General features: G+C 43.3%; 50 protein-coding genes, 1 tRNA gene and 3 pseudogenes. 31 read left to right on the forward strand and 23 right to left on the reverse strand.

Features of this window, described 5'->3' with window-relative positions; translation table 11 throughout:
- Positions 1-156 precede the first annotated feature (156 nt).
- The 11 genes and pseudogenes from ACGF49_RS18845 to ACGF49_RS18895 all read left to right on the forward strand — a co-directional run bounded on the left by ACGF49_RS18845 (position 157) and on the right by ACGF49_RS18895 (position 9431).
- Positions 157-378 carry a hypothetical protein gene (locus tag ACGF49_RS18845; RefSeq protein WP_036776922.1) on the forward strand — a complete coding sequence of 74 codons (222 nt, stop codon included), beginning with the start codon at positions 157-159 and terminating at the stop codon, positions 376-378.
- Positions 379-391: 13 nt separating this feature from the next.
- Positions 392-769 carry a hypothetical protein gene (locus ACGF49_RS18850; RefSeq protein ID WP_113043263.1) on the forward strand — a complete coding sequence of 126 codons (378 nt, stop codon included), beginning with the start codon at positions 392-394 and terminating at the stop codon, positions 767-769.
- Positions 769-1065: a hypothetical protein gene (locus ACGF49_RS18855; protein ID WP_113043264.1), complete on the forward strand. Its 297-nt coding sequence runs from the start codon at positions 769-771 to the stop codon at positions 1063-1065. Before ACGF49_RS18850 ends, ACGF49_RS18855 begins: the two co-directional genes overlap by 1 nt.
- Positions 1066-1141: 76 nt before the next feature.
- Entirely contained in the window at positions 1142-1615 is a 474-nt protein-coding gene (locus tag ACGF49_RS18860; protein WP_113043265.1) for a hypothetical protein, read from the forward strand.
- Between the two features lie 70 nt (positions 1616-1685).
- Positions 1686-3644, forward strand: coding sequence for an ArdC-like ssDNA-binding domain-containing protein (locus tag ACGF49_RS18865; RefSeq protein WP_229015708.1), 1959 nt, complete (start codon positions 1686-1688; stop codon positions 3642-3644).
- 101 nt (positions 3645-3745) lie between these two features.
- Entirely contained in the window at positions 3746-4657 is a 912-nt protein-coding gene (locus tag ACGF49_RS18870) for a hypothetical protein (protein WP_113043267.1), read from the forward strand.
- A 65-nt stretch (positions 4658-4722) separates the two neighbouring features.
- Positions 4723-5055 carry a DUF3085 domain-containing protein gene (locus ACGF49_RS18875; RefSeq protein ID WP_065391120.1) on the forward strand — a complete coding sequence of 111 codons (333 nt, stop codon included), beginning with the start codon at positions 4723-4725 and terminating at the stop codon, positions 5053-5055.
- Positions 5056-5143: 88 nt separating this feature from the next.
- The gene (locus ACGF49_RS18880) at positions 5144-5332 is read left to right on the forward strand and encodes a hypothetical protein (RefSeq protein ID WP_082300852.1); all 189 of its coding nucleotides are present in this window, start codon (positions 5144-5146) and stop codon (positions 5330-5332) included.
- A 128-nt stretch (positions 5333-5460) separates the two neighbouring features.
- Positions 5461-6387, forward strand: coding sequence for a DUF1281 domain-containing protein (locus ACGF49_RS18885; protein WP_387492278.1), 927 nt, complete (start codon positions 5461-5463; stop codon positions 6385-6387).
- A gap of 500 nt (positions 6388-6887) precedes the next feature.
- Positions 6888-8351: a conjugal transfer nickase/helicase domain-containing protein gene (locus ACGF49_RS18890; RefSeq protein WP_271859767.1), complete on the forward strand. Its 1464-nt coding sequence runs from the start codon at positions 6888-6890 to the stop codon at positions 8349-8351.
- A gap of 78 nt (positions 8352-8429) precedes the next feature.
- Positions 8430-9431 (forward strand): annotated as a pseudogene (locus tag ACGF49_RS18895) (tyrosine-type recombinase/integrase).
- 378 nt (positions 9432-9809) lie between these two features.
- Here ACGF49_RS18895 and ACGF49_RS18900 read toward each other — a convergent pair.
- From ACGF49_RS18900 to mutY, 4 genes are all read right to left on the reverse strand, one after another.
- Positions 9810-9885, reverse strand: a tRNA-Phe gene (locus tag ACGF49_RS18900).
- A gap of 160 nt (positions 9886-10045) precedes the next feature.
- Entirely contained in the window at positions 10046-11119 is a 1074-nt protein-coding gene (gene mltC, locus ACGF49_RS18905; RefSeq protein ID WP_112878762.1) for a membrane-bound lytic murein transglycosylase MltC, read from the reverse strand.
- 63 nt (positions 11120-11182) lie between these two features.
- Positions 11183-11455 carry an oxidative damage protection protein gene (locus ACGF49_RS18910; RefSeq protein WP_112896809.1) on the reverse strand — a complete coding sequence of 91 codons (273 nt, stop codon included), beginning with the start codon at positions 11453-11455 and terminating at the stop codon, positions 11183-11185.
- Positions 11456-11485: 30 nt separating this feature from the next.
- A complete protein-coding gene (gene mutY, locus ACGF49_RS18915) occupies positions 11486-12526 on the reverse strand; it encodes an A/G-specific adenine glycosylase (RefSeq protein WP_113043269.1) in 1041 nt (346 codons plus the stop codon).
- Positions 12527-12767: 241 nt separating this feature from the next.
- On the opposite strand from mutY, the gene trmB reads away from it, so the two are divergent.
- From trmB to ACGF49_RS18940, 5 genes are all read left to right on the forward strand, one after another.
- On the forward strand, positions 12768-13487 hold the full coding sequence (gene trmB / locus ACGF49_RS18920) for a tRNA (guanosine(46)-N7)-methyltransferase TrmB (protein WP_387492282.1): 720 nt from the start codon (positions 12768-12770) through the stop codon (positions 13485-13487).
- Positions 13487-13813, forward strand: a complete 327-nt coding sequence (locus ACGF49_RS18925; protein WP_113043272.1) for a YggL family protein — start codon at positions 13487-13489, stop codon at positions 13811-13813. The genes trmB and ACGF49_RS18925 overlap by 1 nt, the downstream gene beginning before the upstream one ends.
- 205 nt (positions 13814-14018) lie before the next feature.
- On the forward strand, positions 14019-14945 hold the full coding sequence (gene glsB, locus ACGF49_RS18930; protein WP_113043273.1) for a glutaminase B: 927 nt from the start codon (positions 14019-14021) through the stop codon (positions 14943-14945).
- A 28-nt stretch (positions 14946-14973) separates the two neighbouring features.
- Positions 14974-15696, forward strand: coding sequence for a DUF2884 domain-containing protein (locus ACGF49_RS18935; RefSeq protein WP_271859766.1), 723 nt, complete (start codon positions 14974-14976; stop codon positions 15694-15696).
- Positions 15697-15813: 117 nt separating this feature from the next.
- Entirely contained in the window at positions 15814-16764 is a 951-nt protein-coding gene (locus tag ACGF49_RS18940; RefSeq protein WP_113043275.1) for a siderophore ABC transporter substrate-binding protein, read from the forward strand.
- 599 nt (positions 16765-17363) lie between these two features.
- On the opposite strand, the gene ACGF49_RS18945 is transcribed toward ACGF49_RS18940, so the two are convergent.
- The 6 genes from ACGF49_RS18945 to ACGF49_RS18970 all read right to left on the reverse strand — a co-directional run bounded on the left by ACGF49_RS18945 (position 17364) and on the right by ACGF49_RS18970 (position 22428).
- Positions 17364-18026: a hypothetical protein gene (locus ACGF49_RS18945; RefSeq protein ID WP_113043276.1), complete on the reverse strand. Its 663-nt coding sequence runs from the start codon at positions 18024-18026 to the stop codon at positions 17364-17366.
- A gap of 549 nt (positions 18027-18575) precedes the next feature.
- A complete protein-coding gene (hemW, locus tag ACGF49_RS18950) occupies positions 18576-19706 on the reverse strand; it encodes a radical SAM family heme chaperone HemW (protein WP_113043277.1) in 1131 nt (376 codons plus the stop codon).
- Positions 19699-20292, reverse strand: a complete 594-nt coding sequence (locus tag ACGF49_RS18955) for an XTP/dITP diphosphatase (RefSeq protein WP_113043278.1) — start codon at positions 20290-20292, stop codon at positions 19699-19701. The genes hemW and ACGF49_RS18955 overlap by 8 nt, the downstream gene beginning before the upstream one ends.
- Before the next feature lie 26 nt (positions 20293-20318).
- A complete protein-coding gene (locus ACGF49_RS18960) occupies positions 20319-20867 on the reverse strand; it encodes a YggT family protein (protein WP_113043279.1) in 549 nt (182 codons plus the stop codon).
- Between the two features lie 18 nt (positions 20868-20885).
- Positions 20886-21707, reverse strand: a complete 822-nt coding sequence (gene proC / locus ACGF49_RS18965) for a pyrroline-5-carboxylate reductase (protein ID WP_113043280.1) — start codon at positions 21705-21707, stop codon at positions 20886-20888.
- 25 nt (positions 21708-21732) lie between these two features.
- Positions 21733-22428: a YggS family pyridoxal phosphate-dependent enzyme gene (locus tag ACGF49_RS18970; protein ID WP_271858884.1), complete on the reverse strand. Its 696-nt coding sequence runs from the start codon at positions 22426-22428 to the stop codon at positions 21733-21735.
- A gap of 21 nt (positions 22429-22449) precedes the next feature.
- Here ACGF49_RS18970 and ACGF49_RS18975 point away from each other — a divergent pair, with 21 nt between their 5' ends.
- Positions 22450-23487: a type IV pilus twitching motility protein PilT gene (locus tag ACGF49_RS18975; RefSeq protein WP_113043282.1), complete on the forward strand. Its 1038-nt coding sequence runs from the start codon at positions 22450-22452 to the stop codon at positions 23485-23487.
- A gap of 27 nt (positions 23488-23514) precedes the next feature.
- Here ACGF49_RS18975 and ruvX read toward each other — a convergent pair whose 3' ends face one another.
- The 4 genes from ruvX to rsmE form a co-directional block, all read right to left on the reverse strand.
- Positions 23515-23934 carry a Holliday junction resolvase RuvX gene (gene ruvX, locus ACGF49_RS18980; protein WP_113043283.1) on the reverse strand — a complete coding sequence of 140 codons (420 nt, stop codon included), beginning with the start codon at positions 23932-23934 and terminating at the stop codon, positions 23515-23517.
- Entirely contained in the window at positions 23935-24498 is a 564-nt protein-coding gene (locus ACGF49_RS18985) for a YqgE/AlgH family protein (RefSeq protein WP_387492291.1), read from the reverse strand.
- Positions 24499-24607: 109 nt separating this feature from the next.
- Positions 24608-25558 (reverse strand): glutathione synthase, encoded by a 951-nt coding sequence (gene gshB / locus ACGF49_RS18990; RefSeq protein WP_113043285.1) that lies wholly within the window; start codon positions 25556-25558, stop codon positions 24608-24610.
- Between the two features lie 9 nt (positions 25559-25567).
- On the reverse strand, positions 25568-26299 hold the full coding sequence (gene rsmE, locus ACGF49_RS18995) for a 16S rRNA (uracil(1498)-N(3))-methyltransferase (RefSeq protein WP_387492295.1): 732 nt from the start codon (positions 26297-26299) through the stop codon (positions 25568-25570).
- A gap of 279 nt (positions 26300-26578) precedes the next feature.
- Between rsmE and ACGF49_RS19000 the strand changes: the two genes are divergently transcribed.
- Positions 26579-27265: an A24 family peptidase gene (locus ACGF49_RS19000; RefSeq protein WP_113043287.1), complete on the forward strand. Its 687-nt coding sequence runs from the start codon at positions 26579-26581 to the stop codon at positions 27263-27265.
- Between the two features lie 51 nt (positions 27266-27316).
- Here ACGF49_RS19000 and ACGF49_RS19005 read toward each other — a convergent pair whose 3' ends face one another.
- Positions 27317-27958: a DsbA family protein gene (locus tag ACGF49_RS19005; RefSeq protein WP_228902281.1), complete on the reverse strand. Its 642-nt coding sequence runs from the start codon at positions 27956-27958 to the stop codon at positions 27317-27319.
- Between the two features lie 31 nt (positions 27959-27989).
- Positions 27990-28874 carry an MBL fold metallo-hydrolase gene (locus ACGF49_RS19010; RefSeq protein ID WP_113043289.1) on the reverse strand — a complete coding sequence of 295 codons (885 nt, stop codon included), beginning with the start codon at positions 28872-28874 and terminating at the stop codon, positions 27990-27992.
- A gap of 105 nt (positions 28875-28979) precedes the next feature.
- Here ACGF49_RS19010 and ACGF49_RS19015 point away from each other — a divergent pair, with 105 nt between their 5' ends.
- Complete coding sequence (locus ACGF49_RS19015; RefSeq protein ID WP_011145516.1) at positions 28980-29894, forward strand: LysR family transcriptional regulator; 915 nt, start codon at positions 28980-28982, stop codon at positions 29892-29894.
- Here the strand turns inward: ACGF49_RS19015 and ACGF49_RS19020 are convergent.
- Positions 29877-30812: a LysR family transcriptional regulator gene (locus ACGF49_RS19020; RefSeq protein WP_113043290.1), complete on the reverse strand. Its 936-nt coding sequence runs from the start codon at positions 30810-30812 to the stop codon at positions 29877-29879. The genes ACGF49_RS19015 and ACGF49_RS19020 overlap by 18 nt on opposite strands.
- 124 nt (positions 30813-30936) lie before the next feature.
- On the opposite strand from ACGF49_RS19020, the gene lysA reads away from it, so the two are divergent.
- Positions 30937-32229 carry a diaminopimelate decarboxylase gene (lysA, locus tag ACGF49_RS19025; RefSeq protein ID WP_387492299.1) on the forward strand — a complete coding sequence of 431 codons (1293 nt, stop codon included), beginning with the start codon at positions 30937-30939 and terminating at the stop codon, positions 32227-32229.
- Between the two features lie 72 nt (positions 32230-32301).
- Here lysA and fadE read toward each other — a convergent pair whose 3' ends face one another.
- Positions 32302-34737: an acyl-CoA dehydrogenase FadE gene (gene fadE, locus ACGF49_RS19030; RefSeq protein WP_387492301.1), complete on the reverse strand. Its 2436-nt coding sequence runs from the start codon at positions 34735-34737 to the stop codon at positions 32302-32304.
- A gap of 260 nt (positions 34738-34997) precedes the next feature.
- Between fadE and lpcA the strand changes: the two genes are divergently transcribed.
- Both lpcA and ACGF49_RS19040 read left to right on the forward strand, forming a co-directional pair.
- Positions 34998-35579: a D-sedoheptulose 7-phosphate isomerase gene (lpcA, locus tag ACGF49_RS19035; RefSeq protein WP_113043293.1), complete on the forward strand. Its 582-nt coding sequence runs from the start codon at positions 34998-35000 to the stop codon at positions 35577-35579.
- 150 nt (positions 35580-35729) lie between these two features.
- Positions 35730-36497 carry a class II glutamine amidotransferase gene (locus ACGF49_RS19040; RefSeq protein ID WP_112878728.1) on the forward strand — a complete coding sequence of 256 codons (768 nt, stop codon included), beginning with the start codon at positions 35730-35732 and terminating at the stop codon, positions 36495-36497.
- Here ACGF49_RS19040 and ACGF49_RS19045 read toward each other — a convergent pair.
- Positions 36468-37202 carry a murein L,D-transpeptidase family protein gene (locus ACGF49_RS19045; RefSeq protein WP_113043294.1) on the reverse strand — a complete coding sequence of 245 codons (735 nt, stop codon included), beginning with the start codon at positions 37200-37202 and terminating at the stop codon, positions 36468-36470. The two genes, ACGF49_RS19040 and ACGF49_RS19045, sit on opposite strands and share 30 nt — an antisense overlap.
- Before the next feature lie 419 nt (positions 37203-37621).
- On the opposite strand from ACGF49_RS19045, the gene ACGF49_RS19050 reads away from it, so the two are divergent.
- From ACGF49_RS19050 to nqrM, 8 genes are all read left to right on the forward strand, one after another.
- Positions 37622-38965, forward strand: a complete 1344-nt coding sequence (locus ACGF49_RS19050) for a Na(+)-translocating NADH-quinone reductase subunit A (protein ID WP_113043295.1) — start codon at positions 37622-37624, stop codon at positions 38963-38965.
- A gap of 4 nt (positions 38966-38969) precedes the next feature.
- Positions 38970-40208: an NADH:ubiquinone reductase (Na(+)-transporting) subunit B gene (locus ACGF49_RS19055; protein WP_113043296.1), complete on the forward strand. Its 1239-nt coding sequence runs from the start codon at positions 38970-38972 to the stop codon at positions 40206-40208.
- Positions 40201-40998 carry a Na(+)-translocating NADH-quinone reductase subunit C gene (locus ACGF49_RS19060; RefSeq protein WP_113043297.1) on the forward strand — a complete coding sequence of 266 codons (798 nt, stop codon included), beginning with the start codon at positions 40201-40203 and terminating at the stop codon, positions 40996-40998. Before ACGF49_RS19055 ends, ACGF49_RS19060 begins: the two co-directional genes overlap by 8 nt.
- Positions 40991-41620, forward strand: coding sequence for an NADH:ubiquinone reductase (Na(+)-transporting) subunit D (locus ACGF49_RS19065; protein ID WP_112878723.1), 630 nt, complete (start codon positions 40991-40993; stop codon positions 41618-41620). Before ACGF49_RS19060 ends, ACGF49_RS19065 begins: the two co-directional genes overlap by 8 nt.
- Positions 41621-41627: 7 nt before the next feature.
- Positions 41628-42224 carry an NADH:ubiquinone reductase (Na(+)-transporting) subunit E gene (nqrE, locus tag ACGF49_RS19070; RefSeq protein ID WP_112878722.1) on the forward strand — a complete coding sequence of 199 codons (597 nt, stop codon included), beginning with the start codon at positions 41628-41630 and terminating at the stop codon, positions 42222-42224.
- 15 nt (positions 42225-42239) lie between these two features.
- On the forward strand, positions 42240-43466 hold the full coding sequence (gene nqrF, locus ACGF49_RS19075; RefSeq protein WP_113043298.1) for an NADH:ubiquinone reductase (Na(+)-transporting) subunit F: 1227 nt from the start codon (positions 42240-42242) through the stop codon (positions 43464-43466).
- Positions 43467-43545: 79 nt separating this feature from the next.
- Complete coding sequence (locus tag ACGF49_RS19080; protein ID WP_113043299.1) at positions 43546-44574, forward strand: FAD:protein FMN transferase; 1029 nt, start codon at positions 43546-43548, stop codon at positions 44572-44574.
- Between the two features lie 13 nt (positions 44575-44587).
- A complete protein-coding gene (nqrM, locus tag ACGF49_RS19085) occupies positions 44588-44815 on the forward strand; it encodes a (Na+)-NQR maturation NqrM (protein ID WP_113043300.1) in 228 nt (75 codons plus the stop codon).
- Positions 44816-45166: 351 nt separating this feature from the next.
- Here nqrM and ACGF49_RS19090 read toward each other — a convergent pair whose 3' ends face one another.
- The 3 genes from ACGF49_RS19090 to ACGF49_RS19100 are packed head-to-tail and all read right to left on the reverse strand — an operon-like array spanning position 45167 to position 46552.
- Positions 45167-45568, reverse strand: a complete 402-nt coding sequence (locus ACGF49_RS19090) for a DUF1240 domain-containing protein (protein WP_113043301.1) — start codon at positions 45566-45568, stop codon at positions 45167-45169.
- Positions 45558-45977, reverse strand: a complete 420-nt coding sequence (locus ACGF49_RS19095; RefSeq protein ID WP_228903204.1) for a hypothetical protein — start codon at positions 45975-45977, stop codon at positions 45558-45560. The genes ACGF49_RS19090 and ACGF49_RS19095 overlap by 11 nt, the downstream gene beginning before the upstream one ends.
- Positions 45968-46552, reverse strand: coding sequence for a hypothetical protein (locus tag ACGF49_RS19100; protein WP_387492309.1), 585 nt, complete (start codon positions 46550-46552; stop codon positions 45968-45970). Before ACGF49_RS19100 ends, ACGF49_RS19095 begins: the two co-directional genes overlap by 10 nt.
- 1162 nt (positions 46553-47714) lie before the next feature.
- Here ACGF49_RS19100 and ACGF49_RS19105 point away from each other — a divergent pair.
- A pseudogene (locus ACGF49_RS19105) lies at positions 47715-47880 on the forward strand (RNA-guided endonuclease TnpB family protein); the annotation flags it as partial.
- A 54-nt stretch (positions 47881-47934) separates the two neighbouring features.
- Here the strand turns inward: ACGF49_RS19105 and ACGF49_RS19110 are convergent.
- Positions 47935-48040 (reverse strand): annotated as a pseudogene (locus tag ACGF49_RS19110) (IS5/IS1182 family transposase); the annotation flags it as partial.

The following is a 48040-nucleotide window of genomic DNA, read 5'->3' on the forward strand; positions in this document are numbered from 1 at the left end:
GGTTGAAAACATAAAGATTACCTCAAGTCGTGTTTGTTATTGAGATCAATCTATGAGGAAAAAGTTCAATAACGAGGGGGCAGGTTAAAATATTTGTGTAGGAAAGACAGGGGCTTGTCCCCGTCAGGGGCGGGTTTCCGGTAACAGGAGCTGTTAATGCCTGCTTTTCATTCACCTTCTGATCCGATAATCCTGCCGGCTTCAGAGACATTAACCCCGAAACAACAATCCCTCATCCGCGATTTGATCCGTGATGAATGTGACTACCGTGATCGTGACGCACTCTTCAAACTTTTGAGCGTGATAACGCTGCTTAAATTTGCAGGGATCTTAACGCTGGGTGTGTTGTTACTGGTTTTCCGGTTGTTATGGGGATAAAAGGAGACGAACCATGCTAATGATCTTTGTGACAGTGCTTTGGGGCGTGATTCGCTGGATTTCTTTGTCGTTTTACCATGTGCTGTCCTGGTTGTTACGGCGAAGACCGGTGAGGTTACCAGCAGCTCATGCGCGAAGACACACGGTGTATGCCGGTAAATGGCAACTTTCTGATGACGCGAAGTCGTGCGGGAGACCGGTTGTGGTCAGAGATAGACACAGCTACAAACCGGGTGTGGAGTTGCTGTATTTCGGTGAGGAGAGTCCGGAGCCGTTTTATGGCGAGCGGTACCTTATCGACGAAACGGAAGCGGTGGATTCGGCGCAACAGATGCTCACGCGTCTGCTGAGACAGCGTAGTTTGTCGAAAGCTTATGATGAGGCCGCATAATGGTCAATGAGACGTTGATTGCCGTTACCCGGGCGGTGATGCCAGCTGTGGCGATTGAAGAGCCAGTCTGGCTGCGAATGGTAAGTTATCCGTCTGCGCCAGAATATGAAACAGAGCGGTTTCATCAACTGATTTACCAGGCATTCAAAGCCTGGTCGGCAGCAAAGCCGGGAGTCTGTGAGGTGACGTTTGGTTTTTTCTGTTTGCCGCATGACGGCGACATGAAGGCCCCCTTATGGCAAGCGCTGCGGCTTAAACATGAATCTGATCGGTTGCTGATTGCGTTGGACGCCTAATTTATTGATCACCCTGACGGGGAAACCCGTGAGGGTTAACTCCGTCAGTCATTTTTTTACAACAGGAGTTAACCCTATGAGTACAATGACGACTAAAGAATACATTCGGGAATCGTCCCAGTCTCTGTCAGTGCAGGCGCTGACTGAACCGGAGATATTCAAAAAAACCCGTAGCCGGTTTAATCAGTGGTTGCAGGCACAATTCGACAATCACTATCACACGCTGAGAAATCATGGTTACCGCTGTTTTCTTGCTCGCCATCATCCGACCGAGCTTGAGCGTTACGATGAGGCTTCTGAAGCCTTACGGCGTGAGGAATTTCACCGGTTCAGTGAGTTGCAGACGCTGGGGCTGTTCCTGTATCAACAGGTTCAGTTAAAGGAGAAAAAACTCAGGCAGCGTCGTCGCTGGCTGTTGACCGGGATAGCATTGACGTCGCTGGTGACAGGCGTGTGTTTGATGTTTCACGCTTACGAAGTTGACTTGTCAGCAGTTTATCACTGGCTGACCGCGTTACCGGCCAGAATAGCTAATTATTTCATGCGCTAATTATTTATCCCCCGGGGAGAGACGACTCCCTGTGGAAGGGGCTCTTCCTTAATTTTAGACAGGAAAGATGATGACCCTTTCTTACCTACCGGATGATATCTGCCGGTTAATAACCCGACGTCTTACAGACAGCCTGGAAAGTGGATGGGCGCCCTGGCAAGCGGCCAGTGAGTACGGTTTGCCGCAGCATGCGCTGACCGGACAACCGTTTAGCGGTATCAATGTGCTGTTGCTCTGGCAAACTATGTTGCAGCGGCAGTTGATATCTAACCGCTGGTTAACCGGTGATGAGTTAAGAGCGTTAGGCGGATGGGTGGTCAACGGTGAAAAACCAACAACCATCGTCCGTTACCAGCCTTCAATGTCGCTGATACGTGTCATTAATCTGGAACAATGTGAAGGACTGCCGACAGAACTTCAACCCGGTTGTCCTTTACCTCCCCGTCCGGCTCCCGGTTTTACCGCTGTTCAGCAACTGGTGACGGCCAGTGGGATCCCGGTGGTTCATCGATCGGGCATCATGCCCGTTTACCGACCATGGCATGATCGTATTGAGCTGCCTGTCCAGCGGGACTACGTTGAAGATTCACAATACTGGCATGACTTGTTGCATCAACTGGTTTATGCCACTGGCCATCCGTCCCGGTTAAACCGCTTTGGCCTGACAACCCGAAGTGAGTTAGATGAAGCTCGGGAACAATGGGTGACAGCATTGGGCGCGGCGTTTGTGGCGGCATTAACCGGTGTTCGGGGTAACTCGGTCTATCCTGATAATACAGTACCCTGGGAACACGCTTTGGGTTCAGATCCGTGGTGGTTATTTCAGGTGGCTAATGATGCCCGCCGTGCCATGGATTATTTGCAAGACCGGAGACAGCAGTTACCGACCCAGGTGGAATTGTGGCAGCAGATAGCTACCGTGTTGCTCAGTGAGCACTATGGTTTGCCGCTGAATGACACCATGCTGGAATATGATGAGGTGGTTCAGCGCCATATTGATGAGGGTATCACACCGCTGATGGCTGTCAGTGCTTTAGCCCGAATATATCACTGGGAACGGCATGACCAGCCAGAAGGCAGGTTGTTTCCGGAAGAGTTGGGGCAGGCCAGCGAGGCATTGGCGTTATTCGCCAGCCAGCCATCGTATCTAAACTATGCTCGGATCCCGGTGACAGAACCCGCTGATACTGGTGAACCGGACAGATCATCACATTCTGAATGGTTGTTGTTACCGCCGGTGGCGTCTGACCGTGGTTATGCGGATGAAGATAATGATCCGCCTGACGATAACGTTGTGGCGCTGCCATTAGCGGCAACTTACCGGGAACCGAATCCACATAAACAGGCTTTTATCAGACTGTTTAACCAGATTGCACCCCATGAAAACCGCTGGCAGGTGTTCTGTGATTTTGTGCATATGGCCGCCTGTTCATTGTATAACGCGCTGTTGCAAAATGAGGAATTTGAAGCGGACTATATGCAGCGGGTTAAACGTTATTCCCGTGAAGATGCATTCCGGCTGAGTCGTTTGCTGAGTGAAGTTATTACGGGGCTGGAGTATGCAGTCGGTGATTTTCTGGGGGCTATTTTCATGGCGCTGGAATTAGGTCATGACCGGGCTGGTCAGTATTTTACGCCGTTTCCTGTCAGCCATATGATGGCCAGAATGCAGTTCACTGAAGGCTTGACGAAGTTGGGATCCGGAGAGCATGAATATATCACGGTGTCTGACCCGGCTTGTGGCGCCGGCGGGATGATTATTGCGATGCATCAGACTCTGCTGGAAGCGGGGTTTAATCCTCAGCAGCAGATGTTGGCGTTTTGTGTCGATATCGACCCGGTTGCCGCGATGATGACGTATATCCAACTGTCGTTGCTGGGTGTTCCGGCCGTGGTCACGGTAGGCAATTCACTCACTCATGTCATGTCTCAGCAAATGGTGACGCCAATGTACCATTTAGGCTTCTGGCAGTTCAAACGTCAGCGTCAGGAAGCTGAAGACGAAATAGTGATGCGCAAGGCTGGCTGACATCACATCTTTAATTCAAAGTCACCATTGGGTGGCATCACATTAACCCGATAGGGGATATCCCCTACAGGGGGAACCCCGTCAATCACGAGATTTCCCTTATGTCTTTATTACGTTTTTATATTCGGCATCAATTCGCAGAGCGAATGGGGCTGGAGCTGGATGACGACGCTATTTTCTATCTGTTTCATGAGAGCCAGGGAGATTACGTCAATACCTATATAAAGTTTACCAAAGAGTTACTTTTGCCCATCATGACTCATCTTTTGGACAGTTTGTCTGAGGATCCGGCAAACCGGGCCAGATGCAGAAATAGTGAGCGTATCCTGACGTTATGGATACGGGGAATGGATGCGATATCTCATGCTTATCAGGATCCGATGCTGATGCCCTATACCCATCCGGAAAGCAGTGGTCGTGTGGATACCCTTATCAGACCCGACACAGCCGTTTTGCTGAATATGTCGGCGGAGGAGTTTCTCCGTCTGACGGCACAGGATAACTTGCCGGAGGAGGAACAAATCACGCTGGAACAGTTCAGTAAAACGCAACAGTACTGGACACGTTTTATGGACTATTTGGATAAGCAGTTGACAGAAACGTGTCTGTATTGTTTTGAACGTTTGGGTCAATTTCTTCGTTACTTACAGGTTGAACCCCGTTTAATCCGGCGTTTTTCCTCCGCTATCGGTTACATCGATGTATTAATGGGGCCACAGGATTTGCACAATATTGAGGCAGAGGAATTTGAGTCAGGGTATCTCGAAGACTATATCGATGCGGTCTCCGATGGATTGATGACACCCGTCCAGTTTCGGGTTGATGTGGTATACAAAAATGATCGTGTGATAGAGAGTTTTCGATCAGATGTAGACATTGAAGATGTTAACAACCCAACAGTCAGAGATTATCGGGATGTGGTGGATGAGGCAATCACCTGGGTAGATGAGCAGTTTGTGCTGAAAACCCGTTCAGTGAACCTGTCTTCGCCAGTACAGAGGCTGGCAGCATAACTAAAATTTAACCCATTGGGGGAAATGTTCCCTCAATGGGAACGTTTCTCCTCAGGAGAACGACGATGTTACTTTTTAAGGCTAAAGACCTGAAGCCCGTGTTGCGGGAAGCGATAGCCCATCAGTGTGACGTGTTGCTGGTCAAGGATCAGGGCATTTATATCATGTCTGATATGGGTACGATGCAAAACGGCAGACATCTTGTCGCTTATGCGTGCGGTTATCATCCAGAGAAGGACGAAGGCTGGTATGAACGTGCCCGGGAGGCGGTGGGCGGAGATGATTTTGCGGAAAAGCTGGGTTTCTCCGTATTGACACTCAACCGGTTACTGAATGACAAATGTGATCTGAAGGTGACGCTGACAGCCACACAAATTATCACACAATTTTATCCCTGATTGCCGGGATGCCGGCAGTCATTTTCACCCTGACGGGCGTTATTTCCCGTCAGGGGATAACGCCCGTTTTTATTTCGGAGCGTTACTGATGAAAAAGATTAAGACCAAAACAGCCCCAAAAACTGTCCGCAAGAATAAAGTCGCCCGTCGTCATGGCAGGCGTTTCCGGCCTGATTTGTACCGGGTGATGACGGGCAGGATTATCGCGGCGTTTGGAAAAAGAAGGCGCCCTGATGTACAGGCCACAAAATTGTGGAGACCGGCTGTCCGGCTATAAATAATTCGGATAGGGCTATCCGAAAGCCGGATAGCCTTTTTTCACATCGCTGAACTTATCATCTGCCTGTGGGGGTATAGCCTTCACAGGGTATGCCCTGTTTCAGGTAAAAAAGAGGATTTTTTACTATGCCGAAGTGTTACGCCAATCGTTTGCATATCACAGGCCAACCTGACCAACTGGAGGCTCTGCAACAATGGGGATTGGGAGACGTCATTCCCTATTACGGGCAGGCTATCCATCAAAGTATTAAGCTGTTTGTCGCGGGCTGTGCCGGTCTTCTGCAACCCACTGAAACGACAGATTATCCACTTTATCTGGCGCTGGTAGCGCAGGGAAAAGGAGACGGCTCACCGGAAAACCAGGCGTTTGAGCAATGGCTGGCCTTGTTAAAAGATAATGTTGCGCTTGATGAAGTCACCAGCCAACAGATTGACAGGCTATACCAACAAAGTGGTCTGGCTGCGCGAAAATGGGAGACGTTGCTCCCGGCAGCGCAGAAAACCATTATAGCTTTGTTTAACCAAAAGTCCTGCGACTGGTTCGGTCTGGTTGACTGGAACGGAGAGCATGACACGGAAATGCTGTGGTCTCATCTTGATGACAGGCTGACAGAGACAGTTCCTTGTGACTTGTTTCTGCTGATACCGACCCGTCTTGCGAGTGAAATCAATGGATTTTGCGGTGGATTGTTAAGGGATCACGAAACGACTCATGAGTTGTATTTCCGATTGTACGATATGGCACGGCCGCGAGGTTATGAAATAGCCTGGAAGTACAATGATGATGGTAGTCTGACCGGGGATTTTGATACAGCACCCTGGGAGCCATGGTATGAAAAAATTATGGTGCCTTTATCCAGGCAATATCACTGCCATATTACCCATTATTTTGAGGATGTCTGTGGCTTTTGTGGTTACGACAAGTACCAGAATGGGCAGTGGGAAGCTGGCAGCTTTGATGAGCTGGAATTTGGTGAGGAAGGTGAGGGCGGTATCCGTAAAGTGGTCGGGCCGGCCTACATTCTCGGCAATATTTCATATGACGGATGTTAGTGCGCTGACAATGTTATCCCGCAGGGAAATTCCTTGGGTGAATTGACATAAAAAACAGGTTCAGGTTTACCTGAGCGTCTGATAACACTACTGCCGGCGGATATGACGCCGGCGATTTACCCATTGGGGGAATATTCCTCTGAGGGGGAGTGTCCGGTTCTTGGGCCGAACAGGACGGAGATGAGAAATAAATCGATTGAAGTTGTTTTGTTTATCCCTGACACGTTTTGGTCTGAATCGGCAGTGCTTCCCAGATGCACTGGACACATTCTATTTCCCTTAATCCTTTCTTGCATGAGTCGCCATGTGCCTTTTGTACTTATCATGACTGATTCAACGAAATAACCGGATACACGCTTCGTTTACCCGTGACGGAATTGGGAACGTTTGAATCATTGCGTGCGGTTTTCATTGATTAATTTTTATTCCCGGAAAAGAGTTTTGCCTTGTCCCTGTCAGAGGATGTATTAGGGTTTTGGGGAAAAAAGAGGAGATTAATCGTGTTGAAAAAAATTAACATCCTGCTGGCGGGAACATCCGCAGGAAAAAAGTCACTTCCACAACCCACCGCCATCCCAGAAACGGTCAAAGCAGGCTACTTTTTGCCGTCTGAGTCCAGACTGTTGCTGGATACTTCCCGGCGACGGCAGTGTTTACAGTGTCTGTGGGACAATAGCGCATTACCTAAAACACACTATCAGGCATTGTGGCTGGCCCCGTTACATGAGTGTGTTGCATTGATGCAACAACTTCCGGCGGCACCGCAGGGGTCTTATGCCCACCTGGGGGGCTTGATAGATGTGACTTTGCAATGTACTGCATTTGCCGTACGTCTGGCGAAAGGACAGATGTTACCGCCGGGTGTGGCCCCTGAGACGCAGGCAGAACAAAGTGTGATATGGAGCACGGTGGTGTTTTACGCTGCGTTATTTCATTTTTTACCTGTTTTGGCCCAGTTTGACGGAGAACTGGATGAAGGCCAACCCTGGTACCCGGGATTGGTTGTGCCGCAGGGGCCGTATCGTTTCCGGTTCAAAACTCCTCCAGTGGAGACGAGGGTTGCCTGTCATTTCGGGCTGTTGCTCGCCGGACGATTGCTGCCGGCTAAGGCGTTGACCTGGCTGGCGTCAGTACCTCATGCCTTGCCTGCGCTGTTCTGTATTTTATCCGGTGATATGAAGGAAGATGACGCAATCAATCAGATAATGACAGAAGCTTTGAATAAAGCGGGCGCACCGACAATATCAGAAATATTATCTGTCACGGCTGCATTACCGCAAGTTATTGTTTCAGGCAATCCTGATGTCTCTGCTACGCCTTTATCAACCGCAATGGAAAGTGTTCTGCCTTCTCAGAGACGGCAGGAAGATAACCCGATGACTGAAATTGTTTCATCAGCCGTGAAGTCTGTTGATGAGAGCACGCAACAGCTATTGTCATTAATGGGGATGAATGTCGCGGGCACAGTGACAGAACAGGTTATGGCGAGTGAAGCAGAAATCGTACCTCCAGACACGCCGGTGCCTTCACAACACTCGGTTCAGGCAACATTGCAGAACGAAAATGCGATTGAGACATCCTGTATTGGAGAGCAATTCTGGGACTGGCTGTCCGCTGGATTAAGGCATGGGGTGATGACCATTAATACGCCGAAAGCCCGGATACATCTGGTCAGTGGTTTTGTGTTTGTGAGTGTGCCGGCCATTTTCTTCCAGTTTCTCAGTGAGAAGAAGCAGGTGGATGGCAAAGAGGTTAGCGAAAAATGGAAACGGGTACAAACCGCATTTGAGCGGTTGGGACGACATCGAGTCAGTGGTGGAAAGTGTTTTTGTTGCTGTCATCTTTATGATTCGGCTGATCGGGCTGGCTCCTATCAACGTATTCATGGCTACCTAATCAAAAACACGTTGCTTTATCGTGGCCATTCTGTACCGGAAGATAGCCCTTTTCTCATGATTTCATGAAAAAGCATCTTTAATAATAATATGTTATTTTCTGCGCCCCGCAATGGGTTTTTAAATTGATGAAGTGAGGAAGTAGAGATGGACAGTATGACCTGGGATAACCTGCTGGATGAGTATTTCTTTGCCAAAATATTGCGGCCGGATACGGAGTCAAGTTATCGCAAGGTGGTGAATACCTTCCAGGTGTTTGCAGGTGTGGACAATCGGCCTGCTCAAGTGACCCGACAACAGGTCCTGACGTGACGCAGATATGTGTTGCATCAGTCTGGCCTGAAAGGTGTGACCTGGAACAGTAAGATTGCGCATATGCGGGCGGTGTTTAATTTTGCGATAGAAGAAAAAATACTGCCCCAAACGGAAAACCCCTTTAATGGTGTGGTGGTCAATGCGAACAAAAATAAAAAGAAAACATTGACCAAAAAACAACTGACGGCCTTGTATCTCACGATGGGGCAATTTGAAGAGCGGGAGCGACAGGCAGGGGATAACCATCGTGCCCGCTGTGCATTATATCCGACCTGGTACTGGCTGACGGTACTGGATACATTGCGTTATACCGGGATGCGGCAAAATCAGTTATTACATATCCGGTTGGGGGATATTGACCTGCATGAGCGTCGGATTATTCTTTGCTCCGAGGGGAGTAAGAACCATTATGAACATCAGGTGCCGGTGGTGAAATGGTTGTATCCGCGACTGGAGATTTTGCTGGAGCGTGCTCAGGCTGCTGGGGCAAAATTGAGTGATCCCCTGTTTTGTGTGGACTATTTTACCGCCAAAACAGACAAAGGAAACGAAACCGACCAGTTACAGACGATAAAATCATTCTTTCGGCGCTTATCAAAAGAGTGTGGATTTGATGTGGGTCCACACCGTTTCCAGCATACCCTGGCAACTGAACTGATGAAAGCGCCTGATCGTAATTTGCAAATGGTGCGCGGATTACTGGGGCATCGCAGTATTGCCACGACGATGGAATATATTGATATCAATCTGGATACTGCCGGGCGTGCGTTGGAGCGTGAATTAATGCTTTATATCGATGCTGAGTCAGAAAAAGGCGAAATATTAATCAGGTAAACCGAAAATATTTTTGCTGTTGCCTGGACTTGTTTTTTCTGTACAAATTCCCTGTCGCAAGATGGGGAATTTTTTTAACTGATGTAATCCCTCATAATTGACCTTTTTCTGATCAATGGGGAAAGTTGAGTAACCGACATACAACATCGTGTTAATTAATTCATTGATTTTAGTTTGGATGGCTTGACAGTTGCAATAGAACTTGTAAATATTGCGCTCGAACGAAAAAAGGACATCTGATCTCTCAGATATCCTGAATCTAGAACCTTTATACTTTATATCGAAGTGACGCAAGATTAAGTCAACTGTAACGATGCACTTAGGTCCCAGTATCGAACGCCCGTTAAGTTTCTATCTCCCAACAAGCGCGCTTTGAATTGGTGCCCGGAGGCGGAATCGAACCACCGACACGAGGATTTTCAATCCTCTGCTCTACCGACTGAGCTATCCGGGCAACGGGGCGCATTAAACCGTATTCGGTAGAGCCCGTCAATAGATTTCTTTGGAAATAGTGACTTGTGCTTTGAAATTATTCGATTGGCTAGAAATATAAGCAAAATAATAACGGAGAGTAGAAAATTTGCTCTCCGTTATTTTCTTAATATTTTAATGTGTTAATGATGGTAGTTTTTCTGGGCAGTATTGACTTTCATCAGGTAGCGACGTGATTCTGCCGATGGATGTTTGGTTGTCAGGGTTTCATAAACGTCACCCGGTGCCATGTTATTAATAATTTGAGCCGCTTTTTTCTTATCGCTAGAAAATACTCTTAATACACTACCGGCACCACCGTTGTAAGCCGTTATTACTGCGTAGCGGCGAGATGTTGCATTAGTGATATCAACCAGATAACTGTTTTGTAATATCGATAAATATGCAGTGCCGGCATCGATGTTATTTCCTGGATCAAATAGATAACTACGGCTTGGTTGCCCTGATTTACCTTTCATTTTAAAGACATCACGGCCAGCAGTATGTTGTACAACTTGCATCAATCCAAGCGCATCAGAACGGCTGACTGCATAAGGGTTGAAGCTGGATTCTATTTGCATAATTGCCAAAATTAGGGATTCATCTATGCCATATTTAATGGAAGCTTGACGAATCAGTGGCAGATATTTATGAGCACGTTTGTCCAAATGGTTTGGTACCAGTTGTATAGTGACAGACCAAATGACATGTAAACCGGATTGGCGTTTTTGTAATTTGTTGGCAATCAGATAATCTGCAAAGTGTGTTGCTCGCCATTCCCAACGAATCGGTTGACCATTATTGTCCATAACTTGTCCGTAAAGGAAAGGTTCTTTACTGATCTGAATATCGTTAGTGTCAGAATAAAGATCAACGGAACCTGGATCATCACCCATTAATAAGGTCGTGATAATGGCCTTGCGTAAATAGGTTGTAGGGTCAATTGGAGAAATTGTCTCAATCGTGATCGTTCCAGCTTCAAAATTGATATGGCTGCGGGTCCGGTATTGATCGGTATATTTAACGTAGTCCTTTGGGCCTGCAATTAATACTTCATGCAACCCCCAAATGTTCTCAATGTTATGAGCAAACTGGCCCATCAAAATATCAAAACCATTGGTATCTTTTATATATTCTTCGCGGTATTCACTATTTTTGTTGCTGGTACAGGAAATAAGAATTGGGGCAATAACAAACAACGCTAACAGTTTTTTCATCTTACATTGCCATCTGGTGTTGAATACAACATCAGAGCCAGTGGCTCTGATGAAAGCTAAATATTATTTTTCTGGTGGGGTATATCCATCAATTTGAATATCATGACCTTCGAACAGGAATTTGGTCATTTCCTGTTCAAGTAGTTTGCGATCTTCCGGGTTCATGGTGTTGAGTTTTTTCTCATTGATCAGCATGGTTTGTTTGCTCATCCATTGTCCCCACGCTTCTTTGGAAATTTCATTGAAAATGCGTTTGCCCAATTCGCCGGGATAAAGCTGAAAATCCAGTCCTTCGGCTTCACGTTGTAAGAAAGTACAAAAAACAGTTCTGCTCATAATAAATCCTCAAAATAGTGGGAGTGGGATTCAGCTCAGTTGCTGTAATAGATATTCAACTGGTGCTGCCAGCCCAACAGTTGCGGGTTGCTGTAAGTTATACCAAAGTCCTGTATTTTCATCCATGCAGGTAGTAAAGGATAAGATATTTATTTTTATCGGCACAATATCTAGATGAAAATGGCTAAATGTGTGGCGGAATGCGGTGAGTTGTTCATGTTTACTGTGAGAAATACCTGATTGTTCTAGCCAGCCGTTTAGCAAATCCATGCTCTCAAACTGAGGAAACGCAAACAAACCACCCCAGATCCCTGTTGGTGGGCGTTGTTCTAGCCAGACAGAATCATTATTCTGTATCAGCAAGAAATAAGCTGTTTTCTCAGGAATGCTCTGTTTAGGTTTTTTACCGGGATATTTTGTCCAGCTATGGTTAGCGTAAGAGATACATCCTTGATTTAATGGGCAGATTTCACATTTCGGCTTGCTGCGAGTGCAAACCATTGCGCCTAAATCCATCATGGCCTGATTAAAATATTCCACCTCTTGTACTGGCGTTACATTGGTGCTGATTTGCCAGAGGCTGCTTTCGACCTCTTTTTTACCCGGCCAACCTTCCACGGCATAACAGCGGGCCAATACCCGTTTAACATTGCCATCAAGAATGGGGAAATGTTTACCTTGAGAAAGTGAAAGAATTGCGCCTGCTGTTGAACGACCAACACCGGGTAGGGCAACCACATCTTCAAAAGTTGTCGGGAATTTCCCTTGGTGCCGCTCCACAATCTGTTGTGCTGCTTTATGTAAATTACGAGCGCGGGCGTAGTAACCAAGACCGGTCCATAAATGAAGGACTTCATCAAGGGGGGCTGCGGCAAGTAAAGTCACATCGGGAAAACGTGAAATAAAGCGCTGAAAATAGGGAATGACCGTCGCAACCTGAGTTTGTTGCAACATCACTTCTGAAAGCCAGACGTGGTAAGAGGTCTTTTCCAGTTGCCAGGGCAGGGTTTTACGACCGTAACTATGGTACCAATCCAGTACCACTTTGGAGAATTGCTTTGCTTCCATCATTGGGATAATTATCTTTAGGGAATATCAGTGTTTCGTGAACAGGATTGCAACATAGTGTTACTTCACTGTAAACCGGAACTTTGTTTTTGCAGCACTGCGCAATCTGGGATTAAAATTGTACTTGTCATTATTGGACTTGCTAAAATCGCCCATCTTTGGATAATGCGCTCTCTTTAGGTGGTTTGCCGGTAAAGCAGCCATAATTGCCTGAATAAATGTCTTTAAAACTGACAGAAATACCATGATAAATAACGTAATTTCGCCGGAATTTGATGAAAATGGCAGGCCATTGCGCCGTGTTAGGAGTTTTGTTCGTCGTCAAGGCCGGTTAACTAATCGTCAGCAACAAGCACTTGATGATCTCTGGCCAAAAATGGGTGTTGAATATCAGGCGGAAAAGCTAGATATGAAGGCACTTTTTGGGCGTGAAGCCCCCATTGTGCTGGAAATTGGCTTTGGTATGGGAGCATCACTTGTCACTATGGCAAGCCAGAATCCCGAGAAAAACTTTCTTGGAATTGAAGTTCATGTACCTGGTGTCGGTGCTTGTCTGGCTTCCGCTGAAGATGAAAATATCGGTAACTTGCGGGTGATGTGCCATGATGCGATTGAAGTGCTGGAAAACATGATCCCGGATAATAGTTTGGAAATGGTACAGCTTTTCTTTCCGGATCCGTGGCATAAAGCACGTCATAATAAACGCAGGATTGTACAGCCACCATTTGCGGAACTGATAAAAAGCAAGTTGAAAGTAGGGGGCGTATTCCATATGGCGACTGACTGGCAGCCATATGCTGAGCATATGTTGGAAGTGATGAATGGCGTAGATAATTACCTTAATTTGTCCGAAAATGGTGATTATGTGCCGCGTCCATCTTCACGCCCGATAACGAAATTTGAATTGCGCGGTCAGCGGTTGGGGCATGGCGTATGGGACATCATGTTTAAGAGGATTAAGTAATGGCTAAAAACCGCAGTCGTCGTTTGCGTAAAAAGATGCATATTGATGAATTTAAAGAGTTGGGTTTTTCTGTTAAGTGGAATTTCCCATCTAATACACCTGTAGATGTTATCGATAGCACTGTTGATGCATTTATTGATGAGCTGATTGAATCCAATGGCTTAGCATTGGATGCCAGCGGTTATCTGAATTGGGAAGGCTTAATCTGTTTGCAAAAAATTGGTAAGTGTACAGAAGAACACCGCCAATTGGTTGAAAAATGGCTGAAAGATCGCGGTATGGAAGATGTTATGACCTCTGAATTGTTTGATGTTTGGTGGGATTGATTAATCTATACCCTATGGATTTCAAGATGCATCGCGACGGCAAGGGAGTGAATCCCCGGGAGCATAGATAACGATGTGACCGGGGTGAGCGAGCGCAGCCAACAAAGAGGCAACTTGAAAGATAACGGGTATATCGCTATAAAATAGCTTGCGTGAATCACAACAGGGGCACCTTTAATCGGTGCCCCTGTCTGGAGTAAAATCAGTGAGTACAACGTTCTCTAATACGTTATTGTCGGATATTTTGCGACAAGTTCGTCCCTTGCTTGGCCAAGGGAAAGTAGCAAATTATATTCCTGCACTGGCGGAAGTTCCTGCTGATAATCTGGCAATAGCTATCTGTACCATCGATGGGCAGATATTTCATGCAGGAGATGCTGAGAAGCGTTTTTCGATTCAATCTATTTCTAAAATATTAAGTCTGACTTTAGCCATGACACGTTATCAGGAACAAGAGATCTGGCAGCGAGTCGGGCAGGAACCTTCTGGTCAGCCATTTAATTCACTAGTTCAGTTGGAACTGGAAAAAGGCAAACCTCGTAACCCTTTTATTAACGCGGGTGCATTAATTGTATGTGACATGTTGCAGTCGCGATTGAGTGCACCTAAACAGCGTATGCTGGAAGTGGTGCGCAAACTTGCTGGTTGTCCTGATATTTGTTACGACAGCAAAGTTGCCCGTTCTGAAATGGAACATTCTCACCGCAATGCAGCGATTGCCTATCTGATGAAATCCTTCGGTAATTTCGATAACGATGTGCTCGCGGTACTGCAAACTTATTTTCATTATTGCGCTTTGAAAATGAACTGTATTGAGCTTGCTAAGTGTTTCATTTATTTGGCGAATCAGGGGAGTACGATAGGTTCTGAGCAGCAGATTCTTAGTCCTCGTCAGGCCCGGCAGATTAATGCACTGATGATGACCTGTGGTATGTATGATGGTTCCGGTGAATTTGCATTCAGGATTGGTATGCCAGGAAAATCGGGTGTTGGTGGTGGGATCGTGTGTGTCGTGCCGGGAGAGTTTACAGTTACTGTCTGGTCACCGGAATTGGATCGATCGGGGAACTCTTTGGCCGGTTGCGCTGCCCTAGAATTGTTAGCCGATCGTGTTGGGCGATCCATTTTTTAACTCTCAGGTGATTTTCTTAGGAGAAAACATGTTACGCAAAATTATCATTGCTGCATCTTTGCTATTTGTTGCTCAGACTCAAGCAGGTTATGAATGCCAGGTAAATCCACAGAATGACATTATTATTACTTCTCAATCAGTTCAAGTTGTGGGGGCAAGTGGCAATCTCCAGATTTCACCTGATGGTTCAGTAATTCGTGATGGTAGGAACTTAAGTTTAAATACAGAACAGCGTCAGAAAGCACAACGTTATCAGCAGGCTTTGCGGCAGGATTTGCCTTGGATTAAACAAGAAACCGGAAGACACCTGATAACGGCCCGTAAATCCTTGGATAAAGTCGTAGTAGATACTATCGGTAAGGATAGCAATGTGCGTAATCGGTTGTCTGATCTTGAGTCAGGGCTCAATCAGCAAATAAACCGAATTATTGAAACTCGCTCTGATGGCATGGCATTCCACCATCAAGCGATTAAGCAGGTTGAAAAAGATAGCCGTAGCTTAATTGAGCAAAGTCTTGGTGGAGTGTTACAGGACAGTATTAATGAGATTGGCAATAAGCAATTTAGCCTAAATGGTGATAATAATCAGGCACTACAATCTTTGCTTGGTAGTTTGGGTGGATTGCAGAATAATTTGAAAGCTGAATGGCGGGCTCAGGAGGAAGATTTCCAGCGTTTTGGCAAAGAGGTTTGCGGTAAGGTCAGTGGCCTTGAGCAACAACGAATTGAATTACTGAATTTTATTAAATAGTTGCTGATAATCACAAATAAGAATCAATTTGAAATTGATTCTTATTTAGATTGACATATTTTTTTCGCTACCTAGAATGCAAATGCTTACTAAATATTCTTTCTTGGAGTGCAATATATGAAAAAGATAATCCCCGTCGTTCTGGTATCGTTATTTGCTGTTGCAAGCCATTCCGCATTTAGTCAGAAATCTGCTGTAGTTACACCAAATGCTGTTACAGCTCAGGCTGATGATAAGGTTATAGTTAAGCACCTTTCCGGTGAAACTGAGGTCAAAAAGAATCCTCAGAAAGTTGTTTTATTTGATTTCGGCACTTATGATTCATTAGTTAAATTAGGTTTATCAGATAGGGTTGTTGCATTACCTACTGGTAATACGCCTGAATATCTCCGTAATAGCTTACCTAAAGAGGTAGAAAATGCGGGGGGGATGAAAGATCCTAATCTGGAAAAACTGGCGCAACTTAAACCTGATTTGATCGTTATTACTGGTCGTCAAGGTTCTTTCTATGAAAAACTGTCAAAAATAGCACCGACAATTAATTTGGGAACTGATAGCAAAAATTATTTGGTTTCAGTTGAAAGTAATATAACGTTATTAGGTGAATTATTTAGTAAACAGAGTGAAGTGAAAGATCAGATTGCCGATCTGGAAAAAACTATTGCTAAAGCTCAGGATAAAGCTAAATCTGCTGATGCAAAAGTTTTAGTATTGCTGCATAACGCAGATAAATTAATGCTGAATAACCAGAGTGTCGTGTATGACGTGGTTAAGGCACAGAAAGCGGAATTAGCTATTCCTGCTGGTGAAGATAAAACCAAACGCGTTGTAGTGACTTCTGATATGATTGCTCAAGCCAATCCAGATGTGATTTTAATTATTGACCGCAGTGAAGCAATTGGTGCTGGTAAGCTAGATAAAGCGAAGTTTGAAGATGATAAAGTGAAATCCACTTCAGCGTACAAGAATGGCAAAATTACTTATCTGAAATCTGATCTGTGGTATTTGTCTGGCGGTGGTTTGGAAAGTCTGTCAGCACAAGTTAATGCGGTGGCTGATGCCCTTTAATCAGGTCATGTGCCATTTTGAATTTGAACAGTGATTGAAGTTCCACAATGGATTGTTTTAGTTTGGTCTGACAGTTATCGGTTTTTTATGCTGGTAACTGTCAGGTTTGATTTGAGCTATACTCTATGGATTCCAAGATGCATCGCGATGGCAAGGGAGCGAATCCCCGGCAGCATAGCTAACTTCGTTATTAATAAATATATTTATACTCAAGATACTTCAAAGTGCATGTTTGAAAAACGATTATGTTGTTGAATTTAAATGTTTTTATATCTGACGACTCAAGCATCTTGAAGTTCATTCGGTATATATCATATGTAAGTAAGCTGAGAAATTATTTACATTGGTCATTTTTAAAATAACCAAAATTAATCTAAATATTTTTTCAGATGATAATTTACTTTCTGTGAAAAAATAATTTTTTTAAAATATTAATAGTAATTTACATATTGAATTTACAAGATGAAATTATTATTTATTTTATATTTTAATGTCTGATTTATTCGATTTTATAATATGGAGAATGATATTTAACTATCAAGGAACTTATAATAAATAATAAGTTCCTTGATAGTTAAATAAGATTACAAATAAAGGTCTTATGAACAAACATGAACTGCGTTTGCCGCATCAATCCCCAATGTAGCTATAGCAGCACCAGCCAGAGCTAGTTCTGCAATAAATGCGGCTCCATCTGTAGCAAACCATATAGTTAATTGTGCTGCTGCGGTTACCCCAGTAATTACCCAGTCATACCAATGCATTGAGTCCTTTAATGCCTTGATTATTCCAGAAAAACCTACAGCATTCTTAATTTCAGAAATTAATGACCAAATCATCTTCGCTTTATCAAGAAGAGAAGTCGCATTTTTAAAGTCTTCGATTGTAGCAAGTAATCCACGTAGAGTATCCTGGCTTAACTCTTTTAATAATGCGCGTGTGGCTGCACGAGTTTCAGCTTCATTTATACCTAAAAATTGGAATACAAGACCAAAAGCATCAGCAACAACCGTACCAATTGCAAGAATACATGGTGATACACCGGCGTATTCAATTGGCTTTAATTCTCTATCAATGCGAAGATGAGTTAAATTATTAAGGAATAATCTCTTGTGAGCATCATTTACAACCATATCAAGGCTGATATTTGCTTTTTGATAATCGGAAAGTTGATCATAAAAGTCTTTATAATACGGAGTCAGTGCTGTAGCCAGCTCTTCTTTGGATAAAGTATATAACATTTCTTTATTTTCAACGTTCATTTTTTATTCCAATTCAAGTTAAGTTAAGAATAATTTTTGAGAATGCTTGTGCTAATAAGAATATAATAAAGAGAAAATTAAATATAGTCGTATTTGAGATAATTTAAATGATATTATTGTGCTGTAATTCACATATATTAAACTTAATTCTTGTGTATAATGTGTTTTTATTAAACTTCAATTAATATACTTGCTGATGGTCGATATTAACTATTATCTACATGGATAAATATATTTATACGAGAGATTCATAAATCTTTATATTATTATTTTTTGTATTATATTTTTTTGTTTATTTTTATGTATATTGAGTTTTTATTATTGAAAATTAAATTGTGAATTATTATTTTGATATTAATTGGGATGTAATCAGTCCTCCAAAAGGAGTAGGAATCCGACACTGGTCAATCAGTCACTACCATCTAATGGAGTCCCCACTGAAGTTCAGCGGGGGAAATGTATTATGAATAGAAACGAAACCAATGGAGGTATCAATTTTATGCAAAGATAATCTTTGTGGAGTTGAATTTTCCGAAGGCGATTTTTGTGTTAAAGAAATAGTTCCAATAATGAATTTAGGAACAGTTTGCCTTTCTGCGTAATTTGCCAGTGTGTTGCTGTTTCAGAGAGATAACCAGCGGCTAAGGCTTGTTCAATTTGAGTACGAATTGAGGTTTCAGATAACCCGGTGAAATCACTGAAATCTTGTTTTGGCATCATTTCCAGTAGACGGAATCGGTTCATAAAAAATTCAAATGGTCGATCTTCATTTTCTACCTGATGCTGTTTATCCAGATAGCGCCCCTGCATATATCCACGAGGATGTTTGGTTTTCACTGTGCGTAGGATACGGCCATCTTCAAATGTGATTTTTCCATGAGCGCCACAGCCAATACCAAGGTAATCCCCAAAACGCCAGTAGTTGAGATTGTGCTGGCATTGATAGCCTGGCTTGGCATAAGCAGAAGTTTCATATTGCTGATAACCTGCCGCTGTCAGCAATTGGTGACCTTGTGAAAAGATATCCCATAAAGCATCATCGTCGGGTAGAACGGGAGGACGAGAACCAAAGCTGGTATTAGGCTCAATAGTCAACTGATACCATGAAAGATGCGGTGGTGATAATGCAATTGCCTGACGTAAATCATTCAGCGCTTCATCAAGACTTTGGTTCGGCAAACCATGCATCAAATCTAGATTAAAACTGCGTAGCCCCAGACTGGCGGCTAAACGTGCTGCCCGTTTGGCTTCATCCGGCCCGTGAATACGGCCAAGACGTACTAGTTTATCCGGGCTGAAACTCTGCACGCCAATGGATATTCGGTTAATACCCGCTTGCTGGTAACCGCTGAAACGGTCGATTTCCACAGTACCCGGATTGGCTTCCATCGTAATTTCAGCTTGTGGCGATACCGGCAGGAGAGCACGAACGCCATCCAGCAATTGTTGCATTGCCTGTGAGCTAAGCAGGCTAGGGGTTCCTCCACCAATAAAGATAGTGGTAACTTCCCGTCCATTGACCATTGGCCGATCTGTTTTCAGATCTGCCAATAAGTGGTCAACATACTCCTGATGTGGAACATCACCTTTCAAGGCATGAGAGTTAAAATCACAGTAAGGACACTTTTGTACACACCATGGAATATGGATGTAAAGACTCAGTGGTGGAAGTTTAAGCATTACGTAGTGTATCCAACATCATCTTTAGTGCCTGACCACGATGCGAAACAGCATTTTTTTGTTCACCCGTTAATTCAGCGGCAGTACAGCCTAATTTTGGTATGTAGAAGATGGGATCATAACCAAACCCGCCATTACCGGCAGGCTTATGAGCGATAATCCCCGGCCAGCGACCATGAAATACCAGAGGCGTTGGATCTTCTGCATGGCGTATATAAACCAACACACAGTTAAACTGAGCTTGACGTTGATCGTCAGGAATATCTTTCATCGTATCCAGCAATTTTTCCAAATTTTGCTGGTCAGTAGCATTTTCACCTGCATAGCGGGCTGAATAGATACCCGGAGCGCCGCCAAGGATGTCTACAGATAGACCAGAATCATCAGCAATTGCGGGCAGGCCGGTAACTTGTGCGGCGTGGCGGGCTTTAAGAATGGCATTTTCAATAAATGTCAGCCCGGTCTCTTCGGCTGAATTTACGCCTAACTCAGTTTGAGCAACAATATTCAGACCAAAATCAGCCAGTAATTGTGCCAGTTCACGAACTTTTCCGGGGTTGCCGGTTGCCAGAACGACTTTTTGCATTATTTTGAGCTCAATTTAATTCTTATTTACTGTATCAGCCATGAAAGAACATCAGCGCGGAGATAGTTCAGTGCGTATAGGATCAAAATGACGATCATTGCTGAAAAATCAAGGCCGCCCATTGTTGGCATAATGCGGCGGATAGGTGCCATCAATGGCTCTGTTAGTTGCATCAAAACATAGTCAATCGGATTGCGTCCCTGGCTTATCCAGCTTAGTAGAGCACGTGCCAGCACCAACCAGAATATCAGTTTACCTGCTGCTGTCAGCAATTCAATTAACCCGATAGGGATGAAAAGTGTGAGGAAAGCAACCGCACCGGTACTGAACCAAAGTTGCATGATCAATTTAAACAATACCAGAACGTAAGCGACAACAATGGAGGCAGTATCGAGAGAACCAATAGACGGTATAACTCGGCGTAATGGCCGAACGATCGGTTGGGTCATTTTCACAATAAATTGGGCAAATGGGTTATAAAAATCACAACGAGCCCATTGCATCCATACACGAAGTAATAAAACAGCGATGTATAAATCCAGAACTGTGAATAGAATAAAGGTTAAAAATTGCATTTAGCAGCCTTGATAAAATTAAAATTGTTTTTCCATTTCCTGTGCCCGGCGAATAGCCGCCTGCATAGCGTTGGATACGGTTTCCGGCAATTTGCCTTCATAAAAAATACGTAATGCTTCCGCAGTAGTACCGCCTTTAGATGTTACCTGTTCACGCAGGGTTGCAAAAGGGAGATCTACATTTGATGCGGCCAGTGCCGCAGAACCTATTGCCGTTTGCAAAACAATTTCACGGGCTGTTTGGCTATCAAAACCTAGACGTTCTGCTTCCTGTTGCATTGATTCCATAAATAGGAAGAAATAAGCGGGTGCACTGCCTGCTACGGCGATAACGTCATTGATGCCATTTTCATCTTTTACCCAGTAGGTTTTACCAACACTGTTCATTAATGCTTGAGTGAAATCACGGTCAGACTGACTGACTTGCTCAGATGCGAATAATCCGCTCACCCCTTGACTAATTAATGCCGGCGTGTTTGGCATGATACGAACAATATTGAGTTTGTCTTGTAATAAAGCATCAAAACGTGCAACGGAAATACCTGAAGCAATAGACAGAACCAGCTTGTTACTGAAATCTACATTTTCTTTCAGAGGCTGGCAGACATCTGCCATGACTTGCGGTTTTACCGTCAGAACAACAACGTCTGCTTCCTGTGCGTAGCGAATATTGTCACTACCGCTGTTAACGCTATACTCTGTTGCTAGTGCATCGCGGCGAGTATGACTTGGTGCGCAGACATTAATCAGCTCAGCAGGGTACCCTCCTTTTACTAATCCAGCTATGATGGCGTGAGCCATATTACCTGCACCAATAAAGGTAATTTTACGTTTCTCCATTGAATACCTCGTAGCATTGAAATGGTTAATTGTGATACTGACGTGCACCGAAAATTGCTGTTCCAATTCGTACTAATGTGGAACCACAATTAATAGCGGCAGCCATATCATCAGTCATCCCCATTGAAAGAGTATCTATTTGAGGATATTTCGTTTTCAGGTTAAGGAAGGCTTGTTCCATCCTCCTGAAAACCATTAATTGATGTTCATAGTCAGGTTCTGGTGCCGGGATTGCCATTAAACCACGGAGCCTTACATTCGGCAGTTTGTTCACTTCGGTTGCCAGCGTTGATAGTTCATCAAGTTGAATACCTGATTTGCTCCGTTCATCACTGATATTTATTTGAATAAGAATATTCAGCGGTTCCATTCCCTCCGGGCGTTGTTCGTTCAGGCGTTGTGCTATTTTCAAGCGGTCAATGGTATGGCACCAGTTAAAATTTTCTGCCACCAAACGGCTTTTATTAGACTGTAACGGACCGATAAAGTGCCATATCAAATCATTACAATTTGCAAAATACGCAATTTTTTCTACACCTTCCTGCACATAATTTTCACCAAACTGGCGTTGCCCGGCAGCGATTGCTTTTTCGATATTTTCCACAGGTTTGGTTTTACTGACTGCAAGCAAGGTAATTTCTTCTGGAACGCGTTCGCATTTCTGTGCGGCAATGGCTATGTGGGTCCTGACATCTTGTAAATTTTGTTCAATATTGTTCATGGTGACTCAGGAGATTAAAAAATGAATATGGATAAGCTAGTGGCCCTTAGTGTAAAGCATAATGCTTCAGATCTGCATCTTTGTATTGGGCAAGTTCCTGTATTACGTATAAATGGAGTGCTTTGTCCGCAAACTCAACTGCCATCTGTAAATAATCTATTGCTGGAAGAGTGGAGTAGGCAGTTTTTATCAGAAAATCAGCGACAACAGCTATTAACGAGTGGACATGTGGATTTTGCGTTGGAAACAGAAAATGGCCAACGATTGAGGGGCAACATTTTTTGTCAACACTCCGGGTTGTCAGTCGTTTTGCGTTTAATTCACTCTCAGTGTTCAACTCTGGAACAGCTAAAAGCACCTGAAATTATCCGTGAAATGGCTTTGCGGGAAGAGAGTGGGTTGATCCTGGTAACAGGTGCTACAGGCAGCGGGAAGTCGACAACGTTAACAGCCATTGTGGATATGCTGAATAGCCACTGTTGTCAGCACATTATTACATTGGAAGATCCCGTGGAATTTATCCACCATAGTCGCAATTGTCTGATACAACAACGGCAAATTGGATTGAATTCTCCTAGTTATCAGGAAGCGTTAAAAGGGGCTCTCCGGCAAGATCCTGATGTATTGTTGTTGGGTGAGTTGCGGGATAAAGAGACAATACGCTTGGCGTTAACCGCGGCAGAGACTGGGCATTTGGTATTGTCGACTTTGCATACCAGAGGTGCTGTACAGGCAATTGACCGGCTGGTGGATATTTTCTCCGCTGAAGAAAAAGGGTGGGTACGTAGCCAGCTAGCAGGCAGCCTGAAAGCTGTGATAGCACAGCAATTAGTCTCTGCCCAAGGAGGAGGACGAGTTGCTATATATGAAGTATTGGTAGTTAATCAGGCAGTGAGTCATCTGATACGAGAAGGAAAAAATCATCAAATAACAACACTTATGCAGACGGGCGCTGCCAGTGGGATGCAAACTTATGAGCAAGGCTGGCAGCAGCGTAAATTACAGGGATTACTGGCAGAGCAAACAGAAAGGAAGATCAAAGAGAATGCTATCAGTTAATTGCGAATCGCGGTTATATGGTTGCTGTTAATAGTGCTGTTCAAACCAGCTTTCCAGAATAATAACAGCGGAAGTAGCATCTACTTTTCCTTTATTTAAGGCTTTATAACCCCCTCGGTCGAACAGATGGGCACGGGCTTCAACCGTTGTCAGGCGTTCATCTTGGAGTTGAACTTGTACGCCAAACCGGCCATGTAGCCGGTTTGCAAATTTACGTGCTTGCACTGTGACGAATTGCTCAGTGCCATCCATATTGAGGGGAAGGCCAACGATAACCAGATCAGGTTGCCATTCTTTAAGTAATTTTTCGATTTGCCCCCAATTGGGGATACCATCTGTGGCTTTAAACGAGGTTAATGCTCTGGCGGTGCCCGTGATTTCTTGTCCAATGGCTGCGCCGATGCTGCGGGTGCCAAAATCGAAGGCCATTATTGTACGGTTATTCATCTATGCATGTCCTGCCTGTGGGGCAATATTATAGATATTGATTCCGAGCAAAGATGCGGCTTCACGCCAGCGGTCCGCAATGGGTGAGTTGAAAATAATGTGTGGATCAGCGTTTGCTGTTAGCCAGCTATTCTCCATTATCTCTTTTTCAAGTTGACCCTTTTCCCAACTGGCATACCCCAACGTGACCAATATCTGTTTTGGTTGGCGTGGTGTACCCAAGGTTTCAAGGACGTCTTTGGAGGTGGTGATCATTGTGTCATCGGAAATTTTGATACTTGAATTGAAACCTGGTTTTGGTGTGTGCAATATAAAACCATGATCTTCAGCAAGTGGACCACCAGTCATAACAGGCTTGTTTAGATTGATACTTTCATCCCGATCTTCTGGTGATATTTTCAGCTTTTGTAAAACTTTCCGAACAGAGATTTGCTCAATAGGTTTATTTATCACCAATCCCATTGCCCCATTTTCATTGTGTTCACATATGTAAACAACTGAGCGTTTGAAATAGGGATCAGATAATGAAGGCATGGCGATAAGAAAATAGTGCTGTAGATTCATTTTTTTTCTAGTAATTAACCTGGCTATGTAAGGATTATTTAGCCCAACAGTATGTGGGCTAAAAGTATAAATGACAAACCTTGACAGGCAAATTCGTGAAAAGAATTTTTTATTTCTCTAATCGTTCTTCAATTGCATTCATTAACATGCCAATGATTGAAATATCAGGGAAAGCGGCTTCTATCTCGCGTGCACAGGTTGGACTGGTGACATTAATTTCAGTCAGTTTGTCACCAATGATGTCCAGACCAACAAAGATTAACCCTTTTTCTTGCAAAGTTGGAGCAACAGCTCTGGCGATAGCCCAGTCACTTTCTGAAAGCGGGCGAGCTTCACCACGGCCACCCGCAGCAAGATTACCACGGGTTTCACCTTGGGTAGGGATACGAGCCAGGCAATAAGGAACGGGTTCGCCATTGATAATTAATACTCGTTTATCACCTTCTTTTATGGCCGGTAAGAAATTCTGCGCCATGCAGAAGCGATTGCCATGTTCTGTTAGAGTTTCAATAATAACACTAACGTTTGGGTCATCTTTTTTCAGGCGGAATATCGATGCACCGCCCATACCATCTAGTGGTTTAAAGATGACATCTCCGTGTTTCTGGTGGAATTCACGTAAGTGAGCGGCATTGCGAGTCACTAATGTATCTGGTGTTAAATCAGGGAACCAGGCTGTGAAGAGTTTTTCGTTACAATCGCGTAGGCTTTGTGGTTTATTGACAATGAGAGAGCCTTTCTCTTCCGCGCGTTCCAAAATATAAGTGGCGTAAATGTATTCAGTATCAAATGGTGGATCTTTGCGCATCAGGATGACATCCAATGTTTCCAGTGCTAGATCTTGTTCTCTATCGAATTGGTACCATTGTTGTGGATGGTTTTCTACCTGCAATAAGCGGGTACGTGCGCGGGCTTCCCCTTGGTGCAGATAGAGATCACTCATCTCCATATAATGGAGTTCCCAGCCGCGACGTTGTACTTCTAATAGCATGGCAAAACTGGTGTCTTTCTTGATGTTGATGGATGAAATGGGGTCCATCACTATGCCGAGTTTGATCATTCTTTCTCCTTAACCCAAATCGCCGAAACGCACTTGTAATGCAGTAATTGCGGTGAGCGCTGTCGTTTCTGTTCTCAGTACCCGTGGTCCTAATAGGATATCAGTAAATTGGTAATTAGCTGTCATAGCAATTTCATCTATCGATAATCCACCTTCCGGGCCGATCAGTAAACGCACTTTTTCTACAGGTAAAGGTAGGGTATTGATGCTTTGGCTGGCTCGTGGATGTAGATTTAATTTTAAACTGCCATCATTTTCTGCACACCAGTGCTCAAGTTGCATCACTGGGCGAATTTCAGGTACACGGTTACGACAGCATTGCTCACAGGCAGCAATAGCAATTTTCTGCCACTGCTGAAGTTTTTTAGCCAGCCGTTCTCTATCCAGCTTTACACCACAGCGTTCAGAAATTAAAGGCGTAATAACATTTACCCCTAATTCTACAGATTTTTGAATGGTGAATTCCATTTTCTCACCACGGGATATGACTTGCCCCAGATGGAGATTAAGTGGTGATTCATTATCGGCGAGTTCGCTATTGCTGATATGTACTTTGACAGATTTTTTGCTAGCTTCGGTAATCTGAGCGTTGAAGATCTGATTGCTGCCATCAAACAGTTGTAACTGTTGGCCATGAGTCATTCTGAGTACCCGCCCAACATGGTTAGCCGCCTCATCACTCAGATAAATTTCAGTATTCGATGAGAGTAATTCCGGGTGATATACGCGGGGTATACGCATGTTTTTCTTTCCTTATACATAAGGCCATAAATAATGGAGGGTATGATAAGGGAGGCTTAATCCAATTATCAAGTTATCTCGATGCGGATTGTTATCTCTGAATAAATGTTGCGAGTCTGCTCGCATATTTATATCTTATTTGACTTTTTTATGTTTATTTTGTTGTTTTAATGTAGTGGTGTTTATTATTATCTTTTTATGCCAAAAACATAATGAATATTTGTTTTATTATTTGGTTAAAATATTCATTGTATAATTAAGCTGGAGGTGTTTTATTAAATGGATTTTAATATTAAGGTTATTGTTTTAGCTGTTTTTATTGGAATAGTGTCTGGAATGATTCTGAATAAAGCGATATCTGTATTTATTAAAATTACTTATGGATATGAAAAAATAGCTTTCGGTTATTTTCAGATTGAATTAGTGACACTGTTTATAACGGCTTTTTTTGTGATTTATTTTTCATTGAGTTTTCATTCATATATTGTTTTAATGTTTGTTTTGATATTTACTTGGATGCTAATTATACTTTCTTTTATTGATGTAAAAATTAGGTTGTTGCCAGATATAATAAATTACCCACTTTTATGGTTAGGGTTATTATTGAATTTAAATCAAACTTTTGTGTCTATTGAACAAGCTGTGACAGGTGCGATTGCGGGTTATTTGGTTTTATGGTCGCTCTATTGGTTATTCAGAATAATCTGTCATAAAGAGGGATTAGGATATGGCGATTTTAAATTAATGGCGGCGGTTAGTGCTTGGTTGGGGGTTGGTGCAATTCCTTTATTAATGTTCTTATCCTCATTGTTTGGTATTATTGGATGCGTGTGGCAATGGAGAATGCGAGAAAATTATCAGGATGCTATGGCTTTTGGTCCTTATATAGCTATTTCTGCGATCATAATGATTTATCTGAACTTGCAGGGAATGGATGGATTATTTTGGATGGCGCCCGATAGCTAAATAAGATATGGGCGCCAGTAGTTAAAATTGTGGTATTAAAAAATTGTGGTATCAAAACTGATAGTGAATCAGCATATCTTGCCAACGTTTAGGTTGCCCCAAATATTTATCAAGAGAAATAATAGATAGCTCGTTTCTGTTATTTTCTAAAATAAACGTAGGGAAGCCTGAGCCGCCAACTTTTGCCAATAATTCACGGCTTTTCCTGATATGTTGGAGACTTTCTGATTCGTTATTCAATATCAGCTCTTGCTGGAACTGTTCTGAATCAAGCTGTAGTTCATTTGCTAAATTCAATAATGTTTCAGTTTCGCTGACTTTTAGTCCACGAACATAATGCGCTTTTTGTACTGCCAGTAACATTTCGACACCTTTAACAGCCAACTTTTCTGCTGCAAGAATGGCTGATATTGGTGGTAATGAATCCATAATCAGTGACTTATCATTTAACAGTGTAACATATTGCTCACTGAAAATTTGCCCGGTCAGGCTTGCGATCCGTTTATCCTGACTAAGGACATAATCACGCCATGTGCTGTCTATTTGGCGTCTATTATCACCTGTTAGCATTCCGCCGCCATGCAATTCAATTTTCACATTTGCGACCTCTTTTGCTGCTTGTATCAGAGAGGAAACGCCATAGCACCAGCCACATAGTGGATCATAGATATAATGCAGAGTCATTCCGGGCATATTACTTATTCCTGAAAAAGGGTTAATTCACTTATTGGGGCCACTTCATTTCGCCTTTCAGCACCTTAGCACTTAATTCGAGACTGGATTTGTCTCCAAGTTTTGGATAGTGTTTCTCCATTGCGGCTATTAGCGCTTTTGAATCTTTCGCTTTTGCCAGCTCTTTCTCAAAAATAGTCAGGTACTTCTGCGTGAAATGAACGGATTCCAACGTCATTGGCGTGTTACCAAGGAAATGTCCCGGAACTACAATTGTCGGTTTTAGCTCTTTTATACGATCTAATGTCTGCATCCAGTTTTTACGAGACTCTTTAGTCTGTGTATCCGCCATCCAGACATGAATGTTGCTTGAAACGGTGACACCGCCTACTACCGCTTTTAGTTTTGGTATCCAAACGAAAGTACGGTCAGCCGCAGGGCCATCAAGACCTTCGACGATCAGTTTTTCACCATCAACTGTAAAAGTGTGACCTTCCAGTAGTTGCGGCACGATGACTTTTTTGGGTGCCTGTTCTTTCAGGACACCTCCCCAATAAGCCAGTTTGCCATCTTTGGTCTTGTTGATTTCTTTAATTGTTTCTGGTGATGCAATGACTTTGGCATCAGGGAATGCTTTGGTCAGTACTTCAAGGCCGAAATAGAAATCAGGATCGGACTGACTGATATAAATGGTTGTCAGCTTTTTTCCGGTATCTTTAATTCTTTTGACCAGTGCTTCAGCATCATTTTTTTGAAACTGAGCATCGATCAGTACAACTTCTTTATCTCCACTGATGATTTCAGAAGAGACAGGAAATAGGCTTTTCTCACCCGGATTATAAACATCCAGTTTGAGATCAGCGGCTTGTGCCAGAGAAATGGTACCCAAGGAAAGGATACCTGCCAGCGCAATATTTAGTGTTGTTTTGCGAGTCATGATTGAATTCCTGATGTTGTGTGAACGAGGTTCATAATAAGTTGCGTTTTTCGATGGAAAAACCGCATAATTGGTAATTATTTGTTGCATAAATCGAGCTAATTGATGGATAGAATCACTGCTGCGCAAGTGTTCACTATAATTGTAGAACAAGGCAGCATGATTGCTGCATCGGAACGGTTAGATATGTCGCGGGCAATGGTATCCCGTTATTTGGCTGAAATGGAAAAGTGGGCGGGAGTACGTCTGTTACATCGTACGACGAGAAAGATCAGCCTGACATCAGCAGGAGAGATCGCCTATCAGCGCAGCCGTAAGTTATTGCAATTGTCGGAAGAGATACCTGTTCATCAACCAGTAGAAGCGCAGGAGCTGAGTGGTCTTTTGCGGATAAGCAGTTCTCAATCTCTGGCAGTAAGCGCGTTGTCTGTAGCGATTCCTGAGTTTATGCAGATTTATCCTCAGATAGCTATTGATATGCAAATAAGCAATAAGGCAATAAATTTGGTCGAGGAGCGGATAGATTTAGCGTTACGCATCACGAATAATCTGGAACCGAATTTGATCGCCAGACCGTTATCGACATGTCATTCTGTGGTTTGTGCCGCCCCTTGTTATCTGGCGGGAAAAATGCTCCCGCAAAAGCCTGCTGATTTAGCCCTGCATAACTGTATGACTTATAACTTTTTTGGTAAAAGTCTTTGGTTATTTGAACATCGAGGGGAAAAATATTCTGTTCCTGTTAGCGGTACTTTGAGTGCCAATGAATCGATGGTGTTAATGGAAGCAACATTGCAAGGTGCGGGAATCGCCATGCAACCTTATTATTCTGTTGCTTCGCATTTGGCGTCAGGAAAATTGATTCAGTTGTTGCCAGAATATCGACCTCAAGCTATGGGAATTTATGGTATTTATGCCAGCCGTCAAAATATGCCCGCAACGCTGAGGGCATTACTGGATTTTCTGGTTCAATGGTTTGCTTCCTCTCCATACTGGCAAGCACTAATGCTGAAAAGCTGACTTTAGTTTCTGAGGAAACAGAGCAACTTGTGCTTTTAGGTGCTCAATAAAAGTATCGACTGGGGCGGAAGAAGGACGGTGAATGGGTTTTATCAGGCTGACAGTAAAAGGAATGTTAATACTAAATGGGCGAGCGCATATTTCAGATTTGCCATGACTGTCTAGATAATCGAGTACGGTCAGTGGGTTGACAATAGAAACACCAATGCCTTCTCGCACCATTGCACATACTGATGCAGCACTGTGAGTTTCCATAATCATGCGGCGGCGAATATGGTGTTCTGTGAATATTCCATCAATGAGCTGACGGTAACTATCTGTTATTGAAAGGCTGATGAAATTTTGTTGGTTGAAATCTTCTGGAGTCAATAGCGGTTTATGACTGAGAGGATGAGCGGCAGGCAATACGCAAATTTCATTTAGTGTGATCAGTGTTTCTCTCTGTGTACCCGGTGGTGTCTGCAAATGTTCTGTCAGACCCAGATCATGGCGTTGAGCTGAGAGCCACTCTTCCAGTAGAGGTGACTCCTGTGGAATGATGGTTAAATTAGTGTCAGGGTATTGACGGGTGAAGTGGTGGCAAACTTTCGGTAACAGTGATTGAGAAAATACCGGCAGGCAGGCAATGGAAAGCTGAGCATGTTGAAATTTACGTATGTTGTCAGCCGCATTCATTATTCTTTCAAGTCCATAATAAGAGCGCTGTACTTCTTCAAAAAGGCGCAATCCTTGTGCTGTCGGATGCAGGCGGCCTTTTACTCGGTCAAATAGTTTGAATTTTATTAGATGCTCGAATCGTGCTAATTCGCGACTGACGGTTGGTTGTGATGTTTGTAATAAAATAGCCGCTTCTGTCAGGTTTTTTGTCGTCATTACCGCATGGAAGATTTCAATATGGCGCCATGAACAAGAAGACATAAATTGTTCCTTCGAAAGATAATTCTATATCACAGATGAATAAACTATAACGAAATGGATATTTTTATTCCTGTTTTTTACTGCCAATAATGGGTTATCTGTTGACTTTGTGAGAGAAACCCTGATGAGTGCTTTTACCTACAATTTTACCCGCAATAGTTGTCCTAATCTGATAGCGGAGAATTTGAGTTGTTTGCCAGAAACGTACGGTACTCCATTATGGGTTTACGATAGTGAAAAAATTATCCAAAAAATCAAATCATTATGTCAGTTTGATGTGGTTAGGTTTGCGCAGAAAGCTTGTTCTAATACTCATATTTTGCGCCTGATGCGTGAATATGGTGTGAAAGTTGATGCCGTTTCATTAGGAGAAATTGAGCGTGCTTTACGGGCAGGGTTTTGTCCAGGACAAGAAATGGCAGACATCGTTTTCACTGCTGATTTAATTGATGTGTCGACGCTGCAAAGAGTAACTGAATTGGATATTCCGGTTAATGCGGGTTCTATCGATATGTTGGAACAGATTGGTCAATATAAAAAAGGGCACCCGGTGTGGCTGCGGATCAATCCTGGGTTTGGTCATGGTCATAGCCAGAAGACGAATACGGGCGGGGAAAACAGTAAACATGGTATTTGGTATCAGGATCTGCCACTGGCAATTGAGAAAATCCGCCACTATGGATTGAAATTGCTTGGTTTACATATGCATATTGGCTCTGGTGTTGATTATCATCACCTTGCCAGTGTGTGTAATGCGATGGTTGAACAGGTTATTCTTTGTGGTGAAGATATTCAGGCAATTTCAGCCGGCGGCGGTTTATCGACGCCTTATCATCAGGGTGATGAACGAATCGATATCGCTCATTATTTTGGGTTGTGGGATGATGCGCGTAAAAGGATTGAGCAGCATTTAGGTCATAAAGTTGAGCTGGAAATTGAACCGGGACGTTTTTTGGTGGCGGAATCTGGCGTTCTGATGACAGAAGTTCGGGCGGTTAAGCAGATGGGGAACCGTAATTATGTGCTGGTGGATGCGGGATTTAATGACTTAATGCGTCCAGTAATGTATGGCAGTTATCACCATATCTCAGTTTTGCCTGCTGATGGACGTAAGATTGAGCAATTGCCATTGCAGGAAACGTTAGTTGCGGGGCCGTTATGTGAATCCGGTGATATCTTTACGCAGGTTGAAGGCGGAGGGATTGCGCCAAGAACGTTGCCGCCGGTTCGGGTTGGCGACTATCTGGTTTTTCATGATACGGGTGCTTATGGTGCGTCAATGTCCTCCAATTACAACAGCCGTCCGCTTATCTCTGAGGTGTTGTTTGTTAATGGTAGCCCCCAATTAATTCGTCGTCGCCAAACGATTGAAGAGTTATTAGCATTGGAAGAAGTATCTTGTGCCTCTACGTCATAAAATACGGGGCGATATTTGTTAAGATATCGCCCCGTGATTAATTTAGTGCTTAACTCTCTTTAGTCGTCAGTTTCAGGCGGCTTCTGTTCTCAGTTTTTCAACGCGGGCAGGAACAGCCAGTGCTTCTGCTTCAAACTCATCGACGTTGATAGAACGTAGACGGCTTGCTTCGGCACGTTTCAGAATTTCGGCTTCGTCTGGCGTGATCTTACGTTCTGCCAGCGCTTGTTCTGCCAGTTTATCAAGTCGAGTAAAACCAAGGCGTTTACCTGCTTCGCGACTCAAACGGGCATGGATCGGTTCTGCGGCAATAATATCATGCAGGGCTTCTTCCAGTAATCCGTGAGGATTGTGCTCGCTTGGTGTCAGATATTGACCACGGCCAATGCGATCACGGGTAGCCGACGGTTGTTGTAAGATCTGGGCCAGTTTGTGATCCAGACGGTCAGATGGGGCTGAATGTACACGCCCTAGAGGGAAGACGATAACACGCATCAGGCTGGCGACCAGACGATTAGGGAAGTTACTCAGTAAATTATCTATCGCTTGTTCTGCCTGATACAAACTATCTTGAACGGCCCAATGAACTAGCGGCAAATCTTCTTTTTGACGACCTTCATCGTCGTAGCGTTTCAATGTCGCGGAAGCCAGATAGGTTTGACTCAGAACATCTCCAAGACGGGCGGAGACACGTTCACGGCGTTTCAGGCTACCACCTAATACCCCCATTGCCACATCTGATAATAGCGCAAGGTTGGCACTCAGGCGGTTTAATTGTTGATAGTAACGGCGTGTTGCATCATTGACCGGCGTGCTACTGGTGCGGCCGTTGGTTAAGCCAAGCCAGAAGCTGCGTAACGTGTTACTGACAACGTGACCAAGATGCCTAAACAATGCCTTATCAAAATCTTTAATACGGTTATTTTCAGCCGCGGCCATTTCGTCAAGTACATAAGGATGGCAGCGGATAGCGCCTTGACCGTAGATAATCATGTTGCGGGTCAAAATATTAGCGCCTTCAACGGTAATGGCGATAGGTGCGCCTTGATAAGCGCGGGCCAGGAAGTTGGATGGACCAAGGCAAATCCCTTTACCACCGGCAATATCCATTGCATCAATAACAGATTTTTGGCCTCGGTGAGTACAGTGATATTTGACGATAGCGGATAACACAGAGGGTTTCTCACCTAGCATAATACCGGTTGTTGCAAGCGTTGAAGCAGCATCCATCAGATAGGCGTTACCGGCAATGCGTGCCAGTGGTTCTTCAATCCCTTCCATTTTACCAATTGGCATTTTGAATTGGCGGCGGATATAAGAGTATGCGCCAATCGCCATCGCAACGCTTTTCAAACCGCCGGTTGCATTTGATGGCAGAGTGATACCGCGGCCAACAGACAGACACTCAACCAGCATACGCCAGCCTTGTCCGGCCATTTTTGGCCCACCAATAATGTAGTCGATCGGAACAAAGATATCTTTACCGCGAGTTGGACCATTCTGGAATGGAATATTCAATGGGAAATGGCGATGACCAATTTCTACTCCTGGTACATTGGTCGGGATCAATGCACAGGTAATGCCCAATTCTTCTGTATCACCCAATAAATGGTCAGGGTCAGACAGTTTGAAAGCCAGACCGAGTACGGTAGCGATAGGGGCAAGTGTGATATAACGTTTGTTCCAGGTCAGGCGCATACCGAGAATTTGTTCACCTTGCCATTCTCCCATACAGACTACGCCTGTATCTGGGATTGATCCGGCATCAGAGCCAGCTTCCGGGCTGGTCAGTGCGAAACATGGGATCTCTTCACCACGGGCAAGCCCAGGTAGATAGTGGTTCTTCTGCTCTTCGGTGCCATAATGCTGTAATAATTCACCAGGGCCGAGAGAGTTAGGTACACCTACGGTAATTGCTAGAATGCCGGATGTACCTGCTAATTTTTGCAGGACTCGTGCTTGAGCATAGGCTGAGAACTCCAGACCGCCATACTCTTTTTTAATGATCATGGCGAAGAAGCGGTGTTCTTTCAGGTAACGCCATAACTCAGGTGGTAAATCAGCAAGTTCATGGCTTATCTGGAAATCATTGGTCATGCGGCAAGCTTCTTCTACCGGGCCATCCAGAAATGCTTGTTCTTCAACGGTTAACTGAGGCTTTGGATAGTCATGTAATTTTTTCCAGTCGGGTTTACCGCGGAACAGTTCGCCTTCCCACCAGGTAGTACCTGCATCAAGAGCTTCTTTTTCCGTGCGAGATAGAATTGGCATTACTTTACGGAAGGCTTTTAAGGCCGGAACAGTCAGTAAGGAGTGGCGCATTGGCGCAAAATTCAGCGGGAACAGAATAATGGCCATGGGTAACAACATCCAGTAGCTCCATGCATCAATAACGCCCATCAAGACGGTATAGACAAGGAGCAGTAAGCTGCTAAGACTGAGATTGACTTTGTGATAGCAAAGTATCCCAATCAATACTAAGAATAGAATAATACTCAATGTGGTCATAATAAAAGCTCCTGGTTAATCTCAGGGTCAGATAAGTCATCAGAGGTCGGACCTGTTGTGGTGTTCTTCTCTTTTTTAGACCAGGAAATTGCTTTTAGCAATATCTTTACATCTTAATTACAATGTAGCTCACAAACTCATGGTGATCGGTGGCGGCTTAATTCTCCAGAAATGTAATGTTGTCTTCTTTCAATTCTCTTGATCCGGTAAACTGCCCTTCGGCACAACATTAAAGATTACCTGACCGAAGTGAGGAGCCTATGTATCAAGACCTGATCCGTAGTGAATTGAGCGAAGCCGTGGATACGCTGGCAAAGTTTTTAAGTGACGATGCAAATATTGAAGCAATTCAAAAAGCAGCAGTATTACTGGCTGATTCATTTAAAGCGGGCGGCAAGGTATTGTCCTGCGGTAATGGGGGTTCGCATTGTGATGCGATGCATTTTGCTGAAGAATTAACCGGCCGTTACCGCGAAAATCGTCCTGGCTATCCGGCGATTGCAATTTCTGATGTCAGCCACCTTTCCTGCGTCAGTAATGATTTCGGGTATGAATTTGTTTTTTCTCGTTATGTGGAAGCGGTTGGGAAAGAGGGGGATGTGTTACTGGGTATTTCTACTTCCGGTAATTCCGGTAATATTATCAAAGCAGTAGAAGCTGCCCGCGTAAGAGGCATGAAAGTCATTACGCTGACAGGCAAGGATGGCGGTAAAATGGCAGGAACCGCTGATGTGGAAATTCGTGTCCCGCATTTTGGTTATGCAGATCGTATTCAGGAAATTCATATCAAAGTTATTCATATCCTGATTCAACTTATTGAAAAAGAAATGGTTAAAGTTTGATTTTATACCCTATGGATTTCAAGATGGATCGCGGCGGCAAGGGAGCGAATCCCCGGGAGCATAGATAACGATGTGACCGGGGTGAGTGAGTGCAGCCAACAAAGAGGCAACTTGAAAGATGACGGGTATTATAGGCTACAGAGGTGGGCAATGTGTGAGTTACTTGGCATGAGTGCAAATGTGCCAACAGATATCTGCTTTAGTTTAGGTGGTCTGATTCAACGGGGGGGTCATACTGGGCCTCATAAAGATGGTTGGGGGATCACATTTTATGAGGGGCGGGGCTGTCGCACATTTAAAGATCATCAACCCGGTTACAATTCGCCCGTTGCTCGCTTTGTACAAGAGTACCCGATTAAATCTAGAGTGGTGGTTTCTCATATCCGGCAGGCTAACCGCGGTAATGTTGCGTTGGAAAATACTCATCCTTTCATTCGTGAGATGTGGGGACGCAACTGGACTTATGCCCATAATGGGCAACTTCGGGGCTATCGGCAGCTTGAAACCGGTCAGTATCGTCCCGTTGGACAAACGGATAGTGAACATGCTTTTTGCTGGATTTTACAGCGACTTTCACAAAAATATCCAAGAACTCCCTCGAACTGGCCTAAGGTTTTTCGTTTTATCGCCTCACTCGCAGATGAACTCAGCAAAAAAGGCGTATTCAATATGTTGCTGTCGGATGGGCGTTTTGTGATGGCATATTGTTCAACCAACCTTTATTGGATTACCCGTCGGGCACCGTTTGGAAAAGCAAAACTTCTGGATCAGGATATTGAAATTGATTTTCAACAACATACACAGCCGGATGATGTTGTTTCTGTCATTGTTACTCAACCTTTGACGGGTAATGAAGCTTGGAATCGTATTGAGCCGGGTCGCTATGCACTATTTCATCTTGGTGAACGCATATTGTGATTGATGCTGCAAAAGTGGCGATTTTTCAGGTGTAGCATTAACCACATATTGGCCGTTAATGACGCTAATCGTTGCTGGCCGGTGATTTTTTACAAAATACTCATAGGCTGGCTGTAATTGTAGCCAAAACATGTAATAGGAGGATGAACGGTGGCGTAACATATTCTGCGGTGTCATTCTGAATGGATAAATACTGATATTAATTTCATACTGCCCGCGCAATAATGCACTTTCTACATAATCGTAGATTTCATCCATGTAACCATTAGTCATAGCGTAACAACCGACAGATTTACACTCGCCGTGGATCATTAAATAGTTACCGGAATAGCCTCTGAATTTATCGTATTCATTTGGAAAACCGAGATTAATAGATCGGTAATATCGACTATTTGGATTGAGCTGATGGGGTTTTACACGATAGAAACCTTCCGGGCTTTTCAGGTCACCTTCTGTGGTTTTGGGACCAAGGCCGCCAGAGTAATTACAGATGGGGTAGCTTTTAGACAGTTGGTAGCTTCCATGACCATTTTTAGTATAAAGCTCCAGTATCCGCTCTTCTTTGAATATTTGGATAAAGACAGGAGAGCCGGTCTGCGCGGGAGAATTTTGCTTCAATTGGACTAAAATATCCTCAGCATAGACAGGAGTAAATGAACTAAATAACAACAATATTATTGCAGAAAAAGCCGCGGTTTTTTTCATGTGACTACCATAATAGCGACGTAGCGGACTGACTAAAAATTTAGCTTAAGATTGCCATGAGTTATCGACTTTGTGAATAGAAAATGACGATGATAACTTTATCACTACAAAGTGATTGTTAGGTTAAAATATAATCTGTTGTCGGTAAAGGTGATATAAATATTCGTTTTTTGCGAACTGTTAATGGTTCAGCGCCAAAATTATTCCTGTTTGCTTGAACTAAATCACTTGATTAGTCAGACAGTCTAAGAAGGGAGATGTTAAAATTGCCGCCCGGAGATTAACAGAAAATCGTAATAATTATCGGAGAATTATCACCTGGGCACGCTTCGTGACTTAAGGGGCTTTTTATAGAGTAGCTATGTTACCACCAGGTAATCTGTAGCATATGATTTAATTGATAAACTTGTGCAAATCTTATGATTAAAATTAAAAAAGGACTCGACCTCCCGATTGCAGGAGCGCCTGCTCAAGTAATAGAAGACGGTCCGACGATTCGCCATGTAGCACTGTTGGGTGAAGAGTATGTTGGAATGCGTCCTTCTATGTTGGTTAAGGAAGGTGAGCATGTTAAGAAGGGCCAGATTCTTTTTGAAGATAAAAAGAATCCAGGCGTGGTTTTTACCAGTCCGGCCTGTGGGCAGATTGTGGCGATTAACCGTGGTGAACAACGTATTTTGCAGTCAATTGTGATTGAGATAACGGGAGATGAACAGGTTGATTTTGACCGTTATGATCGTTCCCAACTTTCTCAGTTATCCCGAGAACAAGTGGAAAAGAATCTGATTGATTCTGGGTTATGGACTGCACTGCGTACCCGTCCTTACAGTCGAACTCCTGCTCCCGGCTCCTCGCCAAAAGCAATTTTTGTAACCGCGATGGATACTCAGCCTCTGGCTGCAAATCCACAGGTTATTATTGCTACCGATGAAGAGGCTTTTGTTGATGGTCTGAATGTGCTGACTAGACTGACCGAAGGTAAAGTCCATGTTTGCCATAGTGCAGGAAGCTTGCCGAGTGTCGGCAATAATGCACAAATCACTTATAATCAGTTCTCTGGTCCGCACCCTGCGGGATTAGCTGGAACTCACATTCACTTTATTGAACCCGTCAGTGCGACTAAAACGGTATGGCACCTGGGATATCAGGATGTGATTGCTATCGGAAAATTATTCACTACCGGTACACTTTATACTGATCGTGTCATTGCACTGGCCGGTCCACAGGTTGAGAAACCCCGTCTTATACGTACTTGCTTAGGGGCTGATCTGCTTGAGTTAACTCAGGAGCAGCTTAAAGAGGGTGAAAACCGTATTATTTCGGGTTCCGTATTGTGCGGTACTCAGTCAGATGAGGTTCATCACTATCTTGGTCGTTTCCACACTTTGGTTTCCGTTTTGCTTGAAGGTCGCGAAAAAGAGCTATTTGGTTGGATAATGCCGGGTATCGATAAATTTTCAATCACCCGCACCACCATTGGTCATTTCCTGAAAAATAAGCGCTTTGCTTTTTCAACGACAATGAATGGTGGTGAACGTTCTATGGTACCAATCGGTAACTATGAGCGTGTTATGCCTTTGGATATCATGGCAACCCATTTACTGCGGGATCTGCTGGCGGGTGATACCGATAGTGCTCAGGCACTGGGTTGTCTGGAGTTAGATGAGGAAGACTTAGCGCTTTGTACCTATGTCTGTCCTGGCAAGTATGAATATGGTCCGGTACTGCGTGAAGTGCTGACTAAGATTGAGCAGGAAGGATGATTTCATGGGCCTGAAAAACTATTTTGAAAAAATTGAGCACCATTTTGAGCCCGGGGGCAAATTAGAAAAATATTATCCGTTGTATGAAGCGGTAACGACGATTTTCTATACACCGGGTACAGTAACTGCTGGCCGTGCCCATGTCCGTGATGCTATCGATCTAAAGCGCATGATGATCATGGTATGGCTGGCGGTATTCCCGGCAATGTTCTGGGGAATGTATAACGTTGGTCAGCAGGCGATTCCTGCGTTGTATCATTTATACAGTGGCGCAGAATTACAACAACTTTTGGCATCTGACTGGCACTATCGGGTTGCTCAGTTTTTGGGGGCGTCACTGACACCGGATGCGGGTTGGAACAGTAAAATGTTGCTTGGTGCAACTTACTTTTTGCCCGTTTATATCGTTGTATTTGTGGTTGGCGGCTTCTGGGAAGTGCTGTTTGCCCTTATCCGTAAGCATGAAATTAACGAAGGATTTTTCGTTACTTCTATTTTATTTGCGTTGATTGTTCCACCAACTATTCCTCTGTGGCAGGCGGCGCTGGGTATTACATTCGGTGTTGTCATTGCGAAAGAAGTATTCGGTGGTACAGGCCGTAACTTCCTGAACCCGGCACTGGCTGGCCGTGCTTTTCTGTTCTTTGCTTATCCGGCACAGATTTCGGGAGATTTAGTCTGGACTGCGGTTGATGGTTTCTCAGGCGCGACTCCGTTATCTCAATGGGCGGCTGGTGGTAGTCAGGGATTAGTGAATACCGTTACCGGTCAGTCTATTACCTGGATGGATGCTTTCATTGGTAATATTCCTGGCTCTATCGGTGAAGTGTCTACTCTGATGATTTTCATCGGTGGTGCAATTATCCTGTTTACCCGCATTGCTTCATGGCGCATTGTCGCCGGGGTGATGTTAGGTATGGTTGCAGCTTCCTACTTATTTAACGCTATCGGTTCAGATACTAACCCACTGTTTGCTATGCCGTGGTATTGGCATATGGTTCTGGGGGGTTTTGCTTTTGGTATGATTTTTATGGCGACCGATCCAGTGTCTGCTTCATTTACCGATAAAGGTAAATGGTGGTACGGCGTTCTGATTGGTGTAATGTGCGTTCTGATCAGAGTTGTTAACCCGGCATACCCGGAAGGTATGATGCTGGCGATTCTGTTCGCAAACCTGTTTGCGCCATTGTTTGATTATCTGGTAGTGCAGGCCAATATTAAGCGGAGAAAAGCCCGTGGCTAATGATAAACCAAAAAATAATGACAGCATCGGCAGAACATTTATCGTTGTTTTTGTGCTATGTCTCGTTTGCTCAATTGTGGTAGCAGGTTCTGCGGTAGGGCTGAAATCTCAGCAACAGGAACAAAAATTGCTGGATAAACAGCGTAATATCCTCGATGTTGCGGGGTTACTCAATCCACAGATGAGTGCCGATGAGGTTAAAGAAGCGTTCAAAAGCCGCATTAAAACTGAGTTATTGAATCTGGAGACGGCAACGCTTGAAAGCAGTCAGAGCAAGTTTAACCTGAACGATGCGTTGCGCAGTGATGATACCAGTATTGCATTACCACCTGAAAAGGATTTGGCGAAAATTCGCCGTCGCGCCAATATGGCCGAGGTCTATCTGGTGAAGAATGAACAGGGTAAAACTCGCGAAATCGTTCTGCCTATTTATGGTTCTGGCCTGTGGTCTGTTATGCATGCTTTTATCTCCGTTGATGTAGACGGCAAAACGGCTCGCGGTATCACTTATTATTCACATGGCGAAACGCCGGGATTGGGGGGAGAAGTGGATAACCCACAATGGCGTAAAAAGTGGATAGGTAAAAAACTGTATAACGATGAAGGCAATCCGGCGATCAAAATTGTTCGTGGCGGGGCTGCTGCCGATGACCCTTATGGTGTTGATGGCTTGTCTGGTGCGACTCTCACCTCTGCCGGTGTCCAGAATATGTTTAATTTCTGGTTAGGGGATAACGGTTTTGGTCCGTTCCTGAAAAAAGTACGCGAAGGAGCGTTGAAAGATGGCTGATAGTAAAGAAATAAAGCGAGTCCTTCTTGGGCCACTCTTGGATAATAACCCGATTGCATTGCAGGTTCTGGGGATTTGCTCAGCGCTGGCGGTAACAACCAAGTTAGAAACGGCGTTGGTAATGACAATAGCGGTAACATTGGTTACTGCCTTTTCCAGCTTTTTTATCTCGTTGATCCGTCATTACATCCCTGGCAGTGTGCGAATCATCGTCCAGATGGCTATTATTGCATCACTGGTTATCGTGGTAGATCAGATTTTGCAGGCTTATGCTTATGAAATTTCCAAGCAGTTGTCGGTATTTGTTGGCCTTATCATTACTAACTGCATCGTGATGGGACGTGCGGAAGCCTATGCGATGAAATCTCCACCCATTGAGAGCTTTATGGATGGTATCGGTAATGGTCTGGGTTACGGTGTTATTTTGGTAATGGTTGGTTTCCTGCGTGAGTTGTTTGGTTCCGGCAAACTGTTTGGAATTACTGTGATGGAGTCGGTACAGAATGGCGGTTGGTATCAGCCTAATGGTTTGTTCCTGTTAGCCCCTAGCGCGTTTTTCATTATTGGTATGCTGATTTGGGGTCTGAGGACTTTGAAACCGGCTCAGGTTGAGAAGGAGTAATGACAGCATGGAACATTTTATAAGCCTGTTTGTTCGCGCCGTTTTTATTGAGAATATGGCGTTGGCTTTCTTCCTCGGTATGTGCACTTTTTTGGCCGTATCGAAAAACGTCACAACGGCGTTTGGTCTGGGTATTGCCGTCACGGTGGTTTTGGGGATCTCTGTTCCTGCCAACAACCTGGTGTATAACTTGGTATTGCGTGACGGTGCATTGGTTGAAGGGGTTGATCTCAGTTTCCTAAACTTTATTACTTTTATTGGCGTGATTGCTGCATTAGTTCAGATTCTTGAAATGATCCTTGATCGTTATTTCCCTTCACTCTATAACGCGCTCGGCATTTTTTTACCACTGATTACCGTTAACTGTGCAATTTTTGGTGGTGTCTCTTTCATGGCGCAGCGTGATTATAGTTTTTCGGAATCCGTTGTATATGGTTTTGGCTCAGGTATAGGCTGGATGTTGGCGATTGTTCTGCTAGCTTCTATCCGTGAAAAAATGAAATATGCTGATGTTCCGGCAGGGCTGAAAGGATTGGGGATCACCTTTGTCACTACGGGTTTGATGGCATTGGGTTTTATGTCCTTCTCTGGTGTGCAGTTATAAGGGCGAGAAGCGTTCATGGATATAATAATTTTAGGCGTAGTGATGTTTACCCTAATTGTGTTGGTACTGACGGCGCTGATTTTGTTCGCAAAATCAAAGTTAGTTAACACTGGGGATATTAGGGTTGAAGTTAATGGTGATCCGGAAAAGAGCTTTACCGCTCCTGCCGGTGATAAATTGCTAAATATGTTGTCAAGCCAGGGGATTTTTGTCTCTTCTGCTTGTGGTGGTGGTGGCTCTTGTGGTCAGTGTCGCGTAAAGATTAAAGATGGCGGTGGCGACATTCTGCCAACAGAACTTTCTCACATTAGTAAACGTGAAGCGAAAGAGGGTTGCCGTCTGGCTTGTCAGGTCAATGTAAAACAGGACCTGAAAATTAAGTTACCGGAAGAGATATTCGGTGTTAAGAAATGGGAATGTGAAGTTATCTCCAACGATAACAAAGCCACTTTCATTAAAGAGCTAAAATTGAAGATCCCTGATGGGGAAGTTGTGCCTTTCCGTGCAGGTGGTTATATCCAGATTGAAGCGCAGCCACATATTGCTCGTTACGAGGATTATGATGTGCCGAAAGAATACCGTGAGGATTGGGATAAATTTAATTTGTTCCGTTTTGTTTCTGAGGTGAAAGAGCCAACAGTTCGTGCTTACTCAATGGCAAACTATCCAGAAGAACGCGGAATTATCATGCTTAACGTTCGTATTGCGACGCCGCCGCCAAAAAATTCAGAAGCGCCGCCGGGAATTATGTCTTCTTATATTTGGTCACTAAAGCCCGGTGATAAAGTGACTATTTCTGGTCCATTCGGTGAATTTTTCGCGAAAAATACTGATGCGGAAATGATCTTCATCGGTGGTGGCGCAGGTATGGCGCCAATGCGTTCTCATATCTTTGATCAGCTTAAGCGATTGAATTCCAAACGTAAGATTAGCTTCTGGTATGGCGCCCGTTCTAAACGTGAAATGTTCTATACAGAGGATTTCGATCAACTGGCGGCTGAAAATGAAAACTTTACCTGGAATGTAGCCCTATCTGATGCACTGCCAGAAGATAACTGGGATGGTCACACCGGCTTTATCCATAATGTTCTGTATGAGAATTATTTGAGGGATCATCCGGCTCCAGAAGATTGTGAGTTTTACATGTGTGGGCCTCCGGTTATGAATGCTGCGGTGATCAAGATGTTGAAAGATCTTGGTGTCGAGGATGAAAACATCATGTTGGATGATTTCGGTGGCTGATAGGCCATAAATAGTTTGATTTTTATGACTGGCGCCCACAATTTTGTGGGCGCTAACAATTTGGAAAGAGTAATTAACTGTGCGTAAAAAGATAAGTAGCTGGATAGCGTTAATATTTGCAGTACTGCTGCTGGCGGCATGCGATGGTCTGGAGCAGAAAAATATTCATGGGCAAACAATGGGGACTTACTATTCCATTAAATTTGTCACGGGTTCGTCGGCGCCTTCGCCAGAAGCTCTGCAAAAAGAGATAGATCGTTTGCTGGAAGAGGTTAACGACCAGATGTCGACATATCGCCCTGATTCTGAATTGAGTCGTTTTAATCAAAGCCGTCAAATTGATCGGCCATTCCCGGTATCAGCCGCGACAGCCAAAGTGGTTAAAGAAGCGATCTACATTAATAAATTGACGGATGGCGCGTTGGATGTAACGGTTGGCCCATTGGTTAATTTATGGGGATTTGGTCCTGAGGGGCACGTGACGAAAGCACCTTCTGCAAGCGAACTGGAAAAACGCCGTGAATGGACTGGGATTGATAAACTGGTGGTAGAAGGTAATAACCTGATTAAAACCGTTCCAGAACTGTATATCGATTTATCATCTATCGCTAAAGGTTATGGCGTAGATGTTGTTGCTGAATATCTGGAATCGCAGAATATCAAAGATTATATGGTTGATATTGGCGGTGAAGTCCGTACATCAGGCCATAGTGGTAAAGATCTGCCGTGGCGGATTGCGATTGAAAAGCCATCTGACACTGGCATGGCACAAAATGCTCAGGAAGTGATAATGCCTGGGAATATGTCGATAGCGACTTCTGGTGATTACCGTAATTACTTTGAACAAGATGGTGTGCGCTATTCACATACAATTGATCCAAAAACGGGGAGCCCTATTTCTCATAATTTAGTTTCTATTACAGTGATTGCTCCAGCTTGTATGAATGCTGATGGGCTTTCGACTGGACTGAATGTTTTAGGGCCGGAAAAAGGGATGAAAATTGCAGAAAATCTGAATATCCCGGTTTTTATGATTATAAAAACGAAAAATGGTTTTGAAGAGCGTTATAGTAAAGCCTTTGAGCCATACCTACAGAAAAATCAATGAGAAGGGGAAGGAAGTGCTAAAAATATTTATTGCCGCCTTCGTTTTTTTCCTGCTGGCTTTTGCGGGAATGTCGTTGGGCTATATGATTAAACGTAAGAGTATACAAGGGAGCTGCGGTGGTTTAAGCAGTATTGGCGTAGAGAAAGTATGTGATTGTCCAGAACCTTGTGATGCCCGTAAGAAACGTATGGCGCGTGAAGCGGCGCGGCAGGTTCAATTAGAGAAACATCGGATTATCTGAGTTTAACAAGTCTGCGTAATACTCCTTCTTGAATGCTAATTGAGAGCAAAGCGAATTTTTAGTAGGGGGATTTCGCGTAGTTTGAGATAAAGTAAATAAAAAGTAGAGATGCTAGTTTGATAAAATTCCCTTCACATTAAGCGGTTTACTGTGAAGGGTTTTTTAAATGCACACTCCGTTAATATAGGATTTAAAATAAAGTGAGCAACCTGAATTCATATAAATATGAAATTCAGATTATTTAATTGTACCTTTTAAAACTATTTAATCGACAGGGGTTAGTTTAATAAATCCTTGCGAAAAATAGATGCCAAAGTTACCCCAGTTATGAATAAATTAAATAAGATAATATTAATCACATAGCTTAATATCTTTTACATAGGTATTAGGTGACGCCCAGGATATTCTTTCACATACCAAATAATTCTCGCTTTTTAATTTGTAATCTACATAGAAAGATAGGGGAAAACTCGAAAAAAATGAGATGACAGTTATCATCCCAAAAAAGTTAATAAAATTATCGTGATATTTTGGGCAACGGCCTGTTATATTAAAAAAAATAACAAAAATCATGCTATATGAAAGCAGAGGAAAAGAAAAGAACATTATAAAAACAGGACCTGAGAATGTTATTTTATCTTCCATTTTAATTAAAGAAACTAAGTTTCCCCCAGTTAAAAATAAACCTGATAGCGCTAAAGTAAAAATAGCAAAAGCGCCAATGATATGCATAATCTTTTTTTTATTTACCATAATTCCCCCAGTTATGAAGAAATTGATTGAAATTAGCTTCTGGCGTTTTTGGTTTTCTTTCTATTTCTTTTTTGATCAAATTAATAACAGCTTCACTAATTTTGAATTTTTTATCTATAGAATCAAGTATAGATGCCGTTGCAATACCAACAGCAAGCATAATACCAGCCACAGCAATTACACTACCACCAGCCACAAAGAAAGCTGAGAGAACAGCCCCAATAACCCAAGAAGTAAAGGCTGCCACTGCTGCTTTTGCCATATCTACTGAAATATTTCCTAAGAAATCAGCCAGTGTGTATTCATCCTTAAAGATGTATTCAACCGCTCGATAAGCTGCGGAGAATAAGATATTGAATTTAACTCCCTTAACTATGCCACTATCTGTTCCCTGTTGCCCTATCCCCATAGATATACCCGTCGTCTTTCAAGTTGCCTCTTTGTTGGCTGCACTCGCTCACCCCGGTCACATAGTTCTCTATGCTCCCGGGGATTCACTCCCTTGCCGTCGCGATGCATCTTGAAATCCATAGGGTATATAATCTTCATGTTAGAAGCACTGTATCTTGAAGCGGTGATGATTTTTCTAAGCCCCGCATGACCTGAAATTTTAATATATCTTTGCCCATTTTTGCCAACATACTCTGTGGCTTTAATCCCTAATTTTTTAAATTCTCCTACTACATTTATAAAGTCGAAAGCATCACGTATATTACCTGCATAGGGTGATATAGGATCGGCAACCGAAAACATTTTCTTCATAAATGGGCTTTTTGCTTTTGGAGAATCAATATCCTCTAAAACATCTTTCGCTTCCTCTAAGGATAGTAACGCAATATACGTTGTATTCTCGTTTAACTGTTTCTCAAAACCAATAGCATCAAAGAATTGATATTGGGGATTTAAGTGATTAATCCCAACATTACCTCTTAGAAAATCTCCCATATAGCCTTCCCAAGAGGGGCTGTGTCTTTTATGTGTCATCGTGAAGTTTCCTTTAATATTCTTAAAATCAAAAGTCGTCACATCGGTATTTAACGGACGGAGTTTCCGATTTGAGTATAACATCGTTGCGTAAAAAAAATCCAAATTGGTTACATAATAGCAAAAAGTTGGATAAGCGCAACGCCCATAGGTTCAAGTTACTTAAAGGTTTCAAACTGAGTAATGGAAAAAAGCCACACACTCACAAGTGATTTAACCTGACAAGACGGGAATAAATATAAGTGTGAAAATGATAAATAAATGCTTTAAATTCTGTTATCCCAACCATCGTTAATAAGTGAAACTATTAACTCGAACAGGTAAATAAAAGCCTATGAGCTTTAAAAAAGGTATTCGGTATTAAAATCACCTTTTTATTTACCTTTTTTTCGGGCAGAAACGCTTTTTTTTCAAGTTTAATCATCATGGTTTATCTTCATAAATCAGTGATTAAATAGTCTGATGATATAAAGATAGCCCTTTATGTTCTTTCAGATAATTCCTTATTTTTTAGGGTTTAAATCCGGCTAAATTAATCGTTTTACTATTTTTTATGGTTTCTTTGTAAAATAACGGCAAGAAAACACTTTAATATGAACCTATTTTAGATTATATTCTTTTTCTCGCTGATTTTTTCAATTTTCTTTTAATGTTTAATAGCTTTCGATTAAATGCGATTTACTATTTATCTGAAAAGTTAATTTATTGATTTAAATCGATCTTTTCTATAAAGCTTTAATCTCTTTATATTAGTGCTTTTAAATTTTCAGGTCGGTTAGATAAATGTAAAATAGACAGAGGGTTAGCATTGTGACAGATAAGCGCATTAAACATGCCAGAAAATAAAACCGTTTTTAGTCACGTTGTCTCTTTTTAAAATATGGTATTAATGGAGCGCCTATGTTTTTAATCTGTAATCTGATAAACGTTATTGTTCTTTTTCCATCATGAGGTTCACCCTATTAAACGTTTTAATATAATTTTATATTTTTGTAATTGGGTTAATCCAGTTCGACGAGCGGGGTGTGATTTTGTGAAACTATGTGATAATAATCAATATGTGAGATAAGTTGCACATTGATTGGAGGTTATTTTGACAATAACACGTTTACGTCAACATAAACCCGCGTAAAGACCTGAAGCCTTTGCTGGCAGTGGCAAAAAAATCCCGAAATTACCGCCGGTAGAAGCCCGGCTGCATCGTGAAATTAACGGGGAAGTGAAAAGCATGACAATCACTCGCATTGCAACAGGCAAGTATTTACGCCTCAATACTCTGCAATGACGGCATGGAAGCGCCAGTAAAGCCATCCCTGTTAACCCTTGTACCAGCGTTTTGACAGGATGACGCTCATCTTTATTTCCTTAGGTCAACTTAGAGCCTATCCCAATAGGGTTTTGTTCCAAACTATAATCCCGCACGCAAAATGTAACATAGCTTCATAGTTTTCGACCTTCTTTTCCCATCGGATCAGTATCCGGCGAAAG

The organism is Photorhabdus sp. RM96S, assembly GCF_042879335.1.
GTDB lineage: Bacteria > Pseudomonadota > Gammaproteobacteria > Enterobacterales > Enterobacteriaceae > Photorhabdus > Photorhabdus kayaii.

Excerpts from the sequence above, each read along its gene's own strand:
- ACGF49_RS18845 (WP_036776922.1), top strand. The coding sequence starts at position 157 with ATGCCTGCTTTTCATTCACCTTCTGATCCGATAATCCTGCCGGCTTCA.
- ACGF49_RS18850 (WP_113043263.1), top strand. The coding sequence starts at position 392 with ATGCTAATGATCTTTGTGACAGTGCTTTGGGGCGTGATTCGCTGGATT.
- ACGF49_RS18855 (WP_113043264.1), top strand. The coding sequence starts at position 769 with ATGGTCAATGAGACGTTGATTGCCGTTACCCGGGCGGTGATGCCAGCT.
- ACGF49_RS18860 (WP_113043265.1), top strand. The coding sequence starts at position 1,142 with ATGAGTACAATGACGACTAAAGAATACATTCGGGAATCGTCCCAGTCT.
- ACGF49_RS18865 (WP_229015708.1), top strand. The coding sequence starts at position 1,686 with ATGACCCTTTCTTACCTACCGGATGATATCTGCCGGTTAATAACCCGA.
- ACGF49_RS18870 (WP_113043267.1), top strand. The coding sequence starts at position 3,746 with ATGTCTTTATTACGTTTTTATATTCGGCATCAATTCGCAGAGCGAATG.
- ACGF49_RS18875 (WP_065391120.1), top strand. The coding sequence starts at position 4,723 with ATGTTACTTTTTAAGGCTAAAGACCTGAAGCCCGTGTTGCGGGAAGCG.
- ACGF49_RS18880 (WP_082300852.1), top strand. The coding sequence starts at position 5,144 with ATGAAAAAGATTAAGACCAAAACAGCCCCAAAAACTGTCCGCAAGAAT.
- ACGF49_RS18885 (WP_387492278.1), top strand. The coding sequence starts at position 5,461 with ATGCCGAAGTGTTACGCCAATCGTTTGCATATCACAGGCCAACCTGAC.
- mltC (WP_112878762.1), bottom strand. The coding sequence starts at position 11,119 with ATGAAAAAACTGTTAGCGTTGTTTGTTATTGCCCCAATTCTTATTTCC.
- ACGF49_RS18910 (WP_112896809.1), bottom strand. The coding sequence starts at position 11,455 with ATGAGCAGAACTGTTTTTTGTACTTTCTTACAACGTGAAGCCGAAGGA.
- mutY (WP_113043269.1), bottom strand. The coding sequence starts at position 12,526 with ATGATGGAAGCAAAGCAATTCTCCAAAGTGGTACTGGATTGGTACCAT.
- trmB (WP_387492282.1), top strand. The coding sequence starts at position 12,768 with ATGATAAATAACGTAATTTCGCCGGAATTTGATGAAAATGGCAGGCCA.
- ACGF49_RS18925 (WP_113043272.1), top strand. The coding sequence starts at position 13,487 with ATGGCTAAAAACCGCAGTCGTCGTTTGCGTAAAAAGATGCATATTGAT.
- ACGF49_RS18935 (WP_271859766.1), top strand. The coding sequence starts at position 14,974 with ATGTTACGCAAAATTATCATTGCTGCATCTTTGCTATTTGTTGCTCAG.
- ACGF49_RS18940 (WP_113043275.1), top strand. The coding sequence starts at position 15,814 with ATGAAAAAGATAATCCCCGTCGTTCTGGTATCGTTATTTGCTGTTGCA.
- ACGF49_RS18945 (WP_113043276.1), bottom strand. The coding sequence starts at position 18,026 with ATGAACGTTGAAAATAAAGAAATGTTATATACTTTATCCAAAGAAGAG.
- hemW (WP_113043277.1), bottom strand. The coding sequence starts at position 19,706 with ATGCTTAAACTTCCACCACTGAGTCTTTACATCCATATTCCATGGTGT.
- ACGF49_RS18955 (WP_113043278.1), bottom strand. The coding sequence starts at position 20,292 with ATGCAAAAAGTCGTTCTGGCAACCGGCAACCCCGGAAAAGTTCGTGAA.
- ACGF49_RS18960 (WP_113043279.1), bottom strand. The coding sequence starts at position 20,867 with ATGCAATTTTTAACCTTTATTCTATTCACAGTTCTGGATTTATACATC.
- proC (WP_113043280.1), bottom strand. The coding sequence starts at position 21,707 with ATGGAGAAACGTAAAATTACCTTTATTGGTGCAGGTAATATGGCTCAC.
- ACGF49_RS18970 (WP_271858884.1), bottom strand. The coding sequence starts at position 22,428 with ATGAACAATATTGAACAAAATTTACAAGATGTCAGGACCCACATAGCC.
- ACGF49_RS18975 (WP_113043282.1), top strand. The coding sequence starts at position 22,450 with ATGAATATGGATAAGCTAGTGGCCCTTAGTGTAAAGCATAATGCTTCA.
- ruvX (WP_113043283.1), bottom strand. The coding sequence starts at position 23,934 with ATGAATAACCGTACAATAATGGCCTTCGATTTTGGCACCCGCAGCATC.
- ACGF49_RS18985 (WP_387492291.1), bottom strand. The coding sequence starts at position 24,498 with ATGAATCTACAGCACTATTTTCTTATCGCCATGCCTTCATTATCTGAT.
- gshB (WP_113043285.1), bottom strand. The coding sequence starts at position 25,558 with ATGATCAAACTCGGCATAGTGATGGACCCCATTTCATCCATCAACATC.
- rsmE (WP_387492295.1), bottom strand. The coding sequence starts at position 26,299 with ATGCGTATACCCCGCGTATATCACCCGGAATTACTCTCATCGAATACT.
- ACGF49_RS19000 (WP_113043287.1), top strand. The coding sequence starts at position 26,579 with ATGGATTTTAATATTAAGGTTATTGTTTTAGCTGTTTTTATTGGAATA.
- ACGF49_RS19005 (WP_228902281.1), bottom strand. The coding sequence starts at position 27,958 with ATGCCCGGAATGACTCTGCATTATATCTATGATCCACTATGTGGCTGG.
- ACGF49_RS19010 (WP_113043289.1), bottom strand. The coding sequence starts at position 28,874 with ATGACTCGCAAAACAACACTAAATATTGCGCTGGCAGGTATCCTTTCC.
- ACGF49_RS19015 (WP_011145516.1), top strand. The coding sequence starts at position 28,980 with ATGGATAGAATCACTGCTGCGCAAGTGTTCACTATAATTGTAGAACAA.
- ACGF49_RS19020 (WP_113043290.1), bottom strand. The coding sequence starts at position 30,812 with ATGTCTTCTTGTTCATGGCGCCATATTGAAATCTTCCATGCGGTAATG.
- lysA (WP_387492299.1), top strand. The coding sequence starts at position 30,937 with ATGAGTGCTTTTACCTACAATTTTACCCGCAATAGTTGTCCTAATCTG.
- fadE (WP_387492301.1), bottom strand. The coding sequence starts at position 34,737 with ATGACCACATTGAGTATTATTCTATTCTTAGTATTGATTGGGATACTT.
- lpcA (WP_113043293.1), top strand. The coding sequence starts at position 34,998 with ATGTATCAAGACCTGATCCGTAGTGAATTGAGCGAAGCCGTGGATACG.
- ACGF49_RS19040 (WP_112878728.1), top strand. The coding sequence starts at position 35,730 with ATGTGTGAGTTACTTGGCATGAGTGCAAATGTGCCAACAGATATCTGC.
- ACGF49_RS19045 (WP_113043294.1), bottom strand. The coding sequence starts at position 37,202 with ATGAAAAAAACCGCGGCTTTTTCTGCAATAATATTGTTGTTATTTAGT.
- ACGF49_RS19050 (WP_113043295.1), top strand. The coding sequence starts at position 37,622 with ATGATTAAAATTAAAAAAGGACTCGACCTCCCGATTGCAGGAGCGCCT.
- ACGF49_RS19055 (WP_113043296.1), top strand. The coding sequence starts at position 38,970 with ATGGGCCTGAAAAACTATTTTGAAAAAATTGAGCACCATTTTGAGCCC.
- ACGF49_RS19065 (WP_112878723.1), top strand. The coding sequence starts at position 40,991 with ATGGCTGATAGTAAAGAAATAAAGCGAGTCCTTCTTGGGCCACTCTTG.
- nqrE (WP_112878722.1), top strand. The coding sequence starts at position 41,628 with ATGGAACATTTTATAAGCCTGTTTGTTCGCGCCGTTTTTATTGAGAAT.
- nqrF (WP_113043298.1), top strand. The coding sequence starts at position 42,240 with ATGGATATAATAATTTTAGGCGTAGTGATGTTTACCCTAATTGTGTTG.
- ACGF49_RS19090 (WP_113043301.1), bottom strand. The coding sequence starts at position 45,568 with ATGGTAAATAAAAAAAAGATTATGCATATCATTGGCGCTTTTGCTATT.
- ACGF49_RS19095 (WP_228903204.1), bottom strand. The coding sequence starts at position 45,977 with ATGGGGATAGGGCAACAGGGAACAGATAGTGGCATAGTTAAGGGAGTT.
- ACGF49_RS19100 (WP_387492309.1), bottom strand. The coding sequence starts at position 46,552 with ATGACACATAAAAGACACAGCCCCTCTTGGGAAGGCTATATGGGAGAT.